This window comes from Streptococcus sanguinis, from assembly GCF_050223295.1.
GTDB classification, from domain to species: Bacteria; Bacillota; Bacilli; order Lactobacillales; family Streptococcaceae; genus Streptococcus; species Streptococcus sanguinis_X.
Window position 1 is genome coordinate 2132875 of the sequence record NZ_CP071424.1, and the last position, 55745, is coordinate 2188619.

The window sequence follows — 55745 nt, forward strand, 5'->3', positions numbered from 1 at the left end:
TCCCACCTCTCAGTAAGAAGAGGTTCATGCTGCCCAGCTGCAGCATTTCTTTGACATCCTGGGCCAAATCTTCTGCCTCTCGCCAAACGATTTCCTCGCTCCAGCGGCTGAACCAGCCGTCCCAAAACTCAGTACACATAAGAGGCCATTTCTTGCCATAGCGCTCCATGAAAGCTCGTAGATTGTCTGTATTTTCTTTGGGTTGGGAGCCAAAATTCCCCGTCACAAAAATATCATCCTCAATCAAGGTTCCAGACTCCAAAGCCTCTATCCATGTCCCGTCAGAGGTAAAGAGGGGAACTGTAACGCCACGTACCTTCATCATCTGTGCAATGCTGCGCATGTAGGCCTTGTCCTCGGCATAAGACCCGTATTCATTTTCCACCTGCATCATGAGGATAGGACCGCCTTGATCACTCTGATAGGGCAGAAGCTTGGGAAAGAGCCAGTCATAAAAATGACTGACCTTTTCCAGAAAAAGCGGATGATTGACCCGCAGGCGCATCGAAGGATATCTCAAGAGCCAAGCCGGCAGGCCGCCAAAGTCAAACTCTGCACAGATGTAAGGTGTCGGACGGACAATGAGATAAAGCCCCATCTCCTTAACCAACTTGAAGTATGCTTCAAAATCCAGCATGCCCTCTGCCTGAAACTGACCTTCCTGAGGCTCATGCAATGCCCAAGGAATATAGGTTTCTACCGTATTAAAGCCTAGAGCTTTGAGATTGTAAAGGGTATCTCGCCACTGGTCTGGATGAAGCCGGAAATACTGAATAGCTCCCGATAAAATCTTAAAAGGCTTGCCATCCAAGTAAAATTCTTCTTTAATTTCAAATTTTGCCATCTATCCAAGCTCCTCCTGTTTATCTGCCATCTTGACAAAGGGCAGATATATAGCGGTTGAAATAGCGATATTAACCAGCGAAAGAATAATTGCCCGCCAGTCGAAGGCTGTCGCAAAGAAACCGTAGAGAATCGGCGGCATGACCCAGGTGACGTTTTGAGTAACCGGCGCAACCAAGCCCATAGAGGTTGCAAAGTAGGCTACTGTTACCATGACCATTGGCGTCAGGACGTATGGAATAAACATAATTGGATTCAAAACGATTGGCAGACCGTACATGACTGGCTCACCGATGTTGAAGACCATTGGGAAAATTCCTAACTTGGCCACTTCACGATAGTGCTTGTTCCGAGATTGCCAGAGAATGGCAATGGCAACTCCAATCGCATCAAACCAGACAAAAGCACCGAAAGAATTATCCGTCCACATGTAAGGAATCGCATGTCCAGCCTGATAAGCTTCCAGATTGGCCAGCATGGTCACACCAAAGAGACTGGCCATGACTGGTGCCAGCACATTACCGCCGTGCAGGCCGAAGAACCAGAAAATCTTATTGAGAAAGACAATGAGCAGTACAGCCCAGAAGCTTTGAGACAAGCTGAGAAGCGGTGCCTGCAAAATCTTGTAAATCCAGTCAATCAACAGCTCGCCTGTCACCAGATTAAAGAGGTAGGTCGCAATCCCCACGACATACATGGCAATCGCAGCCGGAATGATAGACAGGAATGGCTTCATGATAGCTGGCGGAACAGAATCTGGCAGTTTAATCGTCCAGTTACGATTCATGACCTTACAAAAGATGATGACAGATACAAAACCAATTAGAATAGCAGTAAAGTAGCCACGCGCACTAATCTGGTCACCTGGAATGACACTGTTAATCGTCACAGACAGGTTACTGCCGTCAAGTTTTAGCTCTGGAAGTTTTGAAATCGCCTTGCTCAGCCCCGGTGTTTTGCCAGCCAACTCAAAGGTTTTAGTAACTGAACCACCAATGGTAATGATGTAGGAAGCAACAGCTACCAGACCGGCAGACACCTTATCAGTATTGTAAATTTTAGCGATATTGACCCCGAAGGTAAAGAGGAACAAGAGGGTAACGATAGGAATACTGCCCTTAAATACCAGCCAGTTAATATCAATCAGCCACTGGAAGGTAGAGGAAATCCAGGTCCAGCCGAACTGTCCTGGCAAGTCAGATAGAAAGGCGTTGACCATGAGAGCGAAAGAGCCCGTCATAATCACAGGCATGGTCCCAATAAAGGAATCCCGCAGGGCAACCAGAAATTTTTGGTTGCCGATTTTATTGGCAATAGGCATGAGACGCGCTTGCCATTTATCAACCAAACTACTCATCTGCATTTCTCCTATTCATCAAATTTTTTATGCAAATCAACAATCTCCTTTGCCAAATCAACAAAGGCGATACTGGTCATGAGATGATCCTGCCCATGTACCATAAATAAACTAAGTTCTGTCTTTTCTCCTTGTGCCTCTTTGCTCAGCATTTCAGCCTGAGCGTGATGGGCTTGCAGCAGGGCCTTCTGAGCCTGACTCAGTCTCTCCTGAGCTCGGTCAAAGTCCTGCTTTTTAGCTGCTGCAATGGCTTCAATAGCACAAGACTTGGCCTCTCCGCCATACATAATGAGGGTCATAGCGACCTCTAAGGAATCTTTATTTTCCATAGGAGTACCTACTTCATGAGCGACTCTGCCAGATCCAGGACCTTATCCCCCTTCATCATTCCGTAGTCCGTCATAGGAATGACATCCACCGGAATGCCTTTTGAAGCTAGTTTTTCCTGCAAATCCTCCAACAGATAGCGGACCTGAGGCCCCAGCAAAAGGACATCAACCTTTTTCTCGCTTAGATAGTCTTCTGCTTCTGACACTGGCACCGCAAATATCGTTGCAGCCAAGCCTCGCTCCTCTGCAGCTTTCTGCATTTTATTGACCATGAGACTGGTACTCATCCCAGCCGCACAGACTAACATAATTTGTTTTGTTTCCATCGGCATCCTCCTTTATGAATCTGACCTAGCCTGCAACGACGCTTGCTATTTATTTTTAATATATAAACAAAAACCCAAAAAAAGAATATTTTTCACTATGTTATTAATATTCTATAAACATTATAACTATTTTTCTGTACTATGTCAACGCTTACATTTGAGATTTCTAGCTTTTTTTGATAGTATAGCAGCAGAGGAAACAAGATGACACGAACTAGAAAACAAAACGAGCTAAGGGCAACTGTCCTGGATCAGCTCTATGCCAAACGACCGATTTCTCGGATTGATATTTCAAAAGAAACTCAAATTACACCAGCCACGACTGGCAGCATCATCAATGAACTGATCAAGGAAGGCTTGGTACTGGAGCTGGGCGAGCTCAATGACGAGAGCGTAGGCCGCAAGAAAACCCTGCTGGATATTGCACCTCATAGCCGCTACTATCTGGGGTTTGAGATTTCTGAAAAACAGCTGGCTATGGTCATCGCTGACAATACCGGTGAGATTGTAGAAAGCAGCATTCGGACTTATCAGGTTGAGGTGACAGGCGGCCCGTCTGACCAGGAAATTATCCGGCTGATTCAAGATTTTCTGAAAAAGAATAGCAAATACTCCATCTCAGCGATTGCCCTCGGACTACCGGGACATGTGAATCTCTCTGAAAGTGTTTTTATCATTTCTAAAAACCCCCACTGGGGACAGATTAACCTGCGGACTATTCAAGAAGCCTTTGACCTCCCTGTCTACTTCGCCAATAAGTCCCACTGTTTGACAATGGCTGAACGCCTCTTTAGCTATCATCCGACAGACAGTAATTTTATCGTCTATCATGTCGCCAGAGGTATTCATTGCTCTTACATGTACAAGGGTAGCATTTACAGTCAGGAAAATTATCTTATCGGGGAGGTGGGGCATACCGTCATCAATCCTGAAGGCGAGCGCTGTCCTTGCGGCAAGCACGGCTGCCTGCAGGTTTATGCCAGCGAAAGCGCTCTGATTGATAAAGCAGCTATCCTGTATCAGGCATCCCAGACCTCGCTCTTAAAGACCCTTGTAGAGGACGTCAATGACATTGATCTGACAAGCCTGATGACCGCCTATCGCTTAGGAGACTTGGGCAGCATTGAGTTGATTCATACTGCTTGCCGCTATCTAGCCATTTCCATTTCCAACCTCTGCCAGCTTATTGATAGCGAAAGGATTTATCTGGACGGCCAAATATTCTCCTATCCGGTTATTGCCGAACAGGTCCTGGCTCAGTTAGAGCAGGAAGTACCTCTCTTTCCAAAACAAAAACAAGCAGAGATTGTCATTATCCCCTACTCTAAATACAGCATCGCCCGCTCTGCAGTCAGTCTCTGTGTCTATCATGAATTTTTAGATAAAAAAGGAAACCTATAAAGGCCGAGACAAGAATCTCGGTCTTTCTTTTATAAAAAATAGAGATAGGCTTTCTAGGAGCTTCCCCCTTAAAAGTCTATCTCATTTTACTATCTATTAATCGAACGTGAAATCATGGAAATGGTGTGGCGCTGTCCTCTGAGAGCCTTGCTCATGGCAAAGATATTTTCAACCGGAGCCAGACAGCCGTAGCCTGAATCTCCGATATGCTGGATATCTACACCGCAGATTTTGTTGCGGATAGCCATTTGCTTGACAATATCCTCATCAGCACTCTCCTGACTGGTACCGATAGCACTCATAACCAGAGCCCCCTTTTGATGGGCCAGTCGGACAATCTGCTTCAAGTCCTGCTCATCAAAGCCTGGCACACTGCCGACTGCCGGTGCTAGGACAATATCAACACCAGCTTCGATAAATTGAGCGATTGCTTCTAGGTCTGCTACCGGCTCATCCACACCCGAAGCATGCATTTTGCCTGCAATCAGCAGACCTGAAAAATTCTCCTTGACCACTCGAATGGTGTCAATAATGGCTTGATTGGTGACACCAGTTCCCGGATTACCCGTCAGGCAGATAAAGTCAACGCCCAGCTCTTCTGCTCGCTGAATGGTCGCTAGACTAGCCTGACGCCCCTCATTGATGATTAGGCGTTCTCCTGCCATCTGAGCCTGACTGTCCACCGGCTCTAGATTGATACCGATAGGACGGCCCACTAAGCGGTGCAGTTCCTCAATAAAATCTTCTTTGGCGTCCAGACCAGCTACAAAAGGCTGGAAGATATCAATCCCATTCAGCAAAATCAAGTCAGCACCAAAAGACCGAGCAATCTCTGCATTGGTCACATCACCGATATAAGATTCTTTAAAAGCTACGTTTTCAGACAGGATAACGCGGCCCTCACTGGCCTTGATACTCTGTTTCAGCTCCGGCGCAGTCATACTTAAAATTTCTGAAGCATTTGAACTAATGAATCGTTTTACCATAAGAACATCTCTTTTCTTTATTATTCATTAATAAACACTTTGAAATCTATTCTATTTGGATATTTTGTTTGTTTTTTGTTATCAACTACAGTATAGCACAAGGTCGTGAAAATGTAAAAGCTTTATAATTTCTTTAACAAAATAGTCTGCTTTCACAAACAAAAGCAGACTATTGAAATGCACTCGATTATTTTGGGTTTGAGCAAGATTCGATAAGTACTCTTATCTTTGCGTCACCAGATGACCACCCGCTCTTCTGGGCTCCGCCACATGCCGTCTCCCTCTTGCACATCAAAGGTCGTAAAGAAATCGTCAAAGTTAGGCAGCTGTACATTGGTCCGAAGCTTGGCTGGCGCATGGACATCCACGCTTGCCAGGAGCTTCATATATTCCTCCCGGCCCTTCATCCGCCAGATACGGGCAAAGTTGGTGAAGAATTCCTCAGCAGAGAAATCTGCTTCTTTCTTAGCTGCTTCTAGGGCTGCTGCAATGCCGCCCAAATCTGCCACGTTTTCTGAAACAGTCAGCTTGCCATTGACCTTAGCACCATAGGAATCCTGTCCTTCGAACTGGTCAATGACCTTTTGAGTCCGCTCGGTAAAGGCTTGATAGTCGTGCTCCGTCCACCAATTATTAAGACTGCCATTTTCATCAAAAGAAGCGCCATTGGTATCAAAAGCATGAGAAATCTCATGGGCGATGACCGCTCCGATACCACCGTAATTGGCTGATGAGGATTGGTGCAAGTCATAGAAAGGCGCCTGCAGGATAGCCGCTGGAAAGACAATTAGGTTTTTCTGTGGATTATAGTAGGCATTGACCATGTGGGCTGGCATTCCCCATTCCTTGTAATCTACTGGTTGATTCCACTTGCTCCAGCTGTAAGCAATATCAATCTGGCTCAGCTTCTGAGCATTTTCAAAGAGAGTCAGCTTTTCATCCACAACCTTGAGGGAATAGCGCTCAGGTAGCTCGTCAGGATAGCCAATATAAGGCTTGATGACATTGAGTTTGACAATAGCCTTGTCCCGAGTTTCTGGTGTCAGCCAGTCATTCTGGGCCAGGCGGTTTTTGTAAACTTCAATCATTGTCGCCACTTTCTGCTCCACATCAGCCTTGGCTTCAGGTGAGAACTTTTGACCAGCATACCAAAGACCGACAGCTTGATTAAAGGGACCTTGGGCTAGGTAAAAGGCTGCTTTTTTCTTGTCCTGAGCCTGAGGTGTCCCAGATAGAGCACGATGATAAGCTCCTGCCAAGACACGGATGTCATCCGTTAGATAAGGTGTTGTATTACGAACTGCAGAGAGAATCAGCAGAGCATGGAGTTTGTCCCAGTTAGCAGCTGTATAGATATCCTTAGCCGCCTGCCAAAAACGCTCTTCCGGCACAATGACTTGGTCGGGTTCTTGACCGATCAACTTGGTGAAAATATCCGCCAGAGGCAATTCTGGTACCAAGGCTTTGAAATCGTCCCACTTATAAGGATGGTAGAGCTTAGCATACTCAGAGCTTTCTTCACTAGACAGAACATACTGAGCAAAAACAGCATCCAGCTCCAAGACCTTATCTAAAAGATCCTTGATTTCCTCTTCTGCAAAGTCAAATGTTCCCAGCAAATCTTCCTGAACCTTGCGCCATTTTGCAAGCAGGTCAGCCTTCTGCGGATGGTCCTCCGCATAGTAGGTCGTATCTGGCAAAATCGTTCCTGGTCCGTCTGCCCAGAGGACATTGATTCGGGCATCCATAAAGTCAGGCGCCACACCAAAGGGGAAATAAGTCGGCTTGCCAGCCAGCTCAAAATCTGCAATCTTAGAAGCATAGTCTTCAAAAGATGTTAGGTTGCGAATTTCATCAACGTAAGCACGCGCAGGTTCAATCCCATCTGCTTCCCGTTTATCATAATCCGCTGCCAAGCGATGGTAAGCAACAAAGTTCTGCAGAATAGCATCTTCTGGCACTCCATCGCCAGCCAGCCATTTGTCAGTCGTGGCGAGCATAAGATCTTCAATCTCATCTGCCAAATCCATGAAACCTCCCGTCACTGGCTTATCATCAGGAATGACCGCCGTCTTGGCCCACTCACCATTAATCGCATCATAGAAATCATCTTGTAGTCGTGTCATCTTCTTCTCGCTTTCATGCTTTTGATATAACCTTATCAAAATCTACTTGTTTTTTCAAACGTTTCTTATATTAATTTTAGAAATTTGTTGAAAATTAACTTGACTTAATTTTTGTTTTAATGTATATTAAAATCATAGAGGTGTATGAGATGATTACGATTAAAGATTTGACTGTCAGCTATCAGGATACGCTGGCTCTTGAGCCCCTTTCATTAACTATTAAGGAGCCAACCATTACTGGGATTATTGGTCCTAACGGAGCCGGAAAATCCACCCTGCTCAAGGGCATGCTAGGGATTATTGACCACCAAGGCCAGACTCTGCTGGATCAAAAGCCACTGCAGAACTCTCTCCAACGGGTCGCCTATGTGGAGCAAAAGATCAATATTGATTATCATTTTCCTATCAAAGTCAAAGAGTGTGTCTCTTTGGGGCTTTACCCCCAGCTCAAGCTTTTTCAGGGGCTAAAGAGTTCCCATTGGAACAAGGTGGCTGAGGCCTTGAAAATTGTCGGTTTAGAAGACTTGGCTGAGCGCCAGATTAGCCAGCTGTCCGGCGGGCAATTTCAGCGGGTCTTGATTGCTCGCTGCTTGGTTCAAGAGGCGGATTGTATCTTTTTGGACGAGCCCTTCGTCGGGATCGACTCGGTCAGCGAAGAGATTATCATGTCTACTCTGCGGAGTCTCAAAGCCGCAGGCAAGATCATTCTGATTGTCCATCATGACCTGAGTAAGGTAGTTGATTATTTCGATCAGGTCATCCTGCTCAATCGTAAGCTGATTGCCTTCGGTCCTACCAAGACCAGCTTTACCAAGGACAATATGAAAAAGACTTACGGCTCCCAGCTCTTTATGAATGGAGGTGACTAGGATGATTTTAGAATTTTTCCAAGGGCTGCGGGACTTTCACTTTCTGCAAAACGCCCTCATCACAGCCATCGTCATTGGAATTGTCGCTGGAGCTGTCGGCTGCTTTATCATTCTGCGCGGCATGTCGCTCATGGGGGACGCTATCTCTCACGCAGTTCTGCCCGGTGTCGCCCTGTCCTACATTTTAGGGATTAATTTCTTTATCGGAGCCATCACCTTTGGACTTTTGGCCTCGATTATTATCACCTACATCAAGGGCAATTCCATTATCAAAAGCGATACGGCCATTGGGATTACCTTTTCTTCCTTCCTAGCTCTGGGTGTGATCCTGATCGGCGTTGCCAATAGTTCCACAGACCTCTTTCATATTCTCTTTGGGAATATTTTGGCCGTACAGGACATTGATATGTGGATTAGTATCGGAGTCGGAATAGCTGTGCTCTTAATCATCACCCTCTTTTTCAAACAGCTATTGATTACTTCCTTTGACCCACTGCTGGCTCAGGCCATGGGCATGCCAGTCAGCTTCTACCACTATCTGCTGATGATTCTCTTGACCTTGGTCTCTGTGACAGCTATGCAGAGCGTGGGAACCATTCTCATCGTCGCTCTCTTGATAACGCCAGCAGCAACGGCCTACCTCTATGCCAACAGTCTGAAAACTATGATTCTGCTGTCCTCAGGGCTGGGCGCTCTAGCTTCTGTACTGGGACTCTTTATCGGCTACAGCTTTAATGTCGCTGCAGGATCCAGCATTGTCCTGACCTCAGCCCTCATCTTTCTCCTCTCTTTCTTTATTGCCCCTAAGCAACGCTATTTAAAACTTAAAAACCGACCTAAACTAAAATAAAATTTAATGGAGGAATCCCATGAAAAAATTAGGTTTTTTATCCCTGCTTTTGCTAGCAGTCTGCACTCTCTTTGCCTGCTCCGGTCAGAAGAACGCGTCCAGTGACTCGTCCAAGCTCAAGGTCGTTGCGACCAACTCAATTATCGCTGATATTACCAAAAATATAGCTGGCGATAAGATTGACCTGCACAGCATTGTACCAGTCGGCAAAGACCCCCATGAATACGAACCCCTGCCAGAAGATGTCAAAAAGACTTCTCAAGCGGATCTCATCTTCTACAACGGTATCAACCTGGAAACCGGCGGCAATGCTTGGTTTACCAAGTTGGTCAAAAATGCCAATAAGGAAGAAAACAAGGACTACTATGCTGTCAGCGATGGCGTTGACGTCATCTACCTTGAAGGGCAAAGTGAAAAGGGCAAAGAAGACCCTCATGCTTGGCTCAATTTGGAAAACGGTATTATCTATGCGCAAAATATCGCCAAGCGTTTGATTGAAAAAGACCCTAACAATAAGGCCACTTACGAGAAAAATCTCAAAGCCTATGTGGAAAAGCTAACCGCTCTGGATAAGGAAGCCAAGGAGAAATTCAACAATATCCCAGAAGAAAAGAAAATGATTGTGACCAGTGAAGGATGCTTCAAGTACTTCTCTAAAGCCTACAATGTACCATCAGCCTACATTTGGGAAATCAACACTGAAGAAGAAGGAACTCCAGACCAAATCAAAAGCTTGGTTGAAAAACTACGCAAGACCAAAGTGCCATCTCTCTTTGTCGAATCAAGTGTGGACGACCGTCCGATGAAGACTGTTTCTAAAGACACCAACATCCCAATCCACGCTAAAATCTTCACAGACTCAATCGCTGAAAAGGGAGAAGAAGGAGACAGCTACTATAGCATGATGAAATACAATCTGGATAAAATTTCTGAAGGATTGGCCAAATAACGATAAAAGGTTAGGAAGACAAAATCCTAACCTCTTTATTTTTTTATAATGAGTTTTAAATAGTTATATTGTCAAATTTCCGGTCAAATTATTCGAAAAAAATCACTATTCGCTGTACAATGAAGCTATCAAATATGAATGGAGACTCCTTATGACAACTTTTCTCGGAAATCCTGTAACCTTTACTGGAAAGCAACTGCAAGTCGGCGACACCGCACACGATTTTAGCCTGACAGCAACTGACCTTTCAAAGAAAACTCTGGCTGATTTTGCTGGCAAAAAGAAAGTCCTGAGCATCATCCCATCTATCGATACTGGTGTCTGCTCGACTCAGACTCGTCGTTTTAACCAAGAACTCTCTGACTTGGACAATACCGTTGTTATCACGGTTTCAGTTGATTTGCCTTTTGCTCAAGGCAAGTGGTGTGCTGCTGAAGGCATTGAGAATGCTGTCATGCTCTCTGACTACTTCGACCATTCTTTCGGCCGTGACTATGCTGTCCTCATCAATGAATGGCACCTTTTGGCTCGCGCAGTTCTAGTTCTGGATGAAAATAACACTGTGACCTACGCTGAATATGTCGACAATATCAATACCGAGCCTGACTTCGAAGCAGCTATCGCCGCAGTTAAGAGCTTGTAAGAGATAAAAATACGGATTTGCTAGTCCGTATTTTTTTGTACAAAAAACTTCTGCCAAAACTGACGGAACCAAGCCCAAGAACGCAAGAGAAAGGATGGTCGATTCAGTAATTTCTTGAACCGAGCAATCTCTGCCTTTACCTGTTTATAAGCACTCCGCCCCTTTCGAGCATAAGGGCTCTTAGCCGAGCGATAGCCCAGCGGACCACGATTATTCTGAGGTGATTTGAACTTGCGGCTGCTATTTTCAATGACAAGCCTGCGAAAGCGAGGATCCCAAACTGCAGGCGTTTTGACATCATAGCGAGTATGAGAAGCCTGATTGCCCGGACGGTTGCGCTCACCATAGTTAAAGCTGGCTCCGTTCACAATACCATTTTGACTAGCCCCCTCTGGATCTATGATATTGAGAAAACGACCTGTCTGATCCAGAATAAACTCTGTATAAAAATCAATCAGGATTTTTATATTGGCCTGACTCGCTTGACCATCCGGATAGACAGCCTGACCAGACATCTTGTCAATATAGGCTTTATTGTGCAAGCGAGAAGATTCTTGAAAGCTATAAGGCAGCCCTGGCCAATCCTTTAGATAGGAAGCCAAAGCTTCTGCATCTGTCATACCAGCCTGACGGTAGTGATCTCTGACCCACTGAGCCTGCTGGCAGGAAATGACATAGCGAAACTGATGCAGCTGGCGCTTGAGCTTTTGATTGCCATCCCTTTGGCTGAAATCATCTGCTGGAAAAGCCTGGCGCAAGGTCCTTGAGAAAATTTTCCAAAAGCCATCATGAGGTGTTAGGTTTGGAGCAATCCGAGCCAGTAAAAGATCCGTCTCTGCCTTATCTCCACTCAGCTCCTCAGGCATATTAACAAGATTCATAGCCAGAACCAGCAGCTCCTGAGCTCCTAACCTGCTGTTCTGAGCATCCTCAGCCAGCCAAAGATCTTGAAAAAAGGGACTGCCAAAAAGCTGAGCCTCCTGCAGGTAATATCCTTCTTCTGGCACTGTTTTCCCTTGCACACTAATCTCTGCAAAAACTTGTTCCAGTGCTACCTGAGACCAGCCGATTGATTGCAATTGCTGAAAGAGATGTTCTTTCCCTTCTTTCGGATACATGGCTTCCCTCCTTTCTGTTAGCTCTAATAGTTCAAAACTGTAGGGATTATAATAAAAAATCTAATCTACATAGAACAATTAGATTTTATCACAAACTCACATGATAGCAAAGAACAAAATATGAACCCTTGGAGTGCTAACAATAAAGATGTTCTTAACAAATTACTCAATAAATAAAGAGAAGACCAAACTGGTCCTCTCTCAGTATGAGTTTTGTTTAAATGAGCTGTTCCAACTTTGATTTTGCTACAATTCATCTAGAATTCGATTTTATCAATAAATGCTCTTAAGCTTTACGACGTTTTGCAAAAGCCAGTCCCAGCATAGAGAGCAATCCCAATCCTGCAAGCGCTAGAGAAGATTCAGCAGATCCTGTTTTTGGAAGAGCTGCTGGAGCCTGATAGGTCTGAACTGGTTTCTTTCCGTTCTTCACTCCTGTTGTAGTGACTTTCAGAACCTTTCGCTCATTCTTAGAAACGAGGTTGGTTGGGTCGTCTGTCTCAAGGGCTGCAAGAGCTGCTTTCAAAGCTTCAAGTTTGGCATTTTCGACTCTATAGGTTTCTTCCTTACTTGCCAAGTTTGCTTTAGCATCATTGAGAGACGCTTCTGCTTCTTTTAGAAGAGCAGGGGCGTTTTGCAAGCGAGTAACATAGTCTTTAGCAGCTTGAACAGCGCGTTGAGCCTCTTCCAGAGCTGTAGCCGCAGCAGTTGCCTTTTCTTGAGCGGTCGCTGTAGCTGCTTTCAAAGCCTCAAGTTTGGCATTAGCTTCCTCAGCTGTTTTTTGCGCAGTTGTTTGGGCTGCTTCTTTTTCTTTCAAGCTTGCTTGAGCTTTAGCTAAAACTGCAAGTTTAGCCTTGGTTTCTTCAGAAGCCGAATTCTTGCTATTTTCGAGTTCAGCTTGGTAAGTACGTTCCGCCTTGGCCAACTTGTCCTTAGCAGTTTTCACAACCTCACGCAGTAATGGTGCTGTCTCCTGCTTGTTCTGAGCATTTGTCAACGTACGTTGAGCAGCGTCCAACTTAGCCTGCGAAGCAGCCAAATCTTTACGAGCAGCGTCTGCCTCTTGATTATTAGCATTTGGATTGATTAAGGCTGGTGTGATTTTGGAAGGATCCTTAATATCACCGTCATTATTCGCGAAGAGAAGGAAGTTAATTCGGTTAATAATGCCGTTGTTGCTAAAGTTAACAGCTACATAATCTCCCTTTTTCTGCCTATCTAGGCTGCCAACTATTTTTTGAGCATAGATTGTTGTTCTAATGGGGTCTCTAAAGCTATCTCCAAGGTCAAATAATTGGAATTTAATATTGTCATAGATAGTCTTCTTCAAATAATCAACGGACACTTTTTCTTGACTGGCCAAGGTAGGATAAAAACCCAGCTCATTTAAACCAGTAACTCTATATCCAAACTGATCAAGCCCAAATTTAGCAACCACATCTTTTGGAACATTCACTTGTGAAGTTATAGGATCTTTTGCTTGGGCTCTATATTTTTGCTCACGGGCTGCTTGGCTTAGGGCCGCCGCATAATCCATACTATTTTGCGTTAATGTTACAGGAGCATTGCCTACTTGCTTACGGATTTGGTTGATTAAATCTTGAGCATAGTAGTTAATTTCCAAAAGGATCTCTTTAGGAATATTATTAATATCTACTATACGTCGAACATCCTTTTGACTGCTAATGAAGTTATTACTTGATTTTAGAATCGCTGCCTCTTTTGCAAGCATTTCTTTCGCTTCAGGAGTTAACTGGCCCGATCCTTTTTTATCAATAGTTCTTGCTGCCCTGATGTAATCTTGCGATAGGGTAAAGGTATTGTGTACTTGGTCCTGGGAAGAAAGTTTCGCTTCTTTTTCCTTGATTTCTGCTTGGGCTACTTTGATATCAGCCTGGGCTTGATCAATCACTGCTTGGCGTTTGGCATCTTCCACTTCAGCTGTCTTCAACTGGTCTTCGTAAGAAGCTAAGTGGTTTTTAGCCTTGTCAAGCTCATCCTTTGCCTTCGTTACCTTTTCACTCACCAGTTTGCTATCCACAGCTTTTTGGGCTGCATTCACAGCATCCTGAGCTGCTTCAGTCTCGTTTTGTGCCTTAGCTGCTTGAGCTTGAGCATCCTGAGCTACAGCTGCCTGTGTGTTTTCTACTTTTTTAGCTGTATCAAGAGCTGCTTGGGCTTGCTTGGCCGCGTTTTCTGCTGGAGCAACTTTCTTCTCAGCTTCTGTCACAGCTGCTTGAGCTTCGGCAATTTTTTGTGCACTTGTATCAGTATTATCTTTCTTAGCTGTTTCAACCTTAGTCTCAGCTGCTGTAACCTGTTCTTTGGCTTGGTCAACAGACGCTTTTGCTTGATTAACCTGCTCAGTCTGCTGTTTAAGAGCTTCTGGACTTGCAGATAGAGCCTTATCTTGGTTTGCAGGGGCCTTTGCATCCACTGGAGTTGTATCTGCAGCTACAGTGTGAGCAATGCCAGTACTAGCAAGAACTGCTGCCCCTAGAATGACATGTTTTTGGATTTTTTTCATGTTTTTCCTCCTGATATGTTAATAGTATAATGAGAAAAGCTTTGTTTGTCAAACTATTTACATGTTTTTTTGAGAACGTTTATCGCAAATATGTCCAAAAATAGAATCCCGTCCCTATCGCTTCCAAAAAAACCGTGTGTCTAGCTATAATTGTATAATGAATTTTACGCTTACTGACCTTGCCGATGATAAAGTCTTAACCGATTACAAACATAATAGTCATAGAATGCAGAAAACCGCCCGTCAAGCAACGAGCGGTCTTCTTATTCACGAATTTCTTATCCTTTGATGGCAATGAAGGGTGAACCCTCTGTATTATCCGTCGGATCTACACTCTTGACTCCAAAGAGATAGTCTACTGGATACCAGCCATTATTAGCTGCATTATAAGGGTCACGGACATAGGTTTTTCCATTGTCATAGCCTTTGAGAACCAGCTCATGAGTGACTGGATAATGGGCAAAGATGCTGGTACCAACGGCACCTAGGACATGATACCCCTGCGAAAGCACTTCTTTGACTGCAGAAGCTGTAAACAGGGTCTCAGTCGTCAGATCCCGGTGCTAGGCAGCTTGGACAATACCACGGCTGCTGGTGCCAAATTCATCTTTATTAAATTCATTGGTATGGTTATATAGGTAATCCGCAACAGTTGTCGGAAGCACTTCTGTCCCAGTAATCCCAGAAATAACCATGGCTAGCGTTGTCGGCACGCATCCTGTTGCATCCATGCTGTAAGGACCATACTTCCTGCCGCCCCAGCGGCCGTCACAATGAAGAAAATCTAAACATCAAAGAAAAGCTTAGACACTGTATTCTTGCAGTGATTTTTGTTATACTAATGATAGAAAGTTCAGCGAGGATGCAAGATGACCCCAAATAAAGAAGACTATCTCAAGTGTATCTATGAGATTGGCAGCCACCACAAAAAAATCACCAATAAAGAAATCGCCCAGCTCATGCAGGTTTCACCCCCGGCTGTGACGGAAATGATGAAAAAAATGCTGGCGGAAGAACTTCTGGTCAAGGATAAAAAAGCCGGTTACCTGCTGACTGATTTGGGGCTAAGGCTAGTTTCTGACCTCTATCGCAAGCACCGACTGATTGAAGTCTTTCTGGTCAACCATCTCGGCTACTCGACTGATGAAATCCATGAGGAAGCCGAAGTCCTAGAGCACACTGTTTCTGAGCGTTTCGTTGAGCGTCTGGATGCCATGCTCCAGTACCCCAAGACCTGTCCTCACGGAGGCACCATCCCAGCCAAGGGAGAGCTTCTGGACGAAGAAAACCAACTGACTCTGGAAGAGGCTTCTGCCCCTGGCGACTATATCATCAAACGCGTACACGATGACTTTGACTTGCTCAAATACTTGGAAAAATATAACCTGCAAATCGGCCAAACCATCACCTTCATCCAATACGATTCTTTCGCTCAGGCTTATCTCCTCAAGACAGAAACCCAAGAAATCCAAATCAATCCTATGATTGCCCAGCAGATTTATGTGGAAAAACTATAAACAGAACCCAGTTCGGACTTTTTAGTCTAAACTGGGTTTTTATTGACAAAAATAAGATGTCAGAATATAATAAGTGTACTTACAAAATATCTAGAGGGAAAGCTAATGGAAAAATCACAGTTTAACTCTATCTACAAGGATGAATACAAAAAATCAACCGGTCTGCTCTTTATCCGTGCCTACCACAAGTGGCATGGGCTGATAAAAAACAAACTGAGAACGATTGATTTGACCCATCCTCAGTTTGTCGTTCTGACCACTCTTGCTGCACTCCTGCGTCAGCAAGAATGGGTGAGTCAGACCCATATTGCACAATTTTCTGACATGGATGTTATGACCGTATCCCAAATCATCCGCCTCTTGGTCAAGAAAGAATTGATAATGCGGGAAGCCCATCCCAAGGACAGCCGCGCCAACATCATACTTCTAACGGATACGGGGCTTCAAAAGGTCAACCAAGCCCTTCCTCTAGTAGAAGGCATTGATCAGGCGTTCTTTGGAAAATTAGAAAATAATACAGAAACATTAAACCAACTCTTAATGGAACTGGAGGCAGAAAATGACTAGATTTTGGATTGGTGTCGTATCAAAAGAACACGTCCTAAGAGGTGTAGAAAGTGGATTTTGCCAAGTCTGCCATGGAAAGAAAGCACCGCTAAACCGCATGAAAAAGGGGGACTATCTTCTGTACTACAGCCCCAAGTATCAGCTGAATGGTCAGGAAAAGCTACAGGCCTTTACAGCAGTTGGCAAGATTCTAGATGACACAGCTTATCAAGTAGAGATGTTTGAAGGCTTTGTCCCATTTCGGCGAGATGTCAGCTACTACCAACCCGTCAAAGACTGCCCCATTGACCAAATCCGACAACATCCTCAGTGGCGCCAGTATGCTTCTCAGATAAGATACGGACATTTCGAAGTTTCGAAAGACTTCTTCCTTTATGTTTTTGAGCAAATGAAACTGGACAGCCCTGCAAATCAGTAGAAGCAGCTTTGTTTGACTTACACCGAACTCTTTGCCCACCTGTCATCAAATCTAAAGTTCCGATTTCCCTTGAGAAACGGAACTTTTTAGTTTACATTGAAATCCTTGACGATTTAGATAAGCGTAAAAGCCGATAAACTACCCACAACTACATTTGCTAGGGCATGCATGATCCAGCTGGATAAAATGGAGCCATCGGATTTCTTTTCATTGACAAAGCCCATATAAGCCGCGATGCCACCCGTACACAAAATGATGAGCAGGGTTTGCTGCCAAGAGAGTATTGTTATAAACATCAGGCCATGCAGCAGACCAAAAAGAGCAGCTTGTATGGTGTTGGCTACCACAAAGGATAAGCGGCTAGCCAATCTCTTTAAAAGAAAACCTCTGAATAGCAGTTCTTCTGGCAGAGCAGTTTGAAACAGACCATAAATCAGAATAGCTGGCAAGGCTTGAAAGCCGAGGCCTGAGAAGTTTGAAGTCGCTGTCTTAAGACCTTTTACAGTAGTATATAGTAGCAAAAACGAAAGAACCAGGAAAAATAGCGAACCCAGCAAAATCCACAGCCAGATCTTCCGGCTGCCAGTATCTTTTAGCGGTTTTAAGCCAAGCCATTCTAAAAATGGACTTTTTCTTCTAGCCTTTATCAACCACCAAACAAAAGGAAGAAAAGCAAACAAAGCAATTTGAATCAGAGCATTCAGCATCTGTTGAACTAGATATCCCATGGTAAGAGACTCCTTTCTTTTCTTTAATATGATTATACAAGACAAACTTCAAGAATTTATAAAGTAATTCTAAAATATTTCTAAAGAATGAAAGAAATCATAAACATAAACAAATCAAGGATTATCGCCACTTCAACTTGTTTGCTATGCTCATCATTTTTGGACTAAATGATGCCAAAAAAATCTTTAAAAACTTATCTCAAAATCTAAGAAAAGTTGCAGATAAGAATAAGGCGATGAGTTTACAAAATAGAAAATTGACAATGAATTAAAGAAAGAAAAAAGTCCTAAAATTTTATTACCCAAAGTCAAATTTTCAGCCTATCTATCCCAGATAATTTTCTTTTTAGTCCAATACTTCCGGCTCTTGCTTATCCGCTTTCTACCAATTTTACAGGCTTAGTACCATGCCAAAAGCTTTTTTTCCTTCTTGCCAACCCGCTTACATTTTGCTACAATGATGTCAAAAATTAGTAAGGAAAAATTATGCCACAACAACTCTTTAAAGAATTTGCCCAGCTAGGCCAAGTGGAAGCTATTGTTCTCGGTGGCTCTCGTGCTGGACAGCATTTTGACAAAGACTCAGACTATGATGTTTATATCTACTTGACAGATTCCATTGCTCCCACAACTCGACGCGATATCCTCAGCAAGTACTGCTCCTACATGGAAATCGGCAATCAGTTTTGGGAACTAGAGGATGACTGTGTGCTAAAGAGCAAGATCGAAATTGAGCTCATTTACCGTACACTGGACAGTTTTGATAAAGACCTGCAGACTGTAGTACTAGACCACCAAGCCCAGAATGCCTATACCACCTGTATGTGGCACAATCTGCTCCACAGCAAAATCATCTACGACCGAAATGGTCGCTATGAAGCACTTCAGAACAAGTACAGACGACCTTATCCAGCTGAGCTGAAAAAGAATATTATCAAGAAGCAGCTCCTCTTACTCGATCAAGCCATGCCAGCTTTCTCCAAACAAATAGAAAAAGCGCTCAAGCGTCAGGACCTGCTCAGCATCAATCACCGGAGCAGTGAATTTTTTGCTTCCTATTTTGACTTGCTCTTCGCCCTAAACGAACAAACTCACCCTGGAGAAAAGAGAATGCTGGAGTTTGCAAAAACCAACTGCACGCTATTACCTCAGCATTTTGAAGAAAATATACATGCTTATTTTAAAAAGCTCTACACTGAGCCCGCTGAAGCCATAAAGCTTATCAATCAGCTAGTGACGACCATCAAAGAAGTCATTCCTTAAGAAATTATTAGCGATTTTTAGTAATGTTGTCGGAAACTATCTATTCATTGCTACAGAAGCAAAAAAAATTAGGAGTTTGAACACTAGTGTTCAAACTCCTTTTCATGCTTTTTATCAGCGATTCTTTGTATCCAAGATAATGGTCACTGGACCATCATTGATTAGTTCTACCTGCATGTCTGCGCCAAAAACACCCGTCTGAGTCGGCACCTCTTGCTGCAAGGCAAGATTGAAGGCATCATAAAAATTGCTGGCCATCTCTGGCGGAGCAGCCTTGACAAAGGCTGGCCGATTACCCTTTTTGGTATCTGCATGCAGAGTGAACTGGGAAATCGACAAAATCTCTCCGGAAATGTCCTTGATAGACAGGTTCATCTTGCCCTCAGCATCGGAAAAAATCCGCATATTGACAATCTTCCTGACTGCATAATCCATATCCTCTTGACTATCGTCAGACCCTACGCCTACTAGGAGCAGGAGACCTTGTCCAATACTGTTGTGCAGCTGCTGGTCAATGCTGACCTGAGCACGTTTCACGCGCTGAATCACTATTTTCATATCTTTTCCTTTGATTTAACGGTAACTTACAGCTCAATAATGATTTCCGAAAAGAATCAGCCATTAGTCCGCTTGACCGAGTAGACCTCCGGCACGCTTTTGATTTTATCCACCACCGTCGTCAGCATGGACAGGTTCGCAATACCAAAAGAAACGTGGATATTAGCAAATTTCATATCCTTGGTCGGCTGGGCATTGACTGTTGAAATATTTTTGGTGGTATTAGACAGAACCTGCAACACATCATTGAGGAGACCAGACCGGTTGAGACCGTATATATCAATGTGAGCCGTGTACTCTTTGGTCGTGTTGTTGTCTTCCCATTCCACATCAATCAGCCGCTGCTCATAATTTTCCTGGGCCTTGAGATTCATGCAGTCCTGCCGGTGAATGGCTACACCGCGTCCTTTGGTAATATAGCCAACAATATCATCACCCGGTACAGGGTTACAGCATTTGGCAATCCGGATGAGGAGACCAGACGCCCCCTGAATAACCACACCGCCTTCGTGCTTAACCTTGAGGGTGTCTTTTTTGTTTTCGACCTTGACCTCACCGCCCTTGACCAATTCCTCCGCTTCTGCTCTGGCCTTGGCCCGTTCTTCCTCACGGCGCTCTTTTTCTGTCAAGCGGTTGAAAATACTAATGGCACCAATCTCACCGAAGCCAATCGCTGCAAAAAGCGCCTCTTCAGTCTTATAACTGGTCTTCTGCAGCACTTCTTCCATGTGCTTCTTGTCCATGTACTTATTAGCTACATAGCCATGCTCCTGAAATTGAGCCTGCAAGAGCTCTCGGCCTTTGGAGATAGACAGCTCCTTGTCTTGATTTTTAAAGAACTGACGGATTTTATTTCTGGCCTTGCTGGTCTTGACAATATTGAGCCAGTCTCGGCTCGGTCCGAAGGAGTTAGCGTTGGTGATGATTTCCACCTGATCACCTGTCCTGAGCTTGGTTGTCAGAGGAACCATGCGGCCATTGACCTTGGCTCCTGTGGCTTTCTCACCGACCTTGGTATGGATCTCATAGGCAAAGTCAATGGGACCCGAGTCCTTAGGCAGAGAACGCACCGCTCCATCTGGTGTGAAAACGTAAATTTCCTCAGCCAGATAGCTCTCCTTAACTGAGTCAACGAAATCCTTGGCATTGTTAGACTGGTCTTGCAGCTCCATCAACTCCTTGATCCAGTTCATCCCGATGGCTGATTCTTTGCTGTCTACTTGACCCTTGACGCCTTTCTTGTATGCCCAGTGGGCTGCAACCCCGTACTCAGCGACCTCATGCATTTCCTTGGTTCGAATCTGAAACTCAATCGGACCTTTGGGTCCATAAACGGTGGTATGGATAGACTGGTAGCCATTGGCCTTGCGGTTGGCAATATAATCCTTGAACCGCCCCGGCATCGGCCGCCAAAGCTCATGAATGTAGCCCAGCATAGCATAAACATCACTTTGAGTATCCAAGATACAGCGAATGGCGATCAGATCATAAATCTCATCAAAACGCTTCTTCTTGTCCTGCATCTTGCGATAGATCGAGTAGATATGCTTGGGCCGGCCATAAATCTTGCCGTGCAGATTGCGCTCGCCAGCATAGGTCTCAATCTTCTGAACCACCTCTTCTACCAGTTCTTCACGTTCCCGACGCTTCTCCTTCATCATGTGGGAAATTTTGTAAAATTCCACTTCATTGAGATAACGGAAAGACAAATCTTCTAGTTCCCACTTGACACTGGAAATCCCCAGGCGATGAGCCAAGGGGGCGTAGATTTCCATTGTTTCTCGGGAAATCCGCTCCTGCTTATCCTTGCGCAGATGCTTCAGCGTCCGCATATTGTGGAGACGGTCTGCCAGTTTGACCAAAATAACCCGGATATCCTCCGACATGGCCATCAGCATCTTACGGTGATTTTCTGCCAGCTGCTCTTCGTGGGATTTATACTTGACCTTACCCAGCTTGGTAACCCCGTCCACAATCACGCGCACATCAGTCCCAAACTCTCTTTCCAAATCATCCAGCGTCGCACGGGTATCCTCGACCACATCATGCAGGAAGCCGCAGGCGACCGTTACCGCATCTAGCTTGAGCGTGGCCAAAATCCCTGCCACCTGAATAGGATGCACAATATAAGGCTCACCTGACCTGCGAAACTGCCCACTGTGACAGTCAATCGCATAGATCAAAGCTTTCTGTATAAAGGCCACATCCTCCGCAGCCAGATATTTTCTCGTAAGGGCCAATACCTGATCGCCCGTCAAATTCACTTCTTTTGGCATCTCGTCTCTCCAATTCCTGCCTACTATTTTATCACTTTTAACCCAATATGAAAACCTAGAAGACGGTCCATATAAAAACCCGCCTTAAACGGGCGGGAGTTATCCGGTATGAGGCTGGTAAAAACAAAGCCTTACTTATTATCCTGCAATTCCTGAATGCCACTTCTCTTTTGCTGGGCACTTTCTTTGACTTGTCACCGATTTTATAACTAGTATATTATTGCCAAGCAATCTTATTCTTTTCTTCATCATTGTAAAACATAGAAATCACTCCTTAAGTAAATCTTGAAATTTCTTTGATTTTGACATTCCCACTGTACTAATTGGTTCGTCTTCCCCATATTTTTGAATGCCAAACTTACCTATAATATCTAGGTTTTCGTTAATCACAATATGAAACATGATTCCGCTCATAGGATTATGACGGATGGTCTTGTCATCTATTTTATAAGAGCGAATCTTCCCCTTATCCGTTAAAGCATGAGGGTCTAATTTTTTTAATTTCTTTTCTATTAAATTCTTCACTTCCTCACTGTGGACAATCTTTACCATCTCATTCTGAAATTCTTGATTTTTGTGCGCCATATACATTCCTCCTCCCAAACAAACAGCCACAAACAAACTGACGATAATTAGTATAATTTTATGCTTTTTCTTCATTAGACACTCCTACGACTATTATAATTTAGTATGTGGTATAGGTTTTGCAATTCCAATTAAAGCAAGAGGTTTTCGCTATAACTAGAATAGTGAATCACTTGTCGTCACTTTCCAACAACGCCCGCAAACCTGCTGATTCAGTCATACCATCCGTACGAATTTTCCCATTCTCACCATCCATTCGAAGACCAGTCTTCCCAACCATACTTATACTATCATTAATGATAATATGAAACATAATTCCTCCCATCGGATTATGCTTAATGGAGCTATCATCTATTTTATAAGAGCGAATCTTCCCTTTGTCTGTTAACGCATTTGGATCTTTTCTTTTTAAATCTTCTTCAATCAACTCCCTCACTTCCTCACTATGGACAATTCTGAACATTTCATTCTGGAATTCTTGGTTTTTGTGAGCTAGATAGAGACCTACTCCTATGCAAGCAGCCACAAACAAGCTGATAACTGATAAAATAATTTTATGTTTTTTCTTCATGTATTCACCTCTAAAAAAAATCTCCTTATGACTATTTGACCATCACTCCTCTAGTAACTGTTGAAGTTTTTCCGTAAGAGTACCACCAACTAAACTCATTCTACCATCTTCACCATATTTCCTTATACCAAATTTAAATACAGCATCCGAATCGTCATTAATTATAACATGAAACATAATCCCCCCCATTGGATTATGACGAATACTCGCATCATCTATTTTATAAGAACGAATTTTCCCCTTATCCGTTAAAGCATTCGGATCTTCTTCTTTTAATGCTTCTACAATCATTTTTCTAACTTCCTCACTATAGACAATTCTTGTCATCTCATTCTGAAATTCTTGATTTTTATGAGATAGGTAGAGGCCTACTCCCAGCAATATCAGTACACTTAGGCCAATAAGCCCCATAAGCCTGTGTCTTCTCTTAGACATATAAACACTCCTCAATCTTTGTCAGTTTCATTATATAATATAAACTATTTTACCAAAAGCAAAAACCCGCCTTAAACAGGCGGGTTGTGGTGAAGAAAGTGATGAACTTCTTCCTTGATAAATTGACAATAAGCGTAGACAAGGTAGCAAGTAGATGCCACACCTAAAAGGGCGACAAATAACTCAAATAAGGCAGACATAGTCATGGCGAACCTCCTCTCCTTATCAGGCAAAATGCAGATACGCTTCTCAGCTTAGGCAGTCTGATTTTTTCCGTTTTATTTTCCTTTCCGACTTACCCAAGTGAGCTCATCATTATTATACCAAAACATGAAAGCGGATACAATATCGGTAAATCTTGGAGCATTCTGTTTTAGTTTATATTCTCATATTTGCAACTTATGAAGCTTCCAGTCAATTTTATTAAGTTTTAATTTATGATCTTCTCTTGATGATAGCGCTTTAATATAGTATAATATAAGTCTGAAATTCATTTTAACAAAGGAGATATTATGTCTAAATCATCCCTTCAAAAAACGGTTGTGCTTTTGAGTGCAGCGGCTCTTGCGGCAGCTGTAAATGCTGTTCAGGCTGATGAGAATGCTCCAGCAGTCACTGCTAATCCTGCCCCAGTAGAAAGCAGCGCAGCGGAATCAAAACCAACGGCTGCTGCAAGTCCTACTGAAGCTACTGCGACAAAAGAGAGCACGGATCCTAGCTCTGCTATTTCCCCAGAAAATGCCAGTGGAAATACTGATGCTCTGATGGCTATGGCTCGAAATGTAGCGGCTACTGAGGATACTAAGCCCGTGGAGGGACAGACTGTTGATGTGCGTATCTTGGCAACGACCGACCTCCATACCAACTTGGTCAACTACGACTACTATCAGGACAAGCCAGTAGAGACCTTGGGACTGGCTAAAACAGCCGTACTAATCGAGAAAGCAAAGAAAGAAAATCCAAATGTCCTCTTGGTTGACAATGGTGATACCATTCAAGGAACGCCGCTGGGAACCTACAAGGCCATTGTAGATCCTGTGGAGAAGGGCGAGCAGCACCCTATGTACGCTGCCTTACAAGCTCTGGGCTTTGAAGCTGGTACGCTAGGCAACCATGAATTTAACTACGGCTTGGACTATCTGAACCGCGTGATTGAGACAGCAGGCATGCCTCTTGTCAATGCCAATGTGCTGGATCCAGCGACTGGTAAATTCATCTATCAGCCTTACAAAATCATCGAAAAGACCTTTACAGATACTCAGGGACGCTTGACGACCGTCAAGATTGGTGTGACAGGGATTGTACCGCCGCAGATTCTAAACTGGGATAAGGCAAACCTAGAAGGAAAAGTGGTCGTTCGCGATTCTGTTGAGGCTATTCGAGACATCATCCCTGAGATGCGCAAGGCTGGTGCAGACATCACTTTGGTGCTTTCTCACTCTAGTATCGGAGATGACAAGTATGAAAAAGGTGAGGAAAATGAAGGTTACCAAATCGCTAGTCTGCCAGGTGTGGATGCTGTTGTAACAGGCCACTCCCACGCCGAATTCCCAAGCGGAAACGGAACTGGCTTCTACGAAAAATACCCTGGCGTAGACGGTGTCAACGGTAAAATCAACGGTACTCCAGTAACCATGGCTGGAAAATATGGCGACCATCTGGGCGTCATTGACCTCAAGCTAAACTATACCGACGGCAAATGGAAAGTCACTGACAGCAAGGGCTCCATCCGCAAGGTGGATACTAAGTCTAATGTAGCCGATCAGCGCGTCATTGACATTGCTAAGGAATCCCATCAAGGGACTATCAACTATGTCCGCCAGCAAGTCGGTACAACGACTGCACCGATTACAAGCTACTTCTCTCTGGTCAAAGACGATCCATCTGTGCAAATCGTCAATAATGCTCAGCTTTGGTATGCTAAGCAAGAGCTGGCTGGCACGCCTGAAGCCAATCTTCCTATCCTATCTGCAGCAGCTCCTTTCAAGGCGGGAACCCGCGGGGATGCAACGGCCTACACAGACATTCCAGCTGGTCCTATTGCCATCAAGAACGTAGCAGACCTCTATCTCTACGATAATGTCGCAGCTATCCTCAAGGTCAACGGTGCTCAGCTCAAAGAATGGTTGGAAATGTCAGCCGGTCAGTTCAATACCATTGACCCAAATAATAGCCAACCGCAAAATCTAGTCAATACTGATTACCGGACTTATAACTTTGATGTTATCGACGGTGTTACCTATGAGTTTGACATTACCCAGCCGAATAAATACGACCGCGAAGGCAAACTGGCCAACCCAAATGCCAGCCGAGTCCGTAATCTGAAATACCAAGGCAAGGAGATTGATCCAAATCAGGAATTTATCGTCGTGACCAACAACTACCGGTCTAACGGTAACTTCCCAGGTGTTCGAGAAGCCAACCTCAACCGTCTGCTCAATCTGGAAAATCGCCAAGCTATCATCAACTATATCTTAGCTGTCAAAAATATCAATCCAAGTGCAGATCAGAACTGGCATTTCGCTGATACCATCAGAGGACTGGACCTGCGCTTCCTGACAGCTGATAAGGCCAAGAACTTGATTGGTACTGACGGAGACATCCTCTATCTAGCAGCCTCTGCCCAAGAAGGATTCGGCGAATACAAATTCGTCTACGTCGCACCGAAAACTGAACCAGTGCCTATTGAGCAACCAAGCTCTCCGACTATCGCAGTCGAAGCAGCCAACCTGCAGCATAGTAGAGTAGATTTCCCTGTCTTGACTGCTGTTGCCCCTAGCACAAACAAACAAGCGTCCTATAAACAGGCAGGATCAGAAAGCCTCCCAGAAACCGGAGAAAAGACGTCCTCACTCGGACTCTTGGGACTTGCCATGACCGGACTTGCAGGAATCTTCGCCTTCAAAAAACGGGAAAGACAATAATGATTAAAAAATCAGCAGCTATTTTGGCTGCTGATTTTGCTTTTTAAAGACTGTCCTTGCTCAATTCCGACAAAACACTGACTGCTGTCAAGGCATAAAGCGGAGCGGTTTCAGCCCGCAGGATACGTGGACCTAGACCAGCGGAGACTGCCCCTGCTTGGCCAAAGGCTACTATTTCCTCTGGCGATAAACCGCCCTCCGGTCCGAAGATAAAGAGAACTTTTGCGCCGGCTTCCAAGCCTGACAGAGCCCGGACTAGAGCTGCAGATTCTCCTGCTTTGGCCGATTCTTCATAGGCTACAACGATTGTGCCAAATTGAGCCAGCTGATTCAAAAAATCTGATTTTTTTTCAAAAAGCCGAACTTCTGGAATCAGATTGCGCTTGCTCTGCTCAGCTGCTCCCTGAGCAATTTTCTCCAGTTTTTCACTCTTTTTGGCCAGCTTTTTACCATCCCACTTGGCCACCGACCAGTCAGCTGGAAAGGCCCAGATAGCACTGGCTCCTAGCTCCGTTGCCTTTTGAGTGATAAATTCCAACTTATCGCCTTTGGGAAAACCCGAAGCAATGGTCACTTGAACCGGCAGCTCGGTATTGTCCGCTAGCTCCTCCACGATTTCCAAGCTCTGCTGGTTGGGGTCCAATACCCGAGCCAGCCGTTTCACGCCATCATCAAAGACCAGTGTGACTTGGTCGCCCTCTTTGAGCCGCATGACCGAAAACATGTGTTTGGCCGTATCCTTGTCTGTGACCACCAGAGGAGACTGAGGATTTCCTTTTATAAAATACTGCTGCATCTAACCACCTATCACACCTGAAATGTCCTGCGTTTTCTTAAAGACACAGGCATTCCATTCGCCCTGAATCATATGCGTTTCCAAGAAAAATCCTGCCGTTTCTGCTGACTCGCGCACCATTTCCCACTTCTCAGAAATAATCCCACTCATAATCAGATAGCCCTCATCCTTGACCAGACGGTAGGCATCCTCTGTCAGATGGATGAGAATATCGGCCAAAATGTTGGCAACAATGACATCCGCCTCAATTTCTACGCCTCGGAGAAGATCCCCCGGCGCCACATGAATGTTCTCCATACCAGGATTGAGCTCAATATTCTCCTGGGCTACGCGCACCGCCACCTCGTCTAAATCATAGGCATAGATGTCCTTAGCGCCTAAGAGAGAGCTAGCAATGGAGAGGACGCCGCTGCCTGTGCCTACATCCAACACTGTTTCTCCGCCTCGCAAGACCTGCTCCAGCGCAAAGAGGCTCATCTTGGTCGTCGGGTGAGTGCCCGTACCAAAAGCCATGCCAGGATCTAGCTTGATAATCTTCTCAACAGCTGTCGCTTCATACTCCGTCCAGGACGGCACAATAGTCAAGTCGTGGGTGATCCGAGCCGGCTCAAAGTACTTCTTCCAGTTGTCCGCCCAATCTTCCTCAGCCAGTTCCTGCCGAGTCAGCTGAATATCTCCCGTCTCCAATCCGAAGCCATCCAGCTCAGCCAGACGCTCATTGGCCTGGGCCGCAACAGCCTCTATATCCACCGAATCCGGGTAGTAGCCGGTAATCTTGACCCGATCGCTCTGCTCCACTTCTGGAAAAAGCTCACCATACTGGTCAACCTGCCCCAGATAATCTGCGCTGTCATCGATAGCCACGCCCTGACTGCCCAGCTCAATCAGAATATTCGAGGCTGCTTCCTCCGCCTCACGCTTCACTTCAATCGTTAATTCCTGCCAATTGTCCATCATTAAGATACCAAGCCCGTAAAACACAAAGCCAAAATAGGAAATTCTCTAATGACGCTTGCGTCTAAGAGAACCTTATCTTTTTGCACAGTGTTTAGGGTGTGTTCAGTTTAGAAATTTAACTGAACAATCCTTTCTTTGTTTATTTCATTGTCTTCGTCATGTAAAGCATATCCATGCCCTCTTTTTCGGGCTCCGTATGGGTCTGATGATAGCCGTTTTTCTCATAAAAAGCTACCATACCTTTGTCTTGGAAAACCGTACACAAATCCCATCTGATAACGGTGGAGAATTTCTCCTCAATCAGACCAAGGCCTTCAGAACCATATCCTTTATTCTGGTACTCTGGCAAAATCGCTACGGTTCCAATCCAGCCTGCTGTCTGTTCGTCATTTGTATTCAAGCGAATAAAGCCCAGAATCTTCTCGTCGTCTTTGACAAAATAATAAAAACTATTGGGCCGCTCAACCAGCTTCCAGCGAATCCGCTCTTTCTCCTCCAGATAGGGGTCGTATTGATCCTGATATTTCTCATAAACAGCCTTAAAACTCGCTCGCTGAATGGCAATAATGGTTTCCAAATCCTCAGCTCCTGCCCGCTCAATATGAATCATGCTTGCACCTCCAAATAATCTCTCAACCTGCTCTGCAGCTGCGGAATAACCTTGGCAGCTGCTAAAAACTGGCTCACATCCATCATCTGATAAGCCTGGCCCTCATCACCAAAGACGATACTGGCAAAATCTTCCTGAGTGATGGTTCCCACCATAAAAATAGAAGTTTCGTCTGGATCAAGCATTCCTTGATATTCCTTGGCCCAGAGAATATCCGCTTCTTCAAGCTTCAAACCAAGCTCTTCAAAAACCTCTCGTTGGACGCATTCAAAAGGTGTCTCCTCGTCCTCTCGGCCACCGCCCGGCAGCTCCCACATATTGGGCCAAGGAATGGTTGAAATATCGTCTCGCAAGATAGTCAGTAGCTTATCATCACAGAGCAAGGCAATCTTGCAGCCTGAAAATTCCATCTGTTTGTGCAGCAAATCTAGTCCTTCTGCATCCGCCATCAGCGCCTCCTAATACCTCGGATAAGGATAAAAATCCGTCTCAATCAACTCAGCTCTGCCATTTTCAAAAGCCTCTGCATTCCAAGCCATCTCAAACTCTGCTGCCTCTGGATCTGCTAAAAAGTCCATGAGTGCATCGAGACCAGACTCAGCCGTTTGGGTTAGGAAATCCACGAAATAAGCTAGAAACTCCCGTGACAGGCCCTTCTTAGGCTCATAGGGCAGGGCAGCCAGATAGTCCTCGGCCTCAAAACGAGACTTGGCCGGATTGTAGAAAAGCACGGCTTCCTCAAAGTAAATATCCTCAGCCGAAGCATTGCCCTCAGCATCAACCGTCTCAATCCCGCCTGAATTTTGCACCTCAAGGAGAAAGGCTACTTCCACCGCGTGATTCTTCTTGTCCCAGTTTATCTCATAGTCAAAAGGAAAGCTCTTCCCCATTTCCTCGTCCAATATCTCCAAAAAACCGTACTTAGCCATGATTTCCTCTTTTCATTGTGATAAAATATTACTATCTACAATAGTAACACAAAAAGCCAAGAAAAACACTTGCAGAAAGGAAATCTTATGCCAGAAAACCTAGCCCTGCGCATGCGGCCTACTGACATTGATCAGATCATCGGCCAGCAGCATCTGGTCGGACCTGGAAAAATCATCCGTCGCATGGTTGAAGCTAACCGCCTGTCCTCGATGATCCTCTACGGACCACCCGGCATCGGCAAGACCTCTATCGCCTCGGCTATTGCCGGCACAACCAAATTCGCCTTTCGGACCTTTAATGCCACCGTAGATAGCAAGAAACGCCTGCAGGAAATCGCTGAAGAGGCTAAATTTTCCGGCGGACTGGTGCTCCTGCTGGATGAGATTCACCGCTTGGACAAGACCAAGCAAGACTTCCTGCTGCCACTATTAGAAAGTGGTCTGGTCATCATGATTGGTGCGACGACAGAAAATCCTTTCTTTTCTGTCACCCCTGCTATCAGAAGCCGGGTTCAGATATTTGAGCTAGAGCCCCTCAGCAACGACGACATCCGGACAGCCATTCAGCTAGCCTTGACGGATATGGAGCGAGGATTTGATTTTCCAGTAGAGCTAGATGATGAGGCTCTGGATTTCATTGCCTTCTCTACCAACGGAGACCTGCGCTCCGCCTATAATTCACTGGACCTAGCCGTACTCTCTACCCCAGAAGATGGCAAGGGTATTCGCCACATCACGCTTGATGTCATGGAAAACAGCCTGCAAAAGAGCTACATCACCATGGATAAGGACGGGGATGGCCATTACGATGCCCTCTCTGCCCTACAGAAGTCCATCCGTGGCTCCGATGTCAATGCCAGTCTCCACTACGCAGCTCGGCTCGTTGAGGCAGGGGACCTGCCTAGCCTAGCTCGACGCTTGACCGTTATTGCTTACGAAGATATTGGTCTGGCAAATCCAGACGCTCAAGTTCATACCGTTACAGCTCTGGAAGCAGCTCAGCGGATCGGTTTTCCTGAAGCCCGTATCCTCATTGCCAATATTGTCATTGATTTGGCTCTATCGCCCAAGTCCAACTCAGCCTATCTGGCCATGGACAAGGCCCTAGCTGACTTACGAAAGAATGGAAATCTGCCCATCCCCCGACACTTACGAGACGGTCACTATGCCGGCAGCAAGGAATTGGGCAACGCACAGGACTATCTCTACCCTCACTCCTATCCTGGCAATTGGGTCAAGCAGGACTATCTGCCTGACAAGATTAAAGATGCCAATTATTTCACTCCTAATGAGAATGGCAAATACGAGCGAGCCCTTGGAATGACCAAGGATAAGATTGATGACTTAAAAAAATGATGACATCGTTTGCAAAAAATCACATTTTTCTCTTGAATTTTTCAAAATTTATGGTATTATAATTATAGAAACGCTGTGGTGTACGACTTCACACTTAAGTGTTGACCGACTATTTTTTGTATTATTAGGGAAACAAAAGACTTCTAACAGCATGCAAGCCGTGTCACGCGGAAGCAGCTTCAGTTAGAGCGAGTTGCCCACCTGCTTAATTGCGCGGGTTCAATACAAATCGTGAAGGTCCGGCACCAATACAGCTTTTTCTATTGCCTCCTTAGCTCAGCTGGCAGAGCAGCGGACTCTTAATCCGTGGGTCGCAGGTTCGATCCCTGCAGGGGGCATCTAAATCAACAGGAAAAAGCCTTGATTTATAAGGCTTTTTTGCTTGTCTATAACTGATTTGCCCCATCATTTGCCCCACATTTTTTTATGAGCAATCTTTCCAAACATCTCTAATTTGATTAAATTCTTCAAAAATTTTCTCTTCTAAAGTGTGTCCATATACTTCTACTAACATTGAAATATCTCTATGCCCTAGAATTTTTGCAATAACTCCAAGGTCAAATCCTTTGTGCCAGAGGTAGCTTCCATAGGTATGACGTGCTCCTTTTGTCGTGATAATTGGATAAATATCTAATTCATTTAAAAGAACACTCAAAGCTTTATTGACACTTGCAATATCTGGTACCAAGTGAATATATCCATAATGCTGAAAAATCATTTTATACCTATTCTTGATTCCTAGCTCTTTATTAGCCTTCTCCTGTTCAATTTTTAGGACTTGTAATATCTTAATACATTCTTCGTCTATCGGTACCATCCGAATAGACGTTTTATTTTTTGGAGGGACAAATTTATGAGAAAGGGTATTAAACCTCCTATATGTTTTTAGCAGTCCTCTGTCAAAGTCAACTTCATTCCAAGTTAACGCTATTAACTCTCCAAACCTCATGCCTGTTTTTAATAGAAAATAGACAATATAAGGAACAATTGAACGTTGGTAATCAAATTTTCTCTTTACTGCTAAAAGTAAATCCAGATAGTCCTTTTCTGTATGTAAATATTTCTCTTCTGTCATCTGTTGTTCTTTGGATGAAAATAACTCGACATGTTGTGTAAAATCATCTATTAGAACTTTGTCTGCAATTGCCATTTGGATGCTCTGATGAATCCCAGTATTCAATCTACCAAGAAAATTTCTACCAACTGTTTGTCCATACTTATTCATAATTCTTTGGTATTCACTCGCACGAATTTGAGTGACTTTTTTATTTCCAAATAATCTTTCAATTGTGTTTTTACGGAGAAGATATTTTTTCTTTGTCTCTTCCGACCTACTACTCGGTAGAATTTTTAGTTCAAGCCATTCTTGATACAGATCTACAAGAGAAATATCTCTAGAAATTCTTTTTCCTAAACGAAGTTCTTGCAGAATCGGTTCAGCTTCTGACTCTGCAAGTTTTTTTGTTTTAAAACCGCTATTATGAACAACAGTTTTCCCTTCGCTACGAATTTCATAGGTCCATAAATTACTATCTCCTCGCTTTCGATAACGAACACTTGCCATATTACGCCACCTCAGTTCCTAGAATCTCATTTACAACACTTTTTGGAACAACCATCAAACGTTTGCGATTATAAAATGTATAGCCTCGTGAGACAAGTAATTCTCTTGCCTGATGAATGATATCATTTGCTGTATGAGGGCGATAGCCCATTTCAATTAATTCTTTGTTACTAATTAAATTAATTGTCTCCATACTTTCATTCCACCAAATTCTTTTAAAGTATTAGGATTGAAATCAATTCGAATCAATTGTTCACCTCCATAAGTAGATAATTGGAAAAATATAATATTGAGCGAATCATACTCATTAAAAACTTTAGCTAAAGTAAAGACATCATCTCGTACGTTATCATATATTTCAAATGAATCAACTCTTGTACTTATTGCCTGTTTCAGATTTTTAAAAAGTCGTCTTAGGGAACCAGTGTCTGTATCCCAGATAACTGTTAATCTAAAGCGAGGATAACCTCGCTTCAGATTGAAGTTAAAATCTTTAGAAGACACTTTTATAAGGACTTTGTCTTCAATCTGTGAAAAGGAGTGAAAACTCCTTTTCTTTTTGTAAGTCAGACTGAAACTTCCAAATTGTTTATTTATTTTATTGACATTTTCTATAAAAATAAGTACAATAGTTTTATTAGCAAATTATACTATATAGGGGGTATTGAAATGAAATTTTCTAATCGTTTACTGCTATTCCTTGCAGGAGTTGTTTTTGTCCTTTTAGGACTTTTCCTATTTACAAACCCAGTAGCTAATCTTGTTGCTTACAGCTGGTGGATTTCATTTGGTTTACTGGTTTCTTCTATAGCAGCTATTTTAGGCTATTTCTCTGCACCAAAAGAGCTTCGCTCACCTGTTTATCTTTTCCAAGGATTTGTTAGTCTTCTCTTAGCTCTTTACCTCGTTGCTTATGGCTTTGTGACCCTGCCGGTCGTCATTCCGACCATTGTAGGAATTTGGTTAATTGTAGAAGCCATTATTGCTTTCTTTAAAGGCAATCGTCTAGGATTGATTTTCCCTATTATTGGTAGCAATATCATGTGGGTAGCCTTGCTTGAATTTTTACTAGGTCTAGTGATTCTGTTCAATCCAGTGGCTACAGGTGTCTTTGTCGTTTATGTCATTGCCTTTTCATTTTTAGTTACTGGCTTCACCTACATTATTGAGGCCTTTCGTAAATAGTCTAGTTGCTATTTCTATCGCATTCAAAAAAGCTGGGAAATCATATTCTCAGCTTTTTCGTCTCTTTACCTAACAAGAGGCAACCAACTATACACAGAAGATGGAAAAGAGTTGTATATTGATCCAACTTCTCAGAAAAGAACACTTCATACCCAATATGAACCTGGTTTTATTGAAGCAAGAGATAAATCTCCACTAGAGCTCTTAATTGAAAATAAGGAGCTATTAGATTAAATAAAAAAAGCGAGGATATCCTCGCTTTTCTATTGTAAAATCTTATTCTTCATTATCAATCATCAAACACTCTGCCTGTGAGTTGGTACATGAGGTAAATGTGCTCCAAGGTTTTGACAATTCGCGTCACATGAAGTTATTTAAGCATCTCCTTTTCTCTCATTACCATTTTCTGTTATAATAAATTGTACTTCTAAAATAGAAAGGTCTTAAGATGACAACTCTTATTAAACATAAACGTGTAGAATTTTCAGAACTTTTTTATGACTTAGTTTTTGTTTTTGCAATTTCAAAAGTAACTACTTTAATTGACCATCTTCATAACGGTATTTTGACTTGGAATTCTTTCCTTGATTTTTTCATTGCTACTTTGTTTCTCATCGATTCCTGGATGATTCAAACCGATTATACCAATCGCTATGGAAAGAACTCTTTATTTAACATAGTAATCATGTTTATCAAAATGGGAATTTTACTCTTTATAGCCAATATGATTGGACCTGATTGGCAACAATATTTTCATTATCTCTGTTGGGCTATTGGTACATTAACCCTTACCTTATTTTTTCAATATTTGGTTGAATTTTTTAGAAAATCAACCGATGATGCTAATCGGGAAAGTATCAAAGGTTTTCTATGGATAACAGGTCTAGGAAGTTTAGGATTCTATCTAGCAGCTCTTCTTCCTATTTACCTTAGAGTCTATATCTTATTTGCTAGTATTCTGCTAACATTTATTATGCCAAGTATCTTGCTTAATAAAGATAAGCATTACCAGGTAAATCTCCCCCATTTAATCGAGCGCATCTCCCTTCTTGTCATTATTATGTTTGGAGAGATGATTATGGAACTAGCTAACTTCTTTACAATCGAGAATTTCTCGATTTATTCGGTTCTTTATTTCATTATTATGCTTTCTCTGTTCTTGTTTTATTTTGGTCAATTCGACCATGCTATTGATGAAAAATCTAATCAAAAGGGACTATTTCTAATTTACAGTCACTATCCTATTTTCATTGGACTTATGATGATGACTGTATCGATGAGTTTTCTTCTGAATCCTGAAGCTAATCGTCTCTTTGCAACCATCTTCTCTTATATCGGATTTGGCCTCTTTCAAGCTGCTGTCCTAGTAAATGGACCCTATAACAAACACTATCTTCGCTATTCGAAAAGTTACTACTGTGTCCAAGCGACACTCTATCTGGCTGCCTTGATTCTCTCTTTAATCTTTGCTTCTAATCCTATAATAGTAGTGAGTATAACAACCATTTTAGCTCTAGCTATAGCCATTCATTTTATTTATTTTTATGTGACACAGAATAAAAAATATTCCAAATCTAACTGGGGGTTCTTTTAATGAGTTTATAACATAAAAAAGCTTTGGGAACCAAGGCTTTATATGATATCAATCACCGACCACGAAAATGTTTAGCTTACAGAACTGCTAGTGAAGCTCTAGAGGATGAGTTCGAGTAAATGTTGCACTTATTCTTGCAATTTATCATTTACTTGATGCACGAACTCGATATTTTTTTCGTTAATTTGTTTTTGCCCCACTTTTGCCCCATTTTTAAATCCTGACATTGAAAATACCTAAAAGTATTTCCCTAAAATCAGCTATATTTCAACATTTTTGTTTATTTTCAATATGAAAAGTTCTTACAAATTCATGCAGGGGGCATAGAAATAGATAAGAAAAAGCCTTGGTTTCAGGGCTTTTTTGTTTATTTAATCCCGCTTTTTTCAGCTCAATCATCTCCTTAAATTCAAAGTAGATTTTCCACAAAAAAATCCCCTTCCTTTAGACACAAGAAAGGAGGGGCATCGCATAGAAAAAACTACGAGAGAAGATTGAAGCAAAATATATTTGACGAAAACCTGATAAAGATGATCACACACCGAGCATATTCCTAAGGATGTCTTATAATTTTTTTGGTTTAGGAATTAAGAAAGATTATATATATCAAGTTTTGATGTACCTCACGCTTGCACATCAAAGCGGTCTTCCCCGTAGTTCTGAGCAACTAATTTGTTCTAGGAAACATCTTAGTTGCTTTTTATTTTAAAACAACTATATTACGGAACATCACAGTCTTGATTAACAAAAGGATACAAGATAGTGACTGATTGTAAAAAACATTCTTATTTCTTCTTTCTAAAAAGCGACCACTGCTAATCCGGGTTTGGAGTAAAAAATCTCTGTCCCTCAAAGGAACAGAGATGAAATTTATTTCTTCTTAGCACGGAAGACAATGAAGCCTACCAAGCCTACTAGAGCTACTCCAGCAGCAATCATGATCCAGCTAGCATTCTCACCCGCTTTAGGGAGAACTTTCTTGGTTCCAACATTAGAGGCATTTCCTCCGCCAGTACCATTGTCTGATTCGATGATCACAACAGTGCTTCCTGTAGTGCTGCTTGAGCTAGGAGTCGTGCTACTGCTACTTGAGCTAGAGCTAGAACTACTACTGCTGCTCTTAGAGCTATTGTCCGAGCTAGGTTTCGGCGGTTGCGGAACTCCTGGAACTGGTGTATTGGTAATGTTCATACCATCAACAGTAGCTGTATAACCATAAACACGGTCTTCAGTAACTGAGTAGACAATATCTTTTCCATCTTCACCAGTCGCTGGCAAGTCAGTGAACTCATACTTCCACTCACCCTTATCATTCGGACCAACTTCTTTATGAGCGACTTCAGTGCCATTTGCATAGAGACGAACGGTAATCTTGTCTGGGCGTTTGCCATCTTTATCGTTATCATCATTCCAAGTCTTGGTACCTGAAGCAGTAATCAATGCCTTACGGTTGGTAAAGTCTTTGTAAATAATACCAGAACCATAATTCTTGAGCTGAGCCGCATTGACCTGAATCTCTTCATCTGACAGTTGGTAACCTTCTGGTGCCTTGGTTTCCTTAATCAGATAATGCTCCTTAATCAAGTTGCTGAAAGAAGCAATCCCGTTAGCATCACTAGTTGCTTTTTGAACAATTGTCACACCATCTTCATCGTATAATGTGAATTCAGCACCTGCTAGGGCTTTACCAGCTTCGTCTTTTTTAGTCACCTGCACACCGTAGACATCCCCATGTGCATAGCCGTTTGCACGTTGGTAGCGGACAGCAACTGAAGATTTTTGCTCTTCGATATTATCTGCTCGCATGATTGCTTCGTTCGGGAAGACTGTTCCATCAGTCGGAACTGTAGGGAAGTTGACACGATAGCGAACATAGAAGCCTTCATTGGCACCAATATGCCCCATGTTAATGGTAAAGGAACGCTTGTCAGCAGCAAGATTAATCGTATAATTTGCTGTCACATCCTCGCGTTGCTGGCTTAGTCGGTAAGAGTTATCAGCCGGGTCAACAACCCATGAGCCTTTAAGAATTTGGAAGCTGTTGAGATCAATTTCTCCGGTATTAAAGCCCAGAGTATCTGAAATAACAACATTATCCAATTCTTGATTTTGTTGGTTGATATTCAGGCTGTAAGTAATGCTCTTGATATTATCCGCATTATTCCAGCCATATTTTATGAAAGTATAAGGAGTTGCTTGGCCAGGAAGACCTTTGTAGTCAATTTTTCCATACTCAACAATCTTCTTGCCAACGATAAGTTTCAGAGGAATAGAGCCTTTATCTCTAGCTACTGTATGATCAACGCGAGCTAAAAGATGAACTTTCCCTTCAATATGAGAGCGAGTCAGGACATAGTCTGTATAGGTCAGTGTAAGCTGTTTAGAGCTTGCATCAACAACAGCTGTCGCTACGAGATTGCCGTCATCATCTTTGACTTCAAAATCAGCTCCCTCCAAGGCAAATTCAGCAGGAAGTCCAATGGTCGTAGTATCTCCTGGCTGAACCTTGCCATAATTAAAGGCAAAGTTTGCGTCAATTTGGAATTTTTCCCAAGGGGAAAGGCCGTCAGTCAGTTCTTCACCCTTTTGATTGTAAACATTTACTGAGGTGATAACATCGTCTACCGTGTTAGCTCTGGCAGATTGACTGCTAGAAAACAGGCTAAAGAGGAGCACAAAGGCTACTGAGAAAAAGCGCGCAATAGTATGAGATATTCTTTTCATAAATAATCCCTCCGTTTTTTTCCTTTTTTCCTTTTTATTGAATATGTAAAAATATTAAAATTTCTTTACATTTCCAATATACTACATATATTAGACTAGCATACGATTGACTATAAGTCAACTATTTACCTTTACCAGTTCAGCTTTTGTCGACAATGTGTAAACCAGTTTATTTCTCCAAAAACCTTGTCATATAAGAATTGAAAACCGTTTCCTCCGTCATCTCCTTGTATTTTCTTGAAACAAAAATGTAATATTTGCCTGCATAATAAATGAACAAATATGAATTATATGACCATAAATATTCATATATATAAATTTGTTTTTAAAAATAAGCATAATTATTAATGCTTGCTACATAACTAGTCGCAATAAAAAAACTGAACAAATCTGCTCAGTTTTCTAATTGATAAATATAAGATAAAGATTATATCTAATTTGTAGAAATATATAATCTCATTATTTTCTACATCATACCGCCCATCATGCCTGGATCCATAGCTGGAGCTGGGCTTGCTGGTTCTGGTTGATTAGCCACTACTGCTTCGGTTGTCAAGATAAGACTGGCAACAGAAGCAGCATTTTGCAAGGCTGAACGGGTCACCTTAACTGGGTCAATGATTCCTGCCTCAATCATGTTAACCCATTCGCCAGTCGCGGCATTAAAGCCTGTACCAACTTCAGAGTTTTTCAGACGGTCAATGACGATTGAACCTTCAAAGCCTGCATTCAGAGCGATTTGACGAACGGGCTCTTCCAAGGCGCGGAGAACGATGTTACGACCAGTCGCTTCATCCCCTGCCAACTCAAGACCTGCGACAGCGTCCAGTACATTGATATAGGCCGTACCACCACCTGAGACGATTCCTTCTTCTACCGCTGCACGGGTTGCATTAAGGGCATCTTCGATGCGGAGTTTCATTTCTTTGAGTTCTGTTTCGGTTGCAGCTCCGACCTTAATCACAGCTACACCACCAGACAATTTAGCCAGACGTTCTTGCAGTTTTTCACGGTCAAACTCAGAAGTGCTACTTTCAATCTGTGACTTAATGACTGCCACACGGTTAGCAATGGCTTCAGGATTACCAGAACCTTCTACAATCACAGTGCTGTCTTTATCAACAGTGACTTTAGAAGCTTGTCCAAGCGCTTCAATCGTAGCGTCTTTGAGCTCTAGGCCGAGATCATCTGTAATCACTGTACCGCCCGTCAAGATAGCGATGTCTTCCAACATAGCCTTACGACGATCGCCAAAGCCTGGTGCCTTAACAGCTACGACATTAAAGGTTCCGCGAATCTTGTTAAGAACCAGCGTTGGCAGAGCTTCACCATCTACATCATCTGCGACAATCAAAAGCGGACGATTGGTCTTCAAGATATTTTCCAATAATGGCAGAATCTCTTGAATGTTAGAAATTTTCTTGTCAGTAATCAAGATGTAAGGATTGTCCAGTTCGGCTACCATTTTTTCATTGTCAGTTACCATATATTGAGACAGGTAGCCGCGGTCAAACTGCATCCCCTCAACTACATCCAGCTCAGTTTCCATCCCTTTGGACTCTTCGATAGTAATAACGCCGTCATTTCCAACTTTTTCCATAGCTTCTGAGATATATTCACCGACTTTCTCGCTGCGAGAAGAAACGGCAGCAACCTGAGCAATAGCTTCCTTGTTAGAAACTGGAACTGAGTTAGATTTCAGGGCCTCAACAGCTGTCGCAACGGCTGCTTCAATCCCGCGGCGGATACCAATTGGATTAGCACCAGCTGTAACATTCTTAATTCCCTCGCGAACGATAGCCTGTGTCAAAACAGTTGCTGTTGTTGTCCCATCACCAGCGATATCGTTGGTCTTTGAAGCAACTTCTGACACTAGCTTAGCGCCCATATTTTCAAAATGATCTTCCAGTTCGATTTCCTTAGCAATGGTCACACCGTCATTGGTGATAAGAGGTGAACCAAAGGATTTTTCCAAAACGACATTGCGGCCTTTAGGGCCCAAAGTCACCTTGACAGTATTTGCTAAGATGTCAACTCCACGAACCATACTGCTTCTTGCATCTGCTGAAAATTTAATATCTTTTGCCATTTTATTATTCCTCTCTTCTAATCTTACTCGACAACTGCTAGAATATTGGCTTCACTGACTAAGAGATAAGCTTCATCTCCGTCCTTGACTTCCACGCCTGCGTGATTTTCTACGAGAACCTTGTCCCCTTCCTTAACGCTCAGGGCTACCAGCTCACCGTTCAAAGTACGAATACCTTGTCCGACTGCTACAACTTCAGCTGTCTTAGTCGCTGCTTGGCCGTTGCCTGCAATAACAAATCCGCCAACTTTCTGCTCTTTTTCTTCTACTTTCAAGACCACACGGTCTCCTAATGGTTTTAACATAGTTTTCCTCCAAAGATTGAATTTTTAGCACTCTAAACTATCGAGTGCTAATCTATAGTTATTATTTTATCACTTGGTCAGAAATAGTCAAGAAAAAAAACGGCTAGATGAAAGAAAAATTTTATTTTTTTGCTTTACTTGCTCCTAAAGTCAAAGAAAAACAAGTCCGAGCTAAAATCCTCTCAGACTTGTCTTTAGGGGGGAATGTCTATCTTGCAAGTTTTAGTTTTGCTTCAAAATCATCAATCACTTTTTGCAGATTTAGGCGTCCTCTATAGATACCATAGCCAAACAAAAGCATGGCTAAGATACCAAGTAGAGCTAGGACGATTCCTGCAATCAGTGCTAGGAGATTGGTCTCATGAAAGAGATAAATCAGAACAAGACCGATGCTGGCAATGGCAAAGAAGAGACTGAACCAGCGTCCTAGATTTTCAATCATATGCTTCTGGTAGTGAATTTCTGTTTCATAGCCTTGAATCAATTCTTGTTCTGTCATGATCTTCTCCTTTTAATATTTCAATCCTGGGTTGAAGAAACCAACTAATACACCAACAAAAGCAACTACAACGAGGATGAGCATAACTTTGATTGGAGAAAAGTTTTTCTTCGCCATCAGCCACCAACAGAAGACGATAAAGAGTGCTGTCAAGAGACCAGGGTAGACACCATCTAACTGATCTTGCATGACCAAAAATGCTTTACCAGATGAATCTTTCAATTGGAAAGCCGTTTTTACTGGAACCCAAGTAGCAGCAACTGCTCCGATAACCATACCACCAACGATAGATACTGATTTACGGATAGCCTGTCCTTGAGGGCCTACCAAAAATTCAACAGCCTTATCACCTAATTCATAACCTTTGAAATAGGCAAATTTCATACCTGCATAGGCAAGTAAATTCCATACTACGATGTAGAAAATTGCACCTAGAGGTGAACCGCCATTAGAGAGTCCTAGGGCAATTCCTAGAATAATCGGAATCAAAGTACCAACAATAAGGGAATCCCCAATACCTGCAACCGGTCCCATAAGACCAGCCCGCAGTCCATTTATAGTTTCATCATCAACTCCATCAGCACCATTGGCACGTGCTTCTTCAAGACCAGCTGTAATCCCAACAATCAAAGCTCCCAGCTGAGGTTCTGTATTAAAGAAAGCAGTATATGTTTGCATAGCCTTTGCCTGCTCTTCTTTATCCTTATAAAGCTCCTCCACCACTGGTAACATAGAAGCTAAATAACCAAAGGTCTGCATGTGTTCTTGTGAAAAACAGGTTAGATTCCCATAGTACCAATGATGGAAAGATTTGCCTAAAGTTTTTCTCGTTAATTTCACCATCTTAAATATCCTCCTCATCATCGTCTTCAACAAAATCTGCATTTGTTCCCGCAGTAGCTTGCGCTCTTATATTTTTAGCCATTTGAATTTCATAAAACAGAACAGCGAAAATCAGAGAAACAACAGCACAAGAAACAAGATTCAGACCCAGAGAAGCTGCCAATGTAAAACCGACAAAGAAAGGAATGAAATCAACAGCTTTTTCAACAATTTGTTTTAAAAGGATAGCGATTCCGACACACGGAAGAAGTGAGCCAACTGTAAAGAGAGTTTTCATAGGAATTCCATCCAACGGTAGAGCTGATTTCAAAGTTGTTACAGCCTCAGCACCTAGTTTACACATGATGAGTGTAGGAAGGAATGAAAAAACCAAGTGTGAAATCCAAGGGAAACCCCAATCGACTACATATAGCTTTTTAAAATCCTTTTTTTCTACTGCTTTCCAACCAATATGCTGCCAAAGCAGATTCATAGTTGCTGTACCATAGAAGAGTACTGTACCAACTGTTCCTACTAGAGTTCCCATTGATTTTGCAAGATTTGCTGCATCAGCAGAATCTAAAGTTAAACCTTGTGTCTTAATGGCAACCATAGCAAGTGGAATCCCGATGTAAGAAACAGCTCGCACATCAGCAGAGACAGTACCACCAGGAGTGACCAAAGCGATGTAAACCAATTGCATAGCAACTCCACAAACAATACCGAGCTTAATATCTCCTAAGATAAGACCAGATATTAAACCTCCTACTAAGGGACGTCCTAATGTATAGTTACCAATAGATGTACCACCCAAACCAGGCATAGATGACAGACATGCAAATAATCCCAGTAAAGCGGCTTGCAGCCAAGAAATTGTCATAATAGACTCTCCTTTTCATTATTGTAATTAAAAACCAAATTTAGACTTGAAATCGCTCCAGTAACCGATGGAAACATCAGGCAAGAGCTGGAATTTGACTTTGTAGCCAGCTTTTTCAATCGCTTCAATCGCTTCTGCCTCTTCCTGAGTTATGGACTGGTTGTTGCCCAGCTTAACAGCTCCCGGACGGTCATTAGCAGGACCGACGATGATTTCCTTAACATCCCCAGGTACAAAACCTTGATCTACTAGGATTTCCTTCATGTCCACGGGATTTTTTGTAATGAGGAAATAGCGACTGTCTGACTCTGTGACCTTGCCTGATTTTTCCTTGAAGGCTTCCTTGGTCCAAACAAAAGTCTTCTTGTCAGAAGCTCCCTTGTAGGCCTGAATCAAAACCTTGTTTCCTGCCGCAGCATTATTAACTGCAATCAGGCCATCACAAGGATATTCCTTAGCCCAGCGAGTGACTGTTTGACCGTGGATCATGCGGTCGTCAATCCGTACAAATGATACTGTCATCTTTAAAATCTCCTTTTATCTTTTATAATATATGGTGGAAGCACTAAATGTCGTCATCATCTTCGTCAGCTGCATCACTTACGACTTCAAATTCCTGCAAAGCAGCTGTGGCCTCGGAAAGGATGGCCTGAGCCAGCTCTTTTCCGTCTAAGATGTCTTTCATAACCAAGCCAGTCAGTCCCATGGTCAGGTTCAAACCGCCCAAGATAACTGCTGAGTCGAGCTTACCCATGTCAGCTAAGACGCTAGCTGCTGTCGTCAGAGGACTGCCTCCTACAATATCAGCCAGAACTAAGACACTGTCATCAGCGCTTAAGCCAGACAAGGCCTGAGTAAAATCAACTGCAAAATCATCAACTGACTTGCCCTCCTGAAGACCGACCGCAATCACCTGATCCGTCTTGTCTCCGGCAAACATCTTCAAGGAACTCTGCACGCCTGCAGCCAGTCCCCCATGGCTGACCAGTACAAGGTATTTCATCTTTCCTGCCTCCTTTATCCTTCAATTTCTTAGCCAAGTCAGGCTTTAGATGACGAAGGATTTATTGATGATTTTATTGTACAGAATATGGAACCGGTTTCATATTGTCAAATGTCACTTTGCCCAGATGACATTTGTTAGGAAAAATATGACATTTGTCATATTGGTCTAGTCAGCTGTGCTTTTTTCTGGCTTAATTAGCAATAAAAAAGAAAGCAGATTATTTTCCGCTTTCTATTTCTCTTTGAATGCTCGGTAGGGCGCTGTCAATCTCTTGATTCTGCATAGCATTTTGAATCAGATAGTCCATCCGGTCCATCGTATGACGGTCTACTTCTAGACTGATGTCAATGATAGAGCGATTCATCATGTGGTCTAGCCTCTCAGAAGTCAAGGAATCCAAGCCAAAATCATCAGCTTGTAAGATTTCTCTAGCCTGTTGACTTTTCACTACAGATGGTAAAACTGAGGTCCCCTGCGACTTTTCAAACAAGGCCTGCTGACTTTCTTTGTCCTGTGACAGCAAGAGCATAAATTCCCAAGCCAGCTTCTCTTGCTTGGTATTGGAAGACATGGCAAAGAGCGAGGTCTTAACCTGCGTTCCCATCACCTGGCTATTGGCTGTCGGCATCGGTATACAGGTCCAAGAAAAGCTAGAATACTTGGCAACATGGTAAGGGTAGGGCTTGTAGGTCCGATACTGGGCCAGACTCATAGGATAGAAAGCCACGCGCCCCTCATCAAAATCATTAGAAGTCACCTTATAGTGCTGGCTGAGCATATCTAGCTTGCTCATAAAGGCCAAGGCTTGGTGCATCTCTGAACTGTCTACATTGATACCGGATTTATCGGTAAGATGGCCGCCATAAGCTACCAGAGCTTGCTGCCAAGTGTAATCCGTAATACCGTACTGGTCCACCATACCATCACCATTGGTATCCTTTGTCACTTTCTTGCAAATCTCATAGAAATCCGCCAGGGTCCAACCTGACTCAGGAATGCTAATTCGTTCTTTTTCAAGCAGGTCTTTATTGACACACATCATGATGGGATTGCTCTCAACTGGAAGAGCATAGCTGACTCCCTGATATTGCCCAGCTTCATAAGCCACCGGATAAAAAGCCTTTCGTTCATCATCCGTTAAAAGGGTATCCAAGGATTTGAGCGCGCCAGTCGAAGCCAACATGCTAAAGTCGTTTTCCGGTACCATAAAGAGATCTGGCTGCTCGCCTTTCAAGACTTGCTCAGCCAGCCAGTCAGCGTAATCATCCTTGGGAATACCGCTTTCATAGACGACCTTGACATGAGGATGCGTCTTTTCAAATTTTTTAATCAAGCTGTCCAAGACCTTGTTTTCGCGGCTGTTAGGCACATCCCAGCTAGAGCCAGCATAGACACCGATACGCAGGACTTTTTCCTGAGCTGAAGCCCAAAAGACAAAAGCCAAAGCAACAGATATGATCAGGACAACCAGCAGGGCCAAATGTCTCAATCTCCACTTCATTTGTCGTTTTCCTTACTAAAATCTCTCTGGGTGACTCCGGTCTGCACAGCCCAGATAGCCAGCTGGGTTCGGTCACGCAAGTTGAGCTTGGCTAGGATGCCTGACAGGTAATTTCGGACTGTCCCTTCTGATAGAAAGAGCTTGGCTGCAATTTCTTTATTAGAAATCCCAAAGCCAATCTGCTGGATAATCTTCCACTCCGTCCGGCTCATGTCCTCTATATTTTCTTCCGTCACTGTGATAGCAAAGTTGGACTGAGCCATCTGTGAAAAGATTTTGAAGACCTTGGTGGCAATATTGGGATTGATCATAGCTCCGCCTCGATAGACTGTCTGAATAGCTTCGTGAAGTTCTTCTGTCGAAACCCCTTTGAGAATATAACCAGACGCACCGTATTTGAGAGCGGAGAAGATAAATTCATCGTCATCAAAGGTCGTCAGAATGATAATCTTAACATCTGGATACTGCTCCTTGACAGCCTTGGTACAGAGAACACCGTCCATGACTGGCATGCGAATATCCATCAAAATCACATCTGGGCGCACCCGATGAAGCTTTTCCAGCACTTCCTTGCCGTCTCCGACTGTCCCGACAACCTCAATATCTGCGTGGGCAGACAGGATGATTTGCAGAGACTCGCGAATCAAGGCCTGATCGTCTGCTATTAAAACCTTAATCATGTCTTCCTCCTATTTTTGGGATTTCGATATGCGTGTAGAAACCGTCCCGATTTTCAAATCGGACGCTTCCGCCAATAATCATTAGGCGCTCCTGCATCTGCTTGAGGCCATAGCCATAGTGGAGTTCATCAAAACCAACACCATCATCCTGAATGGTCATTACATAGGACTCTTCCTCCAGCAACTCAATCCAGATAGTCTTGGCATGCCCATGGCGGACAGAGTTGGTAATAGACTCCTGAATCACCCGGAAGACAATGTCTTCCTTGGCGATATCCAAGTCAATATTATCCCATTCGTAACGGAGATGAATCTCCAAATTGGAGATGGCTTCATACTCACGGATAATCTTAATCAGAGCTTCCTTCAAAGTGTTATTTTCCAGAGCTCCCGGCCGCATTTTATTGAGCGAGCCTCGGACATCACGGATACCGTCTCGAACGACGACTGAGACATTATTGAGCTGCTCCTTAGCCCGATTGGTATCAATATCAACCAAGACCTTGACCGCATCAATACCCGCTGAAATTCCCGTCAGGGCATGGCCCAATGTATCATGAATTTCTCTGGCAATCCGCTTCCGCTCTCGATCTTCTGCTATTTTCTCAGACAAAGCCAGATAAGAGTTCAACTCGCGATTAGCCTGAGAAGCCATGCGCAGCTCTTCCTCAATCCGATGACGCTCTGTAATAGCCGACAAGATATAGAAGAGCAAGGAAATCATAAAGACAACGATATTGAGAGAGTAGAGAAAGTTCTTACCAAAAAGCAGTAACAGCCGAACGGACTCTGGGTAAAACCGAATATAGGTATCTAGAGAAGGCAGCTTGATAAAGAGCGACATGAGGTCATAGTTGGACAAGAGCAGCATGCCAAAGCTCAAAATAATGAAAGAAAACCAGTACTTCTTGTCCTTGGAAGAATTGAACTCCTTAGAGCCATAGAAAATATCCGCAAACACCAAGAGGATCAAGCCATTGTAGGACGAGTGCAAGACGGAAAAGATGACCAGCATGAGCAGGATTTCAATAATAGTCGCCTTGTCATAGACGGACAGCTGATTGGGGTGGCGCTCCCGGTAGTACATGACCAAAAGCAGACTGCCATAGAGGCTAATTGATACCCAGAAAATCAAGCTGGGAGAGCCCGGAATGGCATCCAAACGCTCCAAAAGCGAGTGACTGAAACCCTTAGCCGCTACATAGTTGGTCGCAAAGAGATAGATAGACGCATTATAGACAATGGCAACCAGATTGATGACCATCAGGGCTATTTTGCTGTAAAATATACTTTTTTGAGGTCTCATTATTGCCACCCTGTAACTGTGTATTGGCTGATATTATCTCTGTTGACTAAGTGAACGGGAATCAGGTATTGGCTGTCGTAGGGTTTCCCCTCTTGCATCAGCTCAATTACCTGCGCCACCTTGCGTCCCATCTGAATGGGCGATTGGGCCACAGTTCCCTCTATATCGCTAGTCGTAGCCAGAAAGTTTTTGATATCTGGTGAACCATCCACGCCATAGATTGAGATTTTCTTATCAAGACCTTGATTTTTAATAGCAGCCAAGGCCCCGATGGCTGCTCGATCATTGAGCGCCATAACTACATTAAAGTCTAAACCTTCATCCAGAGCCCCTTTGACCTGCGGCATGGTTTCCTCAGTCTGGCCTAGTGTTTCTTTCTGGGAAATAATCTTGTAGCTAGGCTGTTTTTCAATCGTATCAATAAATCCCTGAATCCGGTCCATGGCCGAGACGGCATTGCGGTGCTCTAGAAGGAGAATATTGGCAGAAGGCAGACGCTTCATCATGTCCTGGGCAATCAGGACGCCTGCTTGGTAGTTATCAGACACAATGGTCGTATCCACTTTTACATCCTGACTGATAGGCGCATCCACTACGATAATTTTAATCCCAGCTTTCTTGGCCTTTTGAAGAGAGGAAATAATACTTGGACTATTGCTTTTTACCGGATTGATGACAATGACATCAACCTTTTCTCGGACAAAAAAGTCAATCTGCTGGCTCTGCTTGCCCTCATCCAGCTCAGGATCCCGAACGTAGAGCCTGCTGCCCTGCTGGTTGGTTTTCTTCTCCAGCTCCGCATTTAAGGTCTTGTAAAAGTCATTGTTCATGGTCATGTAGGTCACCCCGATCTTGACCTGCTTCTCATCTGGCAGAACGCCCTTGAAATAAACAAAAAGCAAACTCAAGATAAGCAGAATGAAAAGCGGCCAGAGAGCCTTTTTCTGATAATGCTGTATCCGTTTTTTGACCTTAGCTGATACCATTTTCCACCCCCTATGCCGCAAGCGCCTTTATGAAACATATAGGATTATTATATTACAAAGCCGCCAAAAAGCAAAATCTTTCCAGAAATGGCTATAATAAAAGAGGCGAGACAGAATCTAAAAAATCCATGATTTTTGATTCTTGGTCCCACCTCGGCAATCATAATTAAACTTTTAAAAGCTTGATAGAAATAGACTTTCAGTCAAACAGATCTTGCATCCTGCAAAACCGAATGATGATTTTTTAGAGCAAGGTCATTTCCCAGTCTTTGCCTCTTGCTTAAAAGGGAAGTTCCTCTTCTTCCAACACCAAATCTGCTAAATCAGCTCCGCTATTATTTTCACGCAGAGCGCGCTGGGCCCGACTTTCCAAGAGCTGAAAGCTATGACAGAGCACCTCTGTCACATAATGAGTCGCCCCCTCCTTCTCATAGCGACGAGTCCGTAGCTCACCATCCAGAGAAATCAAGCTGCCCTTACTTGCATAGCTGGCTAAAGTCTCAGCTAGACGACCCCAGACAACCACATTTACAAAATCCGCCTCACGCTCACCGCTCTGAGATTTATAACGGCGATTAACCGCGACCGTTGCACGAGCCACAGATTTTTCATTCGCAGTCTTGTGCAGTTCAGGTGTAGCCGTCAGCCGGCCGATTACAATTACTTTATTATACATTTTATATCCTCCTAACTTATCATTCGTAATAGGAGGCAAAAAGTGAAAAAAATGTGGTATAGTATAGATAAAAAGGAAAGTTGCAGCTTCTGCCCCTTTCCTACTAGACTTGTACAACGGAGGCTCCGATGACCATTAAACATTCGCCTGTGAAAAATATTCTTTTTCTCCTGATTTCTCTGTGGTTCGGGGGCTTTTCTGTCTTAGCTGCCGTAGACTATCTGACCAGCTCCAACCCCTACAAAGACACTAGTTTCTTTGTCCTTAGTCTGCTAGTTGCTGCTTTCTTCTCACTGCTCCTTATCTTTGCTATTCGCAGACTAACCATTCATGCGACTATCCTCTCCTTTGACCACGAATATGTAACCTACCATTATAGCGGACTCTTATCAGCTACCACCTACTGCATTCCTATGCAGCAGATTAGTCATGCTCGCTACAGCCGAGACAGTGAAGAATCCGAGATTAGTCTTTGGATGAAGGACGGTTTCCATGACTTTGCAGCCTTTAATCATCCCCGCCATAAGATTTATGCCTATCCTGACAGCCAGCTCATCGGCATTGTTTTCAAGAGAAAGCGCCTCAAAGCATGGGAAGACCACAGCCTAAACAGCCTTATCTACCAATACAAATACAGCACTCCGAGCCAGATTCCCACAGCCACTCCTCAATCATCAACCGACTCGCAAAGCAATAGCGACAGCGTCTTCTTTTGAGAAATCCTGTAAATTTCACATCAAATCACTTTAGATTATGGAGGATATTTAATGGTTTATATAGCATTTACTTATTCCATTCTTTTATTACTTTCAACCTATTATGGTTACAAAAAGGGCATGGGAATATCCAGAATTTCATTAGTCATAAGCTCGCTTTTATTTCTCTCAACCTTTCTTCATCTAATTTTCTTAAATACTTTCTTAAAAACCTTGATATCAATACTGTTACTGTTAGTCTCAGTAAGTTATTTCCTTGACAGAAAAAAGAGTAAGAAGCAGATTCATTATCCTCATCATTGTATTCGATTAATTTTTCATGTATTCATAATTTATTTTCTATACCATTAGTTTAAGATAAAGTTATTACCAAAAAAATAGAGTGAAACCAATTGTAGGACGATTTCACTCTATTTTTTGTTTTAGACTGTGCTGTAGCACATTACTGATGTTAAATTCTTTATCCCTGCCAATGTTTGGCTGGGTCAAAGGCAGTTCCAACTAGTTCGCTATCAGCTAATTCGATGATGCCACGTTTTTGAGGCGCATTCGGCAGCTGAAGTTCCCGTGGGCTGCACATCATACCAAAACTCTTTTCGCCTCGAAGTTCTCCAGGAAAAATCAAATTCCCTTTAGGCATCATGGCACCCGGCAGAGCCACAATCGTTTTGAGGCCGACTTTGGCATTAGGAGCACCGGCCACGATTTGAACAGTCTTATCAGCAGCTACCTGCACTTGGCAGATATTCAGGTGGTCACTATCTGGATGAGCTACCATATCAACGATTTCTCCAACCACAAACTTCGGTTGGCTGTCATTAACCAAGTCCGCTGGGAAGCCTGCCTTGCTCAACTCCTGATTGAGAATGGCCACTTGCTCATCTGTCAAAAAGACCTGTCCGCGCTCTGCAATTTCAAAAAGGTCAGACTGCTCAAAAATATTCCAAGCTACAGTCTGGTCATTGTCTTCACGGTAAACACGCGCTACCCGTCCCTTGCGCTCAGCCGCCAGTTTAGCTCCTTGATTGTCCGCAGCAATAATCATCAGCACGTCACCGACATATTCTTTATTATAGGTAAAAATCATTTTACGCTCCCTTTTTCTCTTATACTAGCTAAAAATTCATTGATTTGACCCTTGGTCTTGCGGTCACGATTGACCAGACGGCCAATCTCCTGTCCCTTTTCCAGCACTACTAAGCTGGGAATCCCGTATACGTCCCACTCTTTGGCCAGATCCAAATAGGCATCACGGTCCACTTGGATAAAGCGATAGTCAGGATTTTCCGCTTCTATCTCTGGCAGAAAAGGTTTGATAAATCGGCAATCTCCGCACCAGTCAGCCGTGAAAAAGAAGACAGTCTTCTCCCCATCATTGACATAAGAAGCCAATTCCTCTATATTTATAGGAACAATCATACTTCTTCCTCGTAGCTTAGCTGACCATTTTCATAGACAAAAGCAAAATGACGGTCATCCTCTAAGACCAGACCGCCAACCAAGCGGTCATCTGTGGACTCGTAGAGCTTGACATAGAGACAGGAAATACTACCCTGACTGGAAAAGAAATCTCGCACAAGCTCGACGATTTCCTCCCGATTACGCAGTCTTTTCTGTTCCTGTACGACTTTGGCTGCCCCGAAAGCCAGCGCTCCAGCCCCCAAAAGGGCGGTTGTGGTTAAAATGATTTTTTTAGCTTTCATGTAGAATATTTTAACACAAAAGAGCAGAGGCGACAAACAATATTCCAGATTTTCCTGGGAGAAGCTGGATTCTTGAATGGGCAGTCCTGTTGATTCAGGCAAGCTACAAGATTTCCCTACTCATTTACCGCAAAAAGTGATAAAATAGGGGACAGAAAGAAGGTAAGTTTATGACAACATTATTTTCAAAAATCAAGGAAGTAACAGAGCTTTCTGCTATTTCAGGTCACGAGGCACCTGTTCGCAGCTACTTGCGGGAAAAAATCACTCCCCATGTTGATGAGGTCGTCACCGATGGCCTAGGCGGTATCTTTGGGGTACGCCATGCAGAAGTTGAAAATGCTCCCCGTGTATTGGTAGCAGCCCACATGGACGAGGTCGGCTTTATGGTCAGCGAGATTAAAGCTGACGGGACCTTCCGCGTAGTGGAAATCGGCGGCTGGAATCCGCTGGTCGTTAGCAGCCAACGCTTCAAACTCTTTACCCGTGAAGGTCGGGAAATCCCTCTTATCTCAGGCTCTGTCCCTCCTCATCTGACGCGCGGATCTGGCGGACCAGTTATGCCACAGATTGCAGATATTGTCTTTGACGGAGGCTTTGCGGATAAGGCAGAAGCCGAAAGCTACGGCATCCGTCCAGGAGACACGATTGTGCCAGACAGCTCTGCTATTCTCACAGCTAACGAAAAAAATATCATCTCCAAAGCCTGGGATAACCGCTACGGCGTCCTTATGGTCAGCGAATTAGCTCAAGCCTTGTCCGGTCAATCACTAGGCAGCCAACTCTATGTCGGCGCCAATGTTCAAGAAGAGGTTGGCCTGCGTGGTGCTCATGCTTCAACGGCAAAATTTGCCCCTGAGGTCTTTCTGGCTGTGGACTGCTCCCCAGCGGGCGACATTTACGGCGGTCAAGGAGCCATTGGCGACGGAACCTTGATTCGCTTCTTTGATCCTGGTCATCTCATGCTGCCCGCTATGAAGGATTTCCTCTTGACAACTGCTGAGGAAGCAGGCATCAAGTATCAATATTACTGCGGCAAGGGCGGAACGGATGCTGGTGCTGCCCATCTCCAAAGCGGCGGCGTACCATCTACCACCATTGGTGTCTGCGCCCGATACATTCATTCTCACCAAACTCTCTATGCCATGGACGATTTCCTGCAAGCTCAAGCTTTCCTGCAAGCTCTAGTCAAAAGGCTGGATCGCTCAACAGTGGACACGATTACCAACTATTAATTTCAAAAGGCAGCTCGTTCTTCATTCGGGCTGCTATCTCTTTTGTCTGATACTTTCCCTTTCAACTTTCCAATTTGAAGAAAATTTTGTTATAATGCTTAGCAGAGGTGAAAATATACATGAAAAAAATTGCTTTTGATTCTGAGAAATACTTAAACCTGCAGCGCGACCATATCTTGGAGCGCATTAATCAATTTGAGGGCAAACTTTACATGGAATTCGGCGGTAAAATGCTGGAAGACTTCCATGCTGCCCGCGTCCTGCCAGGCTATGAGCCGGACAATAAAATCAGACTTCTCAAAGAGCTCAAGGACCAAGTAGAGATTGTCATTGCTATCAATGCCAACAACATTGAGCACTCTAAGGCGCGGGGCGATTTGGGTATTTCATATGATCAGGAAGTGCTGCGACTAATCGATACCTTTAACGAGTTGGATATTTATGTAGGCTCAGTGGTCATCACCCAGTATTCCGGTCAGCCGGCGGCGGACCTCTTCCGAAGCCAGCTGGAAAAGAATGGCATCGCCTCCTACATCCACTACCCAATCAAGGGCTATCCGACCGATATGGACCATATCATCTCACCTGAAGGTATGGGGAAAAACGACTACATCAAAACCAGCCGTAATCTAGTCGTAGTGACCGCACCTGGTCCCGGTTCTGGTAAATTGGCTACTTGCTTGTCCAACATGTATCACGACCAAATCAATGGCATCAAGTCAGGCTACGCCAAGTTTGAAACCTTCCCCGTTTGGAATCTGCCCCTGCACCATCCGGTCAATTTAGCTTATGAGGCAGCGACAGCAGACCTGGACGATGTCAACATGATTGATCCATTCCACCTGCAAACTTATGGCAAGACCACAGTCAACTACAACCGTGATATTGAGATTTTCCCAGTCCTCAAGCGCATGCTAGAACGTATCTTAGGTAAGTCTCCTTATGCTTCTCCAACAGACATGGGCGTCAACATGGTCGGCTTTGCTATTGTGGACAATGAGGCTGCCATTGAAGCATCTCAACAGGAAATCATCCGTCGCTACTACCAGACCATTCTGGACTTCAAGGCAGAGCGCGTTTCTGAATCTGCTGTCAAGAAAATCGAACTCTTGATGAATGACTTGGGTATCACACCGCTGGACCGCAAGGTAACAGTTGCTGCGCGTGCCAAGGCTGAAAGCACTGGTGAGCCAGCTCTGGCCTTGGAATTGCCAAACGGTGAAATCGTAACTGGTAAAACCTCTGAACTCTTTGGCCCTACGGCTGCTGTATTGATTAATGCCATTAAGAAATTAGCCAATATTGCCAAAGAGACCAAGCTGATTGAGCCTGAGTATGTCAAGCCAATCCAAGGCCTGAAAATCAATCATCTGGGCAGCCGCAATCCGCGCCTCCACTCAAACGAAATCTTGATGGCTCTGGCAATCACAGCCATGGAAAATCAAGATGCGGCAAATGCCATGCAACAACTAGGTAATCTCAAGGGCAGCGAGGCCCACTCCACTGTCACTCTGACTGATGAAGACAAAAACGTCCTGCGTAAGTTGGGCATCCATGTAACCATGGACCCCGTTTACCAGTATGATCGACTCTATAGAAAATAAAAACAAGCTCTGTTAAAAGCTTGTTTAGAAAGCTGGCGTCGCCAGCTTTTTTCTTAATAACGCTTAGATAGGAGAAAACGCAAGAGATAGTAAAGTCCCAAAACCAGGATAATGGTCAAGGTCAGAAACTGATTGAGACTTAAGATGATTGGAAAAACCATAGACAAAACGCTCAAGCACGCTGCCAGCAGCAAAAGAATATTAAAAAGTAGAGTGCGAGTCTTTTCGTCAATCATGCGATTGCGCTCATCAGTCACCTGAATGTAGAGCTTCTCAAAATTTTCCTCCCGTCTTAGAGCCAGATTATACCGAATGGTCAGCAAAGAAAGCCCCAGCAGGATGCCGACCATGACTCCTTCCTGCTGATCATCCAGAGAATGAAAGTGGCTCCAGGCCAGTCCTACCAAGATGATAAAGGTTAAGATACGCCCCACGATAACTTTCCTTTGAAGTTTTTTTCGAAATTCTTGTTTAGTTAATGTTTCCATGTCAGTCTCCTATTTTTCATACGCTTGAAAAATTTTCAAGATCACCACAATCAGGAATATTCCCACAAAAGGCAGGATTTCCTTAGGGATAAAATTGGCTTGCAAATGGAGATAAGATAAGCCAACCACCACCAAAATAGCCAATATCCATTTACACAAATAAGTCCATTTCATGATTCATCCTCCTCAAAGAGAAACACTTCTTCAATCCTTAAATTGAAAAAGGATGCAATTTTATGAGCCAAAAGCAGCGAGGCATTGTAGCGGCCCTTTTCCAAAGAAATAATCGTTTGTCTCGTGACCTCTAGCTTCTCAGCCAGCTCCTCCTGGCTGAGCTTTTTTCTTTTTCGTAATTCTTGAATTCGATTTTCCAAGGCTGCCTCCTTTCTATAATGTAAAACAAACTTTACTTTTTAAACATAGTATAGTCTCCTTTACATATTTTGTCAAGAAGAAAGCGGCAAAAAAGAACTGAAAGTTTAAACATTTCAGTCCTTTTATCATCTTGAATTTTCCTTTGTTATTTGCTTTCCAAAGCCACAGTCAACTCGACACAGGCTCCTCCTTGGTCTGGATTGAGCAGGGTCAGACGACCACCGTGCAAGAGAGCTACTTGCTTAGAAAAGGCCAAGCCGATACCATGATGGGGATTAGCTGAATTGCGGCTTTGGTCACTCTGGTAAAAGAGCTGTTCCGCTCCCAGCAGCATCTCCTCTGAAAATGAAGGGCCGTTGTTCCAGATAGCAAAAACCAACTGGTCCTGCTGCACTGATACCATCAGCTTCACTTCCTTTTGGTCCTGATTAGCATGTTCAAGCGCATTCAGTAAAATATTGAGCAAAGCTCGCTTGAGATAGTCCAAATGAATTGACAAAATCAGACTAAGATCACAATCTTCTTGGAGATAAAAACGATAGCTTTCCTGTTTGCTGAACAGTGCCCAATCGTCCTGGAGATAAGCCAAAAAGTCCCCTAAGGAAAGCTGACTGAACTGATTAGAATCAATCTGAAAGGTCTTAGCGTAATCAATCAAAGAGCCACAATACTCTTCCATCTTGTGACTAGCCTGCAAAATCTCAGTAGCATAGTCTGCCTGTGGCTGGCCCAACTGCGCCAACTCCAAGAGCTCAGCATTCCCCTTAATCACAGTTAGGGGCGTCTTCAAATCGTGCGATGTCGCTGATAGCTGTAAAATCAACTCCTGATTATGCTGCTGCTCTCTTTCTAGAAGACGAGCATTTTCTTGATGGCTGCTCCGTAAATCGCTGTAGACTTCTAGCATTTCCTCGATCCGAAAAAGCTGGCTTTGATTTTCTTCTAAAAGCTTCTCGCTCTTTAGCATTTTTATTTCCCTGTCGATTTTTCGGA

Annotated in this window: 58 protein-coding genes, 1 tRNA gene and 2 pseudogenes (2 of these 61 only partly in view); 17 read left to right on the plus strand and 44 right to left on the minus strand. The window is 43.5% G+C overall.

All coding sequences use genetic code 11. The features are described from left to right. The 4 genes in view from J1C77_RS10465 to J1C77_RS10480 are tightly spaced (at most 8 nt apart) and all read right to left on the minus strand, a layout consistent with a single transcriptional unit that may run on beyond the window. Positions 1–844, minus strand: the start of a protein-coding gene (locus J1C77_RS10465) for a glycoside hydrolase family 35 protein (RefSeq protein WP_002923094.1). Its footprint begins 935 nt before the window's first position; 844 of the gene's 1779 nt are visible here — the first part of the coding sequence; its start codon is at positions 842–844; its stop codon lies beyond the left edge, outside the window. Continuing rightward, entirely contained in the window at positions 845–2206 is a 1362-nt protein-coding gene (locus J1C77_RS10470) for a PTS sugar transporter subunit IIC (RefSeq protein WP_002896670.1), read from the minus strand. 5 nt (positions 2207–2211) lie between these two features. Beyond that, on the minus strand, positions 2212–2529 hold the full coding sequence (locus J1C77_RS10475; protein ID WP_002898520.1) for a PTS lactose/cellobiose transporter subunit IIA: 318 nt from the start codon (positions 2527–2529) through the stop codon (positions 2212–2214). An 8-nt stretch (positions 2530–2537) separates the two neighbouring features. Beyond that, positions 2538–2855 (minus strand): PTS sugar transporter subunit IIB, encoded by a 318-nt coding sequence (locus J1C77_RS10480; RefSeq protein ID WP_004188921.1) that lies wholly within the window; start codon positions 2853–2855, stop codon positions 2538–2540. Positions 2856–3059: 204 nt separating this feature from the next. On the opposite strand from J1C77_RS10480, the gene J1C77_RS10485 reads away from it, so the two are divergent. Next, positions 3060–4256 carry an ROK family protein gene (locus J1C77_RS10485; protein ID WP_002923093.1) on the plus strand — a complete coding sequence of 399 codons (1197 nt, stop codon included), beginning with the start codon at positions 3060–3062 and terminating at the stop codon, positions 4254–4256. Positions 4257–4345: 89 nt separating this feature from the next. Here the strand turns inward: J1C77_RS10485 and J1C77_RS10490 are convergent, their stop codons facing one another. Together J1C77_RS10490 and J1C77_RS10495 are read right to left on the minus strand one after the other, a co-directional pair. After that, positions 4346–5242, minus strand: coding sequence for a PEP phosphonomutase (locus J1C77_RS10490; RefSeq protein ID WP_002923092.1), 897 nt, complete (start codon positions 5240–5242; stop codon positions 4346–4348). A 233-nt stretch (positions 5243–5475) separates the two neighbouring features. Then, a complete protein-coding gene (locus J1C77_RS10495) occupies positions 5476–7368 on the minus strand; it encodes a M13 family metallopeptidase (RefSeq protein ID WP_002923091.1) in 1893 nt (630 codons plus the stop codon). A 149-nt stretch (positions 7369–7517) separates the two neighbouring features. On the opposite strand from J1C77_RS10495, the gene J1C77_RS10500 reads away from it, so the two are divergent. From J1C77_RS10500 to tpx, 4 genes are all read left to right on the plus strand, one after another. Further along, entirely contained in the window at positions 7518–8237 is a 720-nt protein-coding gene (locus J1C77_RS10500; RefSeq protein WP_042763136.1) for a metal ABC transporter ATP-binding protein, read from the plus strand. A gap of 1 nt (position 8238) precedes the next feature. Further along, positions 8239–9087 carry a metal ABC transporter permease gene (locus tag J1C77_RS10505; protein ID WP_042763134.1) on the plus strand — a complete coding sequence of 283 codons (849 nt, stop codon included), beginning with the start codon at positions 8239–8241 and terminating at the stop codon, positions 9085–9087. 19 nt (positions 9088–9106) lie between these two features. Further along, on the plus strand, positions 9107–10036 hold the full coding sequence (gene ssaB, locus J1C77_RS10510) for a metal ABC transporter substrate-binding lipoprotein/adhesin SsaB (protein ID WP_002923088.1): 930 nt from the start codon (positions 9107–9109) through the stop codon (positions 10034–10036). A 151-nt stretch (positions 10037–10187) separates the two neighbouring features. Further along, on the plus strand, positions 10188–10679 hold the full coding sequence (gene tpx / locus J1C77_RS10515) for a thiol peroxidase (protein WP_002896683.1): 492 nt from the start codon (positions 10188–10190) through the stop codon (positions 10677–10679). Positions 10680–10699: 20 nt separating this feature from the next. Here the strand turns inward: tpx and J1C77_RS10520 are convergent, their stop codons facing one another. The 3 genes and pseudogenes from J1C77_RS10520 to J1C77_RS10530 all read right to left on the minus strand — a co-directional run. Then, positions 10700–11797: a DUF3114 domain-containing protein gene (locus J1C77_RS10520; protein WP_002923087.1), complete on the minus strand. Its 1098-nt coding sequence runs from the start codon at positions 11795–11797 to the stop codon at positions 10700–10702. A gap of 286 nt (positions 11798–12083) precedes the next feature. Next, entirely contained in the window at positions 12084–14324 is a 2241-nt protein-coding gene (locus tag J1C77_RS10525) for an SEC10/PgrA surface exclusion domain-containing protein (protein ID WP_002907385.1), read from the minus strand. Between the two features lie 278 nt (positions 14325–14602). Further along, positions 14603–15094: pseudogene (locus tag J1C77_RS10530) on the minus strand (C39 family peptidase); the annotation flags it as partial. A gap of 99 nt (positions 15095–15193) precedes the next feature. Between J1C77_RS10530 and J1C77_RS10535 the strand changes: the two are divergent. The 3 genes from J1C77_RS10535 to J1C77_RS10545 all read left to right on the plus strand — a co-directional run bounded on the left by J1C77_RS10535 (position 15194) and on the right by J1C77_RS10545 (position 16826). Further along, positions 15194–15841, plus strand: coding sequence for a metal-dependent transcriptional regulator (locus J1C77_RS10535; RefSeq protein ID WP_002923085.1), 648 nt, complete (start codon positions 15194–15196; stop codon positions 15839–15841). A gap of 105 nt (positions 15842–15946) precedes the next feature. Continuing rightward, positions 15947–16408 (plus strand): MarR family winged helix-turn-helix transcriptional regulator, encoded by a 462-nt coding sequence (locus J1C77_RS10540; RefSeq protein ID WP_002923084.1) that lies wholly within the window; start codon positions 15947–15949, stop codon positions 16406–16408. After that, positions 16401–16826, plus strand: a complete 426-nt coding sequence (locus J1C77_RS10545; RefSeq protein WP_002923083.1) for an EVE domain-containing protein — start codon at positions 16401–16403, stop codon at positions 16824–16826. The genes J1C77_RS10540 and J1C77_RS10545 overlap by 8 nt, the downstream gene beginning before the upstream one ends. 113 nt (positions 16827–16939) lie before the next feature. On the opposite strand, the gene J1C77_RS10550 is transcribed toward J1C77_RS10545, so the two are convergent. Beyond that, positions 16940–17554, minus strand: coding sequence for a CPBP family intramembrane glutamic endopeptidase (locus J1C77_RS10550; protein WP_002923082.1), 615 nt, complete (start codon positions 17552–17554; stop codon positions 16940–16942). Between the two features lie 486 nt (positions 17555–18040). On the opposite strand from J1C77_RS10550, the gene J1C77_RS10555 reads away from it, so the two are divergent. Next, on the plus strand, positions 18041–18817 hold the full coding sequence (locus J1C77_RS10555) for a nucleotidyltransferase domain-containing protein (RefSeq protein ID WP_002923080.1): 777 nt from the start codon (positions 18041–18043) through the stop codon (positions 18815–18817). A gap of 114 nt (positions 18818–18931) precedes the next feature. Here the strand turns inward: J1C77_RS10555 and dtd are convergent, their stop codons facing one another. From dtd to J1C77_RS10585, 6 genes are all read right to left on the minus strand, one after another. Continuing rightward, the gene (gene dtd, locus J1C77_RS10560; RefSeq protein WP_002923079.1) at positions 18932–19375 is read right to left on the minus strand and encodes a D-aminoacyl-tRNA deacylase; all 444 of its coding nucleotides are present in this window, start codon (positions 19373–19375) and stop codon (positions 18932–18934) included. A gap of 56 nt (positions 19376–19431) precedes the next feature. Beyond that, on the minus strand, positions 19432–21651 hold the full coding sequence (locus J1C77_RS10565) for a RelA/SpoT family protein (protein WP_002923078.1): 2220 nt from the start codon (positions 21649–21651) through the stop codon (positions 19432–19434). Between the two features lie 267 nt (positions 21652–21918). Beyond that, a complete protein-coding gene (locus tag J1C77_RS10570; RefSeq protein WP_049547835.1) occupies positions 21919–22311 on the minus strand; it encodes a DUF1310 family protein in 393 nt (130 codons plus the stop codon). Between the two features lie 94 nt (positions 22312–22405). Beyond that, positions 22406–22807, minus strand: coding sequence for a DUF1310 family protein (locus tag J1C77_RS10575; RefSeq protein WP_002898547.1), 402 nt, complete (start codon positions 22805–22807; stop codon positions 22406–22408). Between the two features lie 42 nt (positions 22808–22849). Next, positions 22850–23242 (minus strand): DUF1310 family protein, encoded by a 393-nt coding sequence (locus J1C77_RS10580; protein WP_042763130.1) that lies wholly within the window; start codon positions 23240–23242, stop codon positions 22850–22852. A 71-nt stretch (positions 23243–23313) separates the two neighbouring features. Next, on the minus strand, positions 23314–23448 hold the full coding sequence (locus J1C77_RS10585; RefSeq protein ID WP_002896703.1) for a hypothetical protein: 135 nt from the start codon (positions 23446–23448) through the stop codon (positions 23314–23316). Positions 23449–23754: 306 nt separating this feature from the next. Between J1C77_RS10585 and J1C77_RS10590 the strand changes: the two genes are divergently transcribed. Then, complete coding sequence (locus J1C77_RS10590) at positions 23755–26166, plus strand: bifunctional 2',3'-cyclic-nucleotide 2'-phosphodiesterase/3'-nucleotidase (protein ID WP_002923073.1); 2412 nt, start codon at positions 23755–23757, stop codon at positions 26164–26166. A 43-nt stretch (positions 26167–26209) separates the two neighbouring features. Here the strand turns inward: J1C77_RS10590 and J1C77_RS10595 are convergent, their stop codons facing one another. The 5 genes from J1C77_RS10595 to J1C77_RS10615 all read right to left on the minus strand — a co-directional run bounded on the left by J1C77_RS10595 (position 26210) and on the right by J1C77_RS10615 (position 29458). Then, on the minus strand, positions 26210–26962 hold the full coding sequence (locus J1C77_RS10595) for a 16S rRNA (uracil(1498)-N(3))-methyltransferase (RefSeq protein WP_002923072.1): 753 nt from the start codon (positions 26960–26962) through the stop codon (positions 26210–26212). Continuing rightward, the gene (prmA, locus tag J1C77_RS10600) at positions 26963–27916 is read right to left on the minus strand and encodes a 50S ribosomal protein L11 methyltransferase (protein ID WP_032908271.1); all 954 of its coding nucleotides are present in this window, start codon (positions 27914–27916) and stop codon (positions 26963–26965) included. It abuts the gene before it with no gap. Between the two features lie 142 nt (positions 27917–28058). Continuing rightward, on the minus strand, positions 28059–28529 hold the full coding sequence (locus J1C77_RS10605; protein WP_002914468.1) for a GNAT family N-acetyltransferase: 471 nt from the start codon (positions 28527–28529) through the stop codon (positions 28059–28061). Beyond that, complete coding sequence (locus tag J1C77_RS10610) at positions 28526–28978, minus strand: NUDIX hydrolase (RefSeq protein ID WP_002914469.1); 453 nt, start codon at positions 28976–28978, stop codon at positions 28526–28528. Before J1C77_RS10610 ends, J1C77_RS10605 begins: the two co-directional genes overlap by 4 nt. Before the next feature lie 9 nt (positions 28979–28987). Continuing rightward, positions 28988–29458: a DUF3013 family protein gene (locus J1C77_RS10615; protein ID WP_002903459.1), complete on the minus strand. Its 471-nt coding sequence runs from the start codon at positions 29456–29458 to the stop codon at positions 28988–28990. Positions 29459–29545: 87 nt separating this feature from the next. Here J1C77_RS10615 and J1C77_RS10620 point away from each other — a divergent pair, with 87 nt between their 5' ends. Both J1C77_RS10620 and J1C77_RS10625 read left to right on the plus strand, forming a co-directional pair. Then, entirely contained in the window at positions 29546–30814 is a 1269-nt protein-coding gene (locus tag J1C77_RS10620) for a replication-associated recombination protein A (RefSeq protein ID WP_002903461.1), read from the plus strand. 265 nt (positions 30815–31079) lie between these two features. Then, positions 31080–31152 (plus strand) — tRNA-Lys (locus J1C77_RS10625). A gap of 86 nt (positions 31153–31238) precedes the next feature. Here the strand turns inward: J1C77_RS10625 and J1C77_RS10630 are convergent. From J1C77_RS10630 to J1C77_RS10640, 3 genes and pseudogenes are all read right to left on the minus strand, one after another. Continuing rightward, positions 31239–32378 carry a site-specific integrase gene (locus J1C77_RS10630; protein WP_002911106.1) on the minus strand — a complete coding sequence of 380 codons (1140 nt, stop codon included), beginning with the start codon at positions 32376–32378 and terminating at the stop codon, positions 31239–31241. Position 32379: 1 nt separating this feature from the next. After that, positions 32380–32571, minus strand: a complete 192-nt coding sequence (locus J1C77_RS10635; protein ID WP_002911105.1) for a DUF3173 domain-containing protein — start codon at positions 32569–32571, stop codon at positions 32380–32382. Beyond that, a pseudogene (locus tag J1C77_RS10640) lies at positions 32556–32831 on the minus strand (replication initiator protein); the annotation flags it as partial. The pseudogene J1C77_RS10640 and the gene J1C77_RS10635, both read right to left, overlap by 16 nt. Before the next feature lie 216 nt (positions 32832–33047). Between J1C77_RS10640 and J1C77_RS10645 the strand changes: the two are divergent. Both J1C77_RS10645 and J1C77_RS10650 read left to right on the plus strand, forming a co-directional pair. Next, on the plus strand, positions 33048–33563 hold the full coding sequence (locus tag J1C77_RS10645) for a DUF308 domain-containing protein (protein ID WP_032915554.1): 516 nt from the start codon (positions 33048–33050) through the stop codon (positions 33561–33563). Positions 33564–34011: 448 nt separating this feature from the next. Then, entirely contained in the window at positions 34012–35157 is a 1146-nt protein-coding gene (locus tag J1C77_RS10650; protein ID WP_002923068.1) for a low temperature requirement protein A, read from the plus strand. 870 nt (positions 35158–36027) lie between these two features. Here J1C77_RS10650 and J1C77_RS10655 read toward each other — a convergent pair. From J1C77_RS10655 to J1C77_RS10715, 13 genes are all read right to left on the minus strand, one after another. After that, on the minus strand, positions 36028–37881 hold the full coding sequence (locus tag J1C77_RS10655) for a Cna B-type domain-containing protein (RefSeq protein WP_002923063.1): 1854 nt from the start codon (positions 37879–37881) through the stop codon (positions 36028–36030). A 466-nt stretch (positions 37882–38347) separates the two neighbouring features. Beyond that, positions 38348–39970 carry a chaperonin GroEL gene (gene groL, locus J1C77_RS10660; RefSeq protein WP_002896724.1) on the minus strand — a complete coding sequence of 541 codons (1623 nt, stop codon included), beginning with the start codon at positions 39968–39970 and terminating at the stop codon, positions 38348–38350. 23 nt (positions 39971–39993) lie between these two features. Next, the gene (groES, locus tag J1C77_RS10665) at positions 39994–40275 is read right to left on the minus strand and encodes a co-chaperone GroES (RefSeq protein WP_002898579.1); all 282 of its coding nucleotides are present in this window, start codon (positions 40273–40275) and stop codon (positions 39994–39996) included. Between the two features lie 208 nt (positions 40276–40483). Next, a complete protein-coding gene (locus J1C77_RS10670; protein ID WP_002901670.1) occupies positions 40484–40774 on the minus strand; it encodes a hypothetical protein in 291 nt (96 codons plus the stop codon). Positions 40775–40786: 12 nt separating this feature from the next. Next, positions 40787–41617, minus strand: coding sequence for a PTS system mannose/fructose/sorbose family transporter subunit IID (locus J1C77_RS10675; RefSeq protein ID WP_002923061.1), 831 nt, complete (start codon positions 41615–41617; stop codon positions 40787–40789). A 1-nt stretch (position 41618) separates the two neighbouring features. Further along, positions 41619–42476 carry a PTS mannose/fructose/sorbose/N-acetylgalactosamine transporter subunit IIC gene (locus J1C77_RS10680; protein ID WP_004189597.1) on the minus strand — a complete coding sequence of 286 codons (858 nt, stop codon included), beginning with the start codon at positions 42474–42476 and terminating at the stop codon, positions 41619–41621. Positions 42477–42503: 27 nt separating this feature from the next. Further along, the gene (locus J1C77_RS10685) at positions 42504–42998 is read right to left on the minus strand and encodes a PTS system mannose/fructose/N-acetylgalactosamine-transporter subunit IIB (RefSeq protein WP_002896729.1); all 495 of its coding nucleotides are present in this window, start codon (positions 42996–42998) and stop codon (positions 42504–42506) included. A 43-nt stretch (positions 42999–43041) separates the two neighbouring features. After that, on the minus strand, positions 43042–43479 hold the full coding sequence (locus J1C77_RS10690; protein ID WP_002923058.1) for a PTS sugar transporter subunit IIA: 438 nt from the start codon (positions 43477–43479) through the stop codon (positions 43042–43044). Between the two features lie 220 nt (positions 43480–43699). Further along, positions 43700–44983, minus strand: a complete 1284-nt coding sequence (locus J1C77_RS10695; protein WP_002923057.1) for an ABC transporter substrate-binding protein — start codon at positions 44981–44983, stop codon at positions 43700–43702. Continuing rightward, positions 44980–45663, minus strand: coding sequence for a response regulator transcription factor (locus J1C77_RS10700; protein WP_002911094.1), 684 nt, complete (start codon positions 45661–45663; stop codon positions 44980–44982). Before J1C77_RS10700 ends, J1C77_RS10695 begins: the two co-directional genes overlap by 4 nt. After that, positions 45656–46969 carry a sensor histidine kinase gene (locus J1C77_RS10705; RefSeq protein ID WP_002896734.1) on the minus strand — a complete coding sequence of 438 codons (1314 nt, stop codon included), beginning with the start codon at positions 46967–46969 and terminating at the stop codon, positions 45656–45658. The genes J1C77_RS10700 and J1C77_RS10705 overlap by 8 nt, the downstream gene beginning before the upstream one ends. Next, positions 46969–47955, minus strand: a complete 987-nt coding sequence (locus tag J1C77_RS10710; RefSeq protein WP_002923055.1) for a substrate-binding domain-containing protein — start codon at positions 47953–47955, stop codon at positions 46969–46971. The genes J1C77_RS10705 and J1C77_RS10710 overlap by 1 nt, the downstream gene beginning before the upstream one ends. A 280-nt stretch (positions 47956–48235) precedes the next feature. Then, positions 48236–48631, minus strand: coding sequence for a single-stranded DNA-binding protein (locus J1C77_RS10715; protein WP_002896737.1), 396 nt, complete (start codon positions 48629–48631; stop codon positions 48236–48238). A 128-nt stretch (positions 48632–48759) separates the two neighbouring features. Here J1C77_RS10715 and J1C77_RS10720 point away from each other — a divergent pair, with 128 nt between their 5' ends. Next, positions 48760–49347 carry a hypothetical protein gene (locus J1C77_RS10720; RefSeq protein WP_002923054.1) on the plus strand — a complete coding sequence of 196 codons (588 nt, stop codon included), beginning with the start codon at positions 48760–48762 and terminating at the stop codon, positions 49345–49347. Positions 49348–49807: 460 nt separating this feature from the next. Here the strand turns inward: J1C77_RS10720 and ytpR are convergent, their stop codons facing one another. The 3 genes from ytpR to J1C77_RS10735 are packed head-to-tail and all read right to left on the minus strand — an operon-like array spanning position 49808 to position 51050. After that, positions 49808–50434, minus strand: coding sequence for a YtpR family tRNA-binding protein (gene ytpR, locus J1C77_RS10725; RefSeq protein WP_002901679.1), 627 nt, complete (start codon positions 50432–50434; stop codon positions 49808–49810). Then, complete coding sequence (locus J1C77_RS10730; protein WP_002901680.1) at positions 50431–50766, minus strand: thioredoxin family protein; 336 nt, start codon at positions 50764–50766, stop codon at positions 50431–50433. Before J1C77_RS10730 ends, ytpR begins: the two co-directional genes overlap by 4 nt. After that, positions 50763–51050, minus strand: coding sequence for a DUF4651 domain-containing protein (locus tag J1C77_RS10735; RefSeq protein WP_032910658.1), 288 nt, complete (start codon positions 51048–51050; stop codon positions 50763–50765). The genes J1C77_RS10730 and J1C77_RS10735 overlap by 4 nt, the downstream gene beginning before the upstream one ends. A gap of 170 nt (positions 51051–51220) precedes the next feature. On the opposite strand from J1C77_RS10735, the gene pepA reads away from it, so the two are divergent. Together pepA and J1C77_RS10745 are read left to right on the plus strand one after the other, a co-directional pair. After that, positions 51221–52285 (plus strand): glutamyl aminopeptidase, encoded by a 1065-nt coding sequence (pepA, locus tag J1C77_RS10740; protein ID WP_002923052.1) that lies wholly within the window; start codon positions 51221–51223, stop codon positions 52283–52285. A 119-nt stretch (positions 52286–52404) separates the two neighbouring features. After that, positions 52405–53889, plus strand: a complete 1485-nt coding sequence (locus tag J1C77_RS10745) for a DUF1846 domain-containing protein (RefSeq protein ID WP_002923050.1) — start codon at positions 52405–52407, stop codon at positions 53887–53889. A gap of 53 nt (positions 53890–53942) precedes the next feature. Here the strand turns inward: J1C77_RS10745 and J1C77_RS10750 are convergent, their stop codons facing one another. The 4 genes from J1C77_RS10750 to J1C77_RS10765 form a co-directional block, all read right to left on the minus strand. Further along, positions 53943–54377 carry a hypothetical protein gene (locus tag J1C77_RS10750; RefSeq protein WP_002923049.1) on the minus strand — a complete coding sequence of 145 codons (435 nt, stop codon included), beginning with the start codon at positions 54375–54377 and terminating at the stop codon, positions 53943–53945. 9 nt (positions 54378–54386) lie between these two features. Beyond that, on the minus strand, positions 54387–54551 hold the full coding sequence (locus J1C77_RS10755) for a hypothetical protein (protein WP_002923047.1): 165 nt from the start codon (positions 54549–54551) through the stop codon (positions 54387–54389). Next, positions 54548–54751 (minus strand): helix-turn-helix transcriptional regulator, encoded by a 204-nt coding sequence (locus tag J1C77_RS10760; RefSeq protein ID WP_002896748.1) that lies wholly within the window; start codon positions 54749–54751, stop codon positions 54548–54550. The genes J1C77_RS10755 and J1C77_RS10760 overlap by 4 nt, the downstream gene beginning before the upstream one ends. Before the next feature lie 146 nt (positions 54752–54897). Then, positions 54898–55745, minus strand: partial view of a sensor histidine kinase gene (locus J1C77_RS10765; RefSeq protein WP_002923045.1) — the 3' portion only. The gene runs 190 nt beyond the window's last position; 848 of the gene's 1038 nt are visible here — the last part of the coding sequence; its start codon lies beyond the right edge, outside the window — the gene reads right to left on this strand; its stop codon occupies positions 54898–54900.

Bases quoted from the DNA above. Each gene is read 5' to 3' on its own strand.
- J1C77_RS10470 (WP_002896670.1), bottom strand. From the start codon at position 2,206: ATGCAGATGAGTAGTTTGGTTGATAAATGGCAAGCGCGTCTCATGCCT.
- J1C77_RS10475 (WP_002898520.1), bottom strand. From the start codon at position 2,529: ATGGAAAATAAAGATTCCTTAGAGGTCGCTATGACCCTCATTATGTAT.
- J1C77_RS10480 (WP_004188921.1), bottom strand. From the start codon at position 2,855: ATGGAAACAAAACAAATTATGTTAGTCTGTGCGGCTGGGATGAGTACC.
- J1C77_RS10485 (WP_002923093.1), top strand. From the start codon at position 3,060: ATGACACGAACTAGAAAACAAAACGAGCTAAGGGCAACTGTCCTGGAT.
- J1C77_RS10490 (WP_002923092.1), bottom strand. From the start codon at position 5,242: ATGGTAAAACGATTCATTAGTTCAAATGCTTCAGAAATTTTAAGTATG.
- J1C77_RS10495 (WP_002923091.1), bottom strand. From the start codon at position 7,368: ATGACACGACTACAAGATGATTTCTATGATGCGATTAATGGTGAGTGG.
- J1C77_RS10500 (WP_042763136.1), top strand. From the start codon at position 7,518: ATGATTACGATTAAAGATTTGACTGTCAGCTATCAGGATACGCTGGCT.
- J1C77_RS10505 (WP_042763134.1), top strand. From the start codon at position 8,239: ATGATTTTAGAATTTTTCCAAGGGCTGCGGGACTTTCACTTTCTGCAA.
- ssaB (WP_002923088.1), top strand. From the start codon at position 9,107: ATGAAAAAATTAGGTTTTTTATCCCTGCTTTTGCTAGCAGTCTGCACT.
- tpx (WP_002896683.1), top strand. From the start codon at position 10,188: ATGACAACTTTTCTCGGAAATCCTGTAACCTTTACTGGAAAGCAACTG.
- J1C77_RS10520 (WP_002923087.1), bottom strand. From the start codon at position 11,797: ATGTATCCGAAAGAAGGGAAAGAACATCTCTTTCAGCAATTGCAATCA.
- J1C77_RS10525 (WP_002907385.1), bottom strand. From the start codon at position 14,324: ATGAAAAAAATCCAAAAACATGTCATTCTAGGGGCAGCAGTTCTTGCT.
- J1C77_RS10535 (WP_002923085.1), top strand. From the start codon at position 15,194: ATGACCCCAAATAAAGAAGACTATCTCAAGTGTATCTATGAGATTGGC.
- J1C77_RS10540 (WP_002923084.1), top strand. From the start codon at position 15,947: ATGGAAAAATCACAGTTTAACTCTATCTACAAGGATGAATACAAAAAA.
- J1C77_RS10545 (WP_002923083.1), top strand. From the start codon at position 16,401: ATGACTAGATTTTGGATTGGTGTCGTATCAAAAGAACACGTCCTAAGA.
- J1C77_RS10550 (WP_002923082.1), bottom strand. From the start codon at position 17,554: ATGGGATATCTAGTTCAACAGATGCTGAATGCTCTGATTCAAATTGCT.
- J1C77_RS10555 (WP_002923080.1), top strand. From the start codon at position 18,041: ATGCCACAACAACTCTTTAAAGAATTTGCCCAGCTAGGCCAAGTGGAA.
- dtd (WP_002923079.1), bottom strand. From the start codon at position 19,375: ATGAAAATAGTGATTCAGCGCGTGAAACGTGCTCAGGTCAGCATTGAC.
- J1C77_RS10565 (WP_002923078.1), bottom strand. From the start codon at position 21,651: ATGCCAAAAGAAGTGAATTTGACGGGCGATCAGGTATTGGCCCTTACG.
- J1C77_RS10570 (WP_049547835.1), bottom strand. From the start codon at position 22,311: ATGAAGAAAAAGCATAAAATTATACTAATTATCGTCAGTTTGTTTGTG.
- J1C77_RS10575 (WP_002898547.1), bottom strand. From the start codon at position 22,807: ATGAAGAAAAAACATAAAATTATTTTATCAGTTATCAGCTTGTTTGTG.
- J1C77_RS10580 (WP_042763130.1), bottom strand. From the start codon at position 23,242: ATGTCTAAGAGAAGACACAGGCTTATGGGGCTTATTGGCCTAAGTGTA.
- J1C77_RS10585 (WP_002896703.1), bottom strand. From the start codon at position 23,448: ATGACTATGTCTGCCTTATTTGAGTTATTTGTCGCCCTTTTAGGTGTG.
- J1C77_RS10590 (WP_002923073.1), top strand. From the start codon at position 23,755: ATGTCTAAATCATCCCTTCAAAAAACGGTTGTGCTTTTGAGTGCAGCG.
- J1C77_RS10595 (WP_002923072.1), bottom strand. From the start codon at position 26,962: ATGCAGCAGTATTTTATAAAAGGAAATCCTCAGTCTCCTCTGGTGGTC.
- prmA (WP_032908271.1), bottom strand. From the start codon at position 27,916: ATGGACAATTGGCAGGAATTAACGATTGAAGTGAAGCGTGAGGCGGAG.
- J1C77_RS10605 (WP_002914468.1), bottom strand. From the start codon at position 28,529: ATGATTCATATTGAGCGGGCAGGAGCTGAGGATTTGGAAACCATTATT.
- J1C77_RS10610 (WP_002914469.1), bottom strand. From the start codon at position 28,978: ATGGCGGATGCAGAAGGACTAGATTTGCTGCACAAACAGATGGAATTT.
- J1C77_RS10615 (WP_002903459.1), bottom strand. From the start codon at position 29,458: ATGGCTAAGTACGGTTTTTTGGAGATATTGGACGAGGAAATGGGGAAG.
- J1C77_RS10620 (WP_002903461.1), top strand. From the start codon at position 29,546: ATGCCAGAAAACCTAGCCCTGCGCATGCGGCCTACTGACATTGATCAG.
- J1C77_RS10630 (WP_002911106.1), bottom strand. From the start codon at position 32,378: ATGGCAAGTGTTCGTTATCGAAAGCGAGGAGATAGTAATTTATGGACC.
- J1C77_RS10635 (WP_002911105.1), bottom strand. From the start codon at position 32,571: ATGGAGACAATTAATTTAATTAGTAACAAAGAATTAATTGAAATGGGC.
- J1C77_RS10645 (WP_032915554.1), top strand. From the start codon at position 33,048: ATGAAATTTTCTAATCGTTTACTGCTATTCCTTGCAGGAGTTGTTTTT.
- J1C77_RS10650 (WP_002923068.1), top strand. From the start codon at position 34,012: ATGACAACTCTTATTAAACATAAACGTGTAGAATTTTCAGAACTTTTT.
- J1C77_RS10655 (WP_002923063.1), bottom strand. From the start codon at position 37,881: ATGAAAAGAATATCTCATACTATTGCGCGCTTTTTCTCAGTAGCCTTT.
- groL (WP_002896724.1), bottom strand. From the start codon at position 39,970: ATGGCAAAAGATATTAAATTTTCAGCAGATGCAAGAAGCAGTATGGTT.
- groES (WP_002898579.1), bottom strand. From the start codon at position 40,275: ATGTTAAAACCATTAGGAGACCGTGTGGTCTTGAAAGTAGAAGAAAAA.
- J1C77_RS10670 (WP_002901670.1), bottom strand. From the start codon at position 40,774: ATGACAGAACAAGAATTGATTCAAGGCTATGAAACAGAAATTCACTAC.
- J1C77_RS10675 (WP_002923061.1), bottom strand. From the start codon at position 41,617: ATGGTGAAATTAACGAGAAAAACTTTAGGCAAATCTTTCCATCATTGG.
- J1C77_RS10680 (WP_004189597.1), bottom strand. From the start codon at position 42,476: ATGACAATTTCTTGGCTGCAAGCCGCTTTACTGGGATTATTTGCATGT.
- J1C77_RS10685 (WP_002896729.1), bottom strand. From the start codon at position 42,998: ATGACAGTATCATTTGTACGGATTGACGACCGCATGATCCACGGTCAA.
- J1C77_RS10690 (WP_002923058.1), bottom strand. From the start codon at position 43,479: ATGAAATACCTTGTACTGGTCAGCCATGGGGGACTGGCTGCAGGCGTG.
- J1C77_RS10695 (WP_002923057.1), bottom strand. From the start codon at position 44,983: ATGAAGTGGAGATTGAGACATTTGGCCCTGCTGGTTGTCCTGATCATA.
- J1C77_RS10700 (WP_002911094.1), bottom strand. From the start codon at position 45,663: ATGATTAAGGTTTTAATAGCAGACGATCAGGCCTTGATTCGCGAGTCT.
- J1C77_RS10705 (WP_002896734.1), bottom strand. From the start codon at position 46,969: ATGAGACCTCAAAAAAGTATATTTTACAGCAAAATAGCCCTGATGGTC.
- J1C77_RS10710 (WP_002923055.1), bottom strand. From the start codon at position 47,955: ATGGTATCAGCTAAGGTCAAAAAACGGATACAGCATTATCAGAAAAAG.
- J1C77_RS10715 (WP_002896737.1), bottom strand. From the start codon at position 48,631: ATGTATAATAAAGTAATTGTAATCGGCCGGCTGACGGCTACACCTGAA.
- J1C77_RS10720 (WP_002923054.1), top strand. From the start codon at position 48,760: ATGACCATTAAACATTCGCCTGTGAAAAATATTCTTTTTCTCCTGATT.
- ytpR (WP_002901679.1), bottom strand. From the start codon at position 50,434: ATGATTTTTACCTATAATAAAGAATATGTCGGTGACGTGCTGATGATT.
- J1C77_RS10730 (WP_002901680.1), bottom strand. From the start codon at position 50,766: ATGATTGTTCCTATAAATATAGAGGAATTGGCTTCTTATGTCAATGAT.
- J1C77_RS10735 (WP_032910658.1), bottom strand. From the start codon at position 51,050: ATGAAAGCTAAAAAAATCATTTTAACCACAACCGCCCTTTTGGGGGCT.
- pepA (WP_002923052.1), top strand. From the start codon at position 51,221: ATGACAACATTATTTTCAAAAATCAAGGAAGTAACAGAGCTTTCTGCT.
- J1C77_RS10745 (WP_002923050.1), top strand. From the start codon at position 52,405: ATGAAAAAAATTGCTTTTGATTCTGAGAAATACTTAAACCTGCAGCGC.
- J1C77_RS10750 (WP_002923049.1), bottom strand. From the start codon at position 54,377: ATGGAAACATTAACTAAACAAGAATTTCGAAAAAAACTTCAAAGGAAA.
- J1C77_RS10755 (WP_002923047.1), bottom strand. From the start codon at position 54,551: ATGAAATGGACTTATTTGTGTAAATGGATATTGGCTATTTTGGTGGTG.